Origin of the sequence: Pseudomonas sp. ADAK13, assembly GCF_012935715.1 — a bacterium.
GTDB lineage: Bacteria > Pseudomonadota > Gammaproteobacteria > Pseudomonadales > Pseudomonadaceae > Aquipseudomonas.
Map to the genome: position 1 here is coordinate 1,418,937 of NZ_CP052860.1, position 55,817 is coordinate 1,474,753.

Annotated in this window: 59 protein-coding genes (2 of these 59 cut by a window edge); 8 read left to right on the plus strand and 51 right to left on the minus strand. The window is 58.6% G+C overall.

Annotated elements, in window-relative coordinates; all coding sequences use genetic code 11:
* Nucleotides 1–398: the 5' portion of a mechanosensitive ion channel family protein gene (locus HKK54_RS06715; RefSeq protein WP_169386426.1), read on the minus strand. Its footprint begins 1,720 nt before the window's first position; 398 of the gene's 2,118 nt are visible here — the first part of the coding sequence; the start codon lies at nucleotides 396–398; its stop codon lies beyond the left edge, outside the window.
* 177 nt (nucleotides 399–575) lie between these two features.
* On the opposite strand from HKK54_RS06715, the gene HKK54_RS06720 reads away from it, so the two are divergent.
* The 4 genes from HKK54_RS06720 to HKK54_RS06735 all read left to right on the plus strand — a co-directional run bounded on the left by HKK54_RS06720 (nucleotide 576) and on the right by HKK54_RS06735 (nucleotide 5,021).
* Nucleotides 576–1,778 (plus strand): MFS transporter, encoded by a 1,203-nt coding sequence (locus HKK54_RS06720; protein ID WP_169386427.1) that lies wholly within the window; start codon nucleotides 576–578, stop codon nucleotides 1,776–1,778.
* Nucleotides 1,779–1,991: 213 nt separating this feature from the next.
* Complete coding sequence (locus HKK54_RS06725) at nucleotides 1,992–2,768, plus strand: endonuclease/exonuclease/phosphatase family protein (protein WP_169386428.1); 777 nt, start codon at nucleotides 1,992–1,994, stop codon at nucleotides 2,766–2,768.
* Complete coding sequence (gene clsB, locus HKK54_RS06730) at nucleotides 2,765–4,063, plus strand: cardiolipin synthase ClsB (RefSeq protein ID WP_169386429.1); 1,299 nt, start codon at nucleotides 2,765–2,767, stop codon at nucleotides 4,061–4,063. The genes HKK54_RS06725 and clsB overlap by 4 nt, the downstream gene beginning before the upstream one ends.
* On the plus strand, nucleotides 4,041–5,021 hold the full coding sequence (locus HKK54_RS06735) for a lysylphosphatidylglycerol synthase domain-containing protein (RefSeq protein ID WP_169386430.1): 981 nt from the start codon (nucleotides 4,041–4,043) through the stop codon (nucleotides 5,019–5,021). Before clsB ends, HKK54_RS06735 begins: the two co-directional genes overlap by 23 nt.
* Here the strand turns inward: HKK54_RS06735 and HKK54_RS06740 are convergent.
* From HKK54_RS06740 to HKK54_RS06750, 3 genes are all read right to left on the minus strand, one after another.
* The gene (locus HKK54_RS06740; RefSeq protein WP_169386431.1) at nucleotides 5,008–5,760 is read right to left on the minus strand and encodes an alpha/beta hydrolase family protein; all 753 of its coding nucleotides are present in this window, start codon (nucleotides 5,758–5,760) and stop codon (nucleotides 5,008–5,010) included. The genes HKK54_RS06735 and HKK54_RS06740 overlap by 14 nt on opposite strands.
* Nucleotides 5,750–6,859 (minus strand): DUF3182 family protein, encoded by a 1,110-nt coding sequence (locus HKK54_RS06745; RefSeq protein ID WP_169386432.1) that lies wholly within the window; start codon nucleotides 6,857–6,859, stop codon nucleotides 5,750–5,752. Before HKK54_RS06745 ends, HKK54_RS06740 begins: the two co-directional genes overlap by 11 nt.
* Nucleotides 6,860–7,030: 171 nt before the next feature.
* Nucleotides 7,031–8,011 (minus strand): GlxA family transcriptional regulator, encoded by a 981-nt coding sequence (locus HKK54_RS06750; protein WP_169386433.1) that lies wholly within the window; start codon nucleotides 8,009–8,011, stop codon nucleotides 7,031–7,033.
* 96 nt (nucleotides 8,012–8,107) lie between these two features.
* On the opposite strand from HKK54_RS06750, the gene HKK54_RS06755 reads away from it, so the two are divergent.
* Entirely contained in the window at nucleotides 8,108–8,662 is a 555-nt protein-coding gene (locus HKK54_RS06755; protein ID WP_169386434.1) for a cysteine hydrolase family protein, read from the plus strand.
* Nucleotides 8,663–8,698: 36 nt separating this feature from the next.
* Here the strand turns inward: HKK54_RS06755 and HKK54_RS06760 are convergent, their stop codons facing one another.
* From HKK54_RS06760 to HKK54_RS06790, 7 genes are read right to left on the minus strand one after another with little or no spacing between them, the layout of a single operon-like run.
* A complete protein-coding gene (locus HKK54_RS06760) occupies nucleotides 8,699–9,490 on the minus strand; it encodes a cyclase family protein (protein ID WP_169386435.1) in 792 nt (263 codons plus the stop codon).
* On the minus strand, nucleotides 9,487–10,485 hold the full coding sequence (locus HKK54_RS06765) for a fumarylacetoacetate hydrolase family protein (RefSeq protein WP_169386436.1): 999 nt from the start codon (nucleotides 10,483–10,485) through the stop codon (nucleotides 9,487–9,489). The genes HKK54_RS06760 and HKK54_RS06765 overlap by 4 nt, the downstream gene beginning before the upstream one ends.
* A gap of 26 nt (nucleotides 10,486–10,511) precedes the next feature.
* Entirely contained in the window at nucleotides 10,512–11,741 is a 1,230-nt protein-coding gene (locus tag HKK54_RS06770; protein ID WP_169386437.1) for an MFS transporter, read from the minus strand.
* Nucleotides 11,738–14,158, minus strand: coding sequence for an efflux RND transporter permease subunit (locus HKK54_RS06775; protein ID WP_010174615.1), 2,421 nt, complete (start codon nucleotides 14,156–14,158; stop codon nucleotides 11,738–11,740). Before HKK54_RS06775 ends, HKK54_RS06770 begins: the two co-directional genes overlap by 4 nt.
* The gene (locus HKK54_RS06780) at nucleotides 14,155–15,210 is read right to left on the minus strand and encodes a WD40/YVTN/BNR-like repeat-containing protein (protein WP_010174613.1); all 1,056 of its coding nucleotides are present in this window, start codon (nucleotides 15,208–15,210) and stop codon (nucleotides 14,155–14,157) included. The genes HKK54_RS06775 and HKK54_RS06780 overlap by 4 nt, the downstream gene beginning before the upstream one ends.
* Complete coding sequence (locus HKK54_RS06785) at nucleotides 15,210–16,559, minus strand: DUF1329 domain-containing protein (RefSeq protein WP_169386438.1); 1,350 nt, start codon at nucleotides 16,557–16,559, stop codon at nucleotides 15,210–15,212. The genes HKK54_RS06780 and HKK54_RS06785 overlap by 1 nt, the downstream gene beginning before the upstream one ends.
* Nucleotides 16,560–16,597: 38 nt before the next feature.
* On the minus strand, nucleotides 16,598–18,271 hold the full coding sequence (locus HKK54_RS06790; protein ID WP_237151049.1) for a DUF1302 domain-containing protein: 1,674 nt from the start codon (nucleotides 18,269–18,271) through the stop codon (nucleotides 16,598–16,600).
* A 176-nt stretch (nucleotides 18,272–18,447) separates the two neighbouring features.
* Between HKK54_RS06790 and HKK54_RS06795 the strand changes: the two genes are divergently transcribed.
* Complete coding sequence (locus HKK54_RS06795; RefSeq protein WP_010174609.1) at nucleotides 18,448–19,389, plus strand: LysR family transcriptional regulator; 942 nt, start codon at nucleotides 18,448–18,450, stop codon at nucleotides 19,387–19,389.
* Here HKK54_RS06795 and tam read toward each other — a convergent pair.
* Nucleotides 19,373–20,134, minus strand: a complete 762-nt coding sequence (gene tam / locus HKK54_RS06800) for a trans-aconitate 2-methyltransferase (RefSeq protein WP_010174608.1) — start codon at nucleotides 20,132–20,134, stop codon at nucleotides 19,373–19,375. The two genes, HKK54_RS06795 and tam, sit on opposite strands and share 17 nt — an antisense overlap.
* Nucleotides 20,135–20,237: 103 nt before the next feature.
* On the opposite strand from tam, the gene HKK54_RS06805 reads away from it, so the two are divergent.
* A complete protein-coding gene (locus HKK54_RS06805) occupies nucleotides 20,238–21,146 on the plus strand; it encodes a LysR family transcriptional regulator (RefSeq protein WP_178120971.1) in 909 nt (302 codons plus the stop codon).
* 90 nt (nucleotides 21,147–21,236) lie between these two features.
* Here the strand turns inward: HKK54_RS06805 and HKK54_RS06810 are convergent, their stop codons facing one another.
* Both HKK54_RS06810 and HKK54_RS06815 read right to left on the minus strand, forming a co-directional pair.
* Nucleotides 21,237–21,755 (minus strand): single-stranded DNA-binding protein, encoded by a 519-nt coding sequence (locus HKK54_RS06810; RefSeq protein WP_003210042.1) that lies wholly within the window; start codon nucleotides 21,753–21,755, stop codon nucleotides 21,237–21,239.
* Nucleotides 21,756–21,764: 9 nt separating this feature from the next.
* Nucleotides 21,765–23,159: an MFS transporter gene (locus HKK54_RS06815; protein ID WP_010174606.1), complete on the minus strand. Its 1,395-nt coding sequence runs from the start codon at nucleotides 23,157–23,159 to the stop codon at nucleotides 21,765–21,767.
* 178 nt (nucleotides 23,160–23,337) lie between these two features.
* Between HKK54_RS06815 and uvrA the strand changes: the two genes are divergently transcribed.
* Nucleotides 23,338–26,172: an excinuclease ABC subunit UvrA gene (gene uvrA, locus HKK54_RS06820; protein WP_010174605.1), complete on the plus strand. Its 2,835-nt coding sequence runs from the start codon at nucleotides 23,338–23,340 to the stop codon at nucleotides 26,170–26,172.
* Nucleotides 26,173–26,240: 68 nt separating this feature from the next.
* Here uvrA and bfr read toward each other — a convergent pair whose 3' ends face one another.
* The 37 genes from bfr to rplL all read right to left on the minus strand — a co-directional run.
* Nucleotides 26,241–26,705, minus strand: a complete 465-nt coding sequence (gene bfr, locus HKK54_RS06825) for a bacterioferritin (protein WP_003210048.1) — start codon at nucleotides 26,703–26,705, stop codon at nucleotides 26,241–26,243.
* A gap of 155 nt (nucleotides 26,706–26,860) precedes the next feature.
* A complete protein-coding gene (locus HKK54_RS06830) occupies nucleotides 26,861–28,309 on the minus strand; it encodes a catalase (protein WP_169386440.1) in 1,449 nt (482 codons plus the stop codon).
* Between the two features lie 248 nt (nucleotides 28,310–28,557).
* On the minus strand, nucleotides 28,558–28,944 hold the full coding sequence (rplQ, locus tag HKK54_RS06835; protein ID WP_003210053.1) for a 50S ribosomal protein L17: 387 nt from the start codon (nucleotides 28,942–28,944) through the stop codon (nucleotides 28,558–28,560).
* A 41-nt stretch (nucleotides 28,945–28,985) separates the two neighbouring features.
* Nucleotides 28,986–29,987, minus strand: a complete 1,002-nt coding sequence (locus tag HKK54_RS06840) for a DNA-directed RNA polymerase subunit alpha (protein ID WP_003176403.1) — start codon at nucleotides 29,985–29,987, stop codon at nucleotides 28,986–28,988.
* 22 nt (nucleotides 29,988–30,009) lie between these two features.
* Nucleotides 30,010–30,630 carry a 30S ribosomal protein S4 gene (rpsD, locus tag HKK54_RS06845; RefSeq protein ID WP_003210056.1) on the minus strand — a complete coding sequence of 207 codons (621 nt, stop codon included), beginning with the start codon at nucleotides 30,628–30,630 and terminating at the stop codon, nucleotides 30,010–30,012.
* 18 nt (nucleotides 30,631–30,648) lie between these two features.
* A complete protein-coding gene (rpsK, locus tag HKK54_RS06850) occupies nucleotides 30,649–31,038 on the minus strand; it encodes a 30S ribosomal protein S11 (RefSeq protein WP_002555466.1) in 390 nt (129 codons plus the stop codon).
* Nucleotides 31,039–31,068: 30 nt separating this feature from the next.
* Nucleotides 31,069–31,425, minus strand: a complete 357-nt coding sequence (rpsM, locus tag HKK54_RS06855) for a 30S ribosomal protein S13 (RefSeq protein ID WP_003210063.1) — start codon at nucleotides 31,423–31,425, stop codon at nucleotides 31,069–31,071.
* A 129-nt stretch (nucleotides 31,426–31,554) separates the two neighbouring features.
* Complete coding sequence (gene rpmJ / locus HKK54_RS06860) at nucleotides 31,555–31,671, minus strand: 50S ribosomal protein L36 (protein WP_002555468.1); 117 nt, start codon at nucleotides 31,669–31,671, stop codon at nucleotides 31,555–31,557.
* Between the two features lie 27 nt (nucleotides 31,672–31,698).
* Entirely contained in the window at nucleotides 31,699–33,027 is a 1,329-nt protein-coding gene (gene secY / locus HKK54_RS06865; protein ID WP_003210064.1) for a preprotein translocase subunit SecY, read from the minus strand.
* Complete coding sequence (gene rplO / locus HKK54_RS06870) at nucleotides 33,028–33,465, minus strand: 50S ribosomal protein L15 (protein ID WP_003210066.1); 438 nt, start codon at nucleotides 33,463–33,465, stop codon at nucleotides 33,028–33,030.
* 3 nt (nucleotides 33,466–33,468) lie between these two features.
* A complete protein-coding gene (gene rpmD, locus HKK54_RS06875) occupies nucleotides 33,469–33,645 on the minus strand; it encodes a 50S ribosomal protein L30 (RefSeq protein ID WP_003186033.1) in 177 nt (58 codons plus the stop codon).
* Nucleotides 33,646–33,647: 2 nt separating this feature from the next.
* Entirely contained in the window at nucleotides 33,648–34,148 is a 501-nt protein-coding gene (gene rpsE / locus HKK54_RS06880; protein ID WP_003186035.1) for a 30S ribosomal protein S5, read from the minus strand.
* A 3-nt stretch (nucleotides 34,149–34,151) separates the two neighbouring features.
* Nucleotides 34,152–34,502, minus strand: a complete 351-nt coding sequence (gene rplR, locus HKK54_RS06885; RefSeq protein ID WP_003186037.1) for a 50S ribosomal protein L18 — start codon at nucleotides 34,500–34,502, stop codon at nucleotides 34,152–34,154.
* 10 nt (nucleotides 34,503–34,512) lie between these two features.
* A complete protein-coding gene (gene rplF / locus HKK54_RS06890) occupies nucleotides 34,513–35,046 on the minus strand; it encodes a 50S ribosomal protein L6 (RefSeq protein WP_010174584.1) in 534 nt (177 codons plus the stop codon).
* 12 nt (nucleotides 35,047–35,058) lie between these two features.
* Complete coding sequence (rpsH, locus tag HKK54_RS06895) at nucleotides 35,059–35,451, minus strand: 30S ribosomal protein S8 (protein WP_003186040.1); 393 nt, start codon at nucleotides 35,449–35,451, stop codon at nucleotides 35,059–35,061.
* Between the two features lie 208 nt (nucleotides 35,452–35,659).
* Nucleotides 35,660–35,965 carry a 30S ribosomal protein S14 gene (gene rpsN / locus HKK54_RS06900; protein ID WP_003176414.1) on the minus strand — a complete coding sequence of 102 codons (306 nt, stop codon included), beginning with the start codon at nucleotides 35,963–35,965 and terminating at the stop codon, nucleotides 35,660–35,662.
* A gap of 13 nt (nucleotides 35,966–35,978) precedes the next feature.
* A complete protein-coding gene (gene rplE / locus HKK54_RS06905; protein ID WP_003210069.1) occupies nucleotides 35,979–36,518 on the minus strand; it encodes a 50S ribosomal protein L5 in 540 nt (179 codons plus the stop codon).
* A gap of 20 nt (nucleotides 36,519–36,538) precedes the next feature.
* Entirely contained in the window at nucleotides 36,539–36,853 is a 315-nt protein-coding gene (gene rplX / locus HKK54_RS06910) for a 50S ribosomal protein L24 (RefSeq protein ID WP_007896770.1), read from the minus strand.
* An 11-nt stretch (nucleotides 36,854–36,864) separates the two neighbouring features.
* On the minus strand, nucleotides 36,865–37,233 hold the full coding sequence (gene rplN / locus HKK54_RS06915; protein WP_002555479.1) for a 50S ribosomal protein L14: 369 nt from the start codon (nucleotides 37,231–37,233) through the stop codon (nucleotides 36,865–36,867).
* Nucleotides 37,234–37,256: 23 nt separating this feature from the next.
* On the minus strand, nucleotides 37,257–37,523 hold the full coding sequence (gene rpsQ, locus HKK54_RS06920; RefSeq protein ID WP_003176419.1) for a 30S ribosomal protein S17: 267 nt from the start codon (nucleotides 37,521–37,523) through the stop codon (nucleotides 37,257–37,259).
* Between the two features lie 2 nt (nucleotides 37,524–37,525).
* Entirely contained in the window at nucleotides 37,526–37,717 is a 192-nt protein-coding gene (gene rpmC, locus HKK54_RS06925) for a 50S ribosomal protein L29 (RefSeq protein WP_002555481.1), read from the minus strand.
* Entirely contained in the window at nucleotides 37,717–38,130 is a 414-nt protein-coding gene (gene rplP, locus HKK54_RS06930; RefSeq protein ID WP_003210075.1) for a 50S ribosomal protein L16, read from the minus strand. Before rplP ends, rpmC begins: the two co-directional genes overlap by 1 nt.
* A 12-nt stretch (nucleotides 38,131–38,142) precedes the next feature.
* Entirely contained in the window at nucleotides 38,143–38,829 is a 687-nt protein-coding gene (gene rpsC / locus HKK54_RS06935) for a 30S ribosomal protein S3 (RefSeq protein WP_003176422.1), read from the minus strand.
* Between the two features lie 13 nt (nucleotides 38,830–38,842).
* Nucleotides 38,843–39,175 (minus strand): 50S ribosomal protein L22, encoded by a 333-nt coding sequence (gene rplV, locus HKK54_RS06940; RefSeq protein ID WP_003210077.1) that lies wholly within the window; start codon nucleotides 39,173–39,175, stop codon nucleotides 38,843–38,845.
* A gap of 13 nt (nucleotides 39,176–39,188) precedes the next feature.
* Entirely contained in the window at nucleotides 39,189–39,464 is a 276-nt protein-coding gene (gene rpsS / locus HKK54_RS06945; protein ID WP_002555486.1) for a 30S ribosomal protein S19, read from the minus strand.
* A 16-nt stretch (nucleotides 39,465–39,480) separates the two neighbouring features.
* Nucleotides 39,481–40,305, minus strand: coding sequence for a 50S ribosomal protein L2 (gene rplB, locus HKK54_RS06950; RefSeq protein WP_003210080.1), 825 nt, complete (start codon nucleotides 40,303–40,305; stop codon nucleotides 39,481–39,483).
* 14 nt (nucleotides 40,306–40,319) lie between these two features.
* Complete coding sequence (gene rplW / locus HKK54_RS06955) at nucleotides 40,320–40,619, minus strand: 50S ribosomal protein L23 (RefSeq protein WP_002555488.1); 300 nt, start codon at nucleotides 40,617–40,619, stop codon at nucleotides 40,320–40,322.
* Nucleotides 40,616–41,218, minus strand: coding sequence for a 50S ribosomal protein L4 (rplD, locus tag HKK54_RS06960; RefSeq protein ID WP_003210082.1), 603 nt, complete (start codon nucleotides 41,216–41,218; stop codon nucleotides 40,616–40,618). Before rplD ends, rplW begins: the two co-directional genes overlap by 4 nt.
* Nucleotides 41,219–41,230: 12 nt before the next feature.
* On the minus strand, nucleotides 41,231–41,866 hold the full coding sequence (gene rplC / locus HKK54_RS06965; protein ID WP_003194649.1) for a 50S ribosomal protein L3: 636 nt from the start codon (nucleotides 41,864–41,866) through the stop codon (nucleotides 41,231–41,233).
* 81 nt (nucleotides 41,867–41,947) lie between these two features.
* Nucleotides 41,948–42,259 carry a 30S ribosomal protein S10 gene (gene rpsJ, locus HKK54_RS06970; RefSeq protein ID WP_003210084.1) on the minus strand — a complete coding sequence of 104 codons (312 nt, stop codon included), beginning with the start codon at nucleotides 42,257–42,259 and terminating at the stop codon, nucleotides 41,948–41,950.
* A gap of 141 nt (nucleotides 42,260–42,400) precedes the next feature.
* On the minus strand, nucleotides 42,401–43,594 hold the full coding sequence (tuf, locus tag HKK54_RS06975; RefSeq protein ID WP_003210085.1) for an elongation factor Tu: 1,194 nt from the start codon (nucleotides 43,592–43,594) through the stop codon (nucleotides 42,401–42,403).
* A gap of 30 nt (nucleotides 43,595–43,624) precedes the next feature.
* A complete protein-coding gene (gene fusA / locus HKK54_RS06980; RefSeq protein ID WP_010174505.1) occupies nucleotides 43,625–45,730 on the minus strand; it encodes an elongation factor G in 2,106 nt (701 codons plus the stop codon).
* A gap of 30 nt (nucleotides 45,731–45,760) precedes the next feature.
* Nucleotides 45,761–46,231: a 30S ribosomal protein S7 gene (rpsG, locus tag HKK54_RS06985; RefSeq protein ID WP_002555493.1), complete on the minus strand. Its 471-nt coding sequence runs from the start codon at nucleotides 46,229–46,231 to the stop codon at nucleotides 45,761–45,763.
* Nucleotides 46,232–46,349: 118 nt separating this feature from the next.
* A complete protein-coding gene (rpsL, locus tag HKK54_RS06990) occupies nucleotides 46,350–46,721 on the minus strand; it encodes a 30S ribosomal protein S12 (protein WP_002555494.1) in 372 nt (123 codons plus the stop codon).
* Nucleotides 46,722–46,937: 216 nt separating this feature from the next.
* A complete protein-coding gene (gene rpoC / locus HKK54_RS06995; RefSeq protein WP_003210090.1) occupies nucleotides 46,938–51,137 on the minus strand; it encodes a DNA-directed RNA polymerase subunit beta' in 4,200 nt (1,399 codons plus the stop codon).
* A gap of 64 nt (nucleotides 51,138–51,201) precedes the next feature.
* The gene (gene rpoB / locus HKK54_RS07000) at nucleotides 51,202–55,275 is read right to left on the minus strand and encodes a DNA-directed RNA polymerase subunit beta (RefSeq protein WP_008436421.1); all 4,074 of its coding nucleotides are present in this window, start codon (nucleotides 55,273–55,275) and stop codon (nucleotides 51,202–51,204) included.
* 220 nt (nucleotides 55,276–55,495) lie between these two features.
* On the minus strand, nucleotides 55,496–55,817 hold the 3' portion of the coding sequence (gene rplL, locus HKK54_RS07005) for a 50S ribosomal protein L7/L12 (protein ID WP_003210093.1). 44 nt of this gene lie beyond the right edge of the window; only the last 322 of its 366 coding nucleotides appear in the window; its start codon lies off the right edge, out of view; the stop codon is at nucleotides 55,496–55,498.

Sequence of the window (55,817 nt, forward strand, 5' to 3'; positions counted from 1 at the left end):
ATATGCCGCTGCCGGCTCAGGCGTCTGACGATAAACCGCCCGAGCAGCGTCAGCGCAGCGAAGGCGCCGATCCATACGCCAGACAACAACAGGAAATCCCCGGCCACGCTCCATGAGGAACGTTCGGACGGCTGGTTGACCAGCTTGTCTACCTCGTCCGCCGCCCGATCAGCCCGCAGGCGCCAGGCGTCTACCAGGTTCTGGTTGAGGTCGAGTTTCTCCTGCACATCATCGATGCTGGAACTGATGGCGCCGAGGAGGCCGCCTTCCACCAACAGTTCCGGCTTGGCCGGCGCGGCAGGCTCCGGAGCCGCGGGGGCGGTGGCCGCCGCTTGCAAAGCGCCATTGCCGCAAAACAGCAGCGCGGCGAGCAGTAGCACAGTCTTTAAATTCAACAAAACACCGGGCTCCTTCAGAAGGGTCTGTAAGGAACTGACGGGTTTGGCGCCCGATCGTTCCCCCGGCGCGTAGATCCGTGCGCGCCAGGCAAATATCAAATGCCAATACCTGTCTTTTTCCGCACAAGCCAACCACCGAGACTGCGCTCCTGATTGAAACCCACCGGAGTTGCAGCCATGCCCATTGCCTTGCTCGCGCTGACCCTCAGCGCTTTTGCCATCGGGACGACCGAGTTCGTCATCGTTGGCCTGTTACCCACCATCGGCGCCGACCTTGGCGTCAGCCTGCCGTCTGCCGGCCTGCTGGTCAGCCTCTACGCCCTGGGCGTGGCCATCGGCGCGCCGGTGCTCACCGCCCTGACCGGCAAAGTGCCACGCAAACTGCTGCTGTTGTCGCTGATGGTGCTGTTCACCCTCGGCAACCTGCTGGCCTGGCAGGCGCCGAGTTATGAATCCCTGGTGCTGGCGCGAGTCGTCACCGGCCTGGCCCACGGGGTGTTTTTCTCGATTGGTTCCACCATCGCCACCAGCCTGGTACCCAAGGAAAAAGCCGCCAGCGCGATTGCCATCATGTTTACCGGCCTGACCGTGGCGTTGGTCACCGGTGTGCCGCTGGGGACGTTTATCGGCCAGCACTTCGGCTGGCGCGAAACCTTCCTCGCCGTCTCGGCCCTGGGCTTGATCGCGTTTATCGGCAGCCTGCTCTATGTGCCGAACAACATCGCCCACAGCAAGCCGGCGTCGCTGTTGCAGCAACTGCAAGTGCTGAAACAACCACGCCTGCTGTTGGTGTACGCCATGACAGCGATTGGTTACGGCGGCTCGTTCATCGCGTTCACCTACCTGGCGCCGATCCTTCAGGACATCTCCGGTTTCAGCGCCGGCACCGTCAGCCTGGTGCTGCTGGTGTACGGCATCTCGGTGGCCATCGGTAACATCTGGGGCGGCAAACTGGCCGACAAACGCGGCCCGATCAGCGCCCTGAAAATCATCTTCGCCCTGCTCGCCGCCGTGTTGTTCATGCTGACGCTGACGGCCGGCAACCCATGGCTGGCCCTGGCCACCGTGCTGGTGTGGGGCGCGGTCGCCTTCGGCAACGTGCCGGGCTTGCAGGTGTACGTAGTGCGCCAGGCGGAACACCACACGCCGAACGCGGTGGACGTGGCCTCGGGTTTGAACATCGCAGCGTTCAATTTGGGGATCGCCGGTGGCGCGTGGGCCGGCGGCTTGATCGTCGCCCACATGGGCTTGATCCACACCGCGTGGATTGGTGGCTCGGTGGTGTTGGTGGCCCTGGCGCTGACGGCCTGGAGCGGGCGACTTGACCGGTTGGGACCGGTGTATGCCGAGAGCTCGACCCGCGTGGTTGGCGGGCACTGATTCCGCAACGATAAAGAACCCAATGTGGGAGCGGGCTTGCTCGCGAAAGCGGTGTGTCAGTCAACAGAGATATCAACTGATCCACCGCCTTCGCGAGCAAGCCCGCTCCCACATTTTGCGGTGTGCCGTCTGTAAGGGCGCCGAAACTTTCTGCCAAATTCCACAGTCATCCAAAAACGGAGGTCACTCGACACCCAACCGACGGGAGCAACCATGACCCACCCGGAGCTGATGCCGACCACACCCATCGAAGCCATCACCCGCTTCAGGGTGCTGACGGTCAACACCCACAAGGGCTTCACCGCGCTCAACCGGCGCTTCATCCTGCCCGAGCTGCGGGAGGCTATTCGCAGCGTGGCCGCCGACGTGGTGTTCCTCCAGGAAATCCACGGCACCCACGAGCGCCATCCCAAGCGCTACAGCAATTGGCCGAGCATGCCGCAGTACGAGTTCCTCGCCGACAGTATCTGGCCGCAATACGCCTACGGTCGCAATGCGGTATATCCCCATGGCGATCACGGCAATGCGTTGCTGTCGAAATTCCAGATCATCCGCTACGACAACCTCGACATTTCCCAAAGCGGCCACGAAAGCCGTGGGCTGCTGCATTGCGTGCTGCGCCTGCCGGGCAACGTGCAGGAGGTGCATGCGATCTGCGTGCACCTGGGGCTGCGGGAGGTGCATCGCCAACAGCAACTGCGATTGATTGCCCAGCGGATCGCCGAGATTCCGGCCGACGCGCCGGTGATTGTCGCCGGTGACTTCAATGACTGGCGCCAGCGGGCCGATCTTGCCCACTGCGGGCTGCGGGAAGTGTTTATCGAAACCCAGGGCAAGCCGGCCCGCACCTTCCCGGCGCGCCTGCCGCTGCTGCCCCTGGACCGCATCTATGTGCGCAACCTCAAGGTGCATCAGCCGCAAGTCCTGACCAGCCGTCCGTGGTCGCATTTGTCGGACCACGCGCCGTTGTCGGTGGAGATCGAGTTATGAACAGCGCGCCGCTGGAGAAGGTTGCGGTGGAACACATCGCGACCGATCAACCGCCCGACGATGCGGCGGCCCGGGACCTGAATTACAGCTGGCAAAGCGGCAACCAGGTTGAGCTGCTGGAGAACGGCGAGGCCTATTTCCCCAAGGTGTTCGAGGCCATGCGCCAGGCCCAGCGGGAGATATTGCTGGAGACTTTTATTCTGTTTGAAGACAAGGTCGGCGATGAGCTTCAGCGCATTTTGATCGAGGCGGCGCAGCGTGGCGTAAAGGTGGTCGCCAGCCTCGACGGATTTGGTTGCGGCGAGCTGAGCCCGGGGTTTCTCGGGGAGCTGAGCCAGGCCGGCGTGACCGTGCAGATGTTCGACCCGGCGAGCAAAACCCTGGGTTTTCGCACCAACTGGTTTCGCCGCCTGCACCGCAAGATTGTGGTGGTGGATGCCAGCGTGGCGTTTATCGGCGGGATCAATTTTTCGGCCGATCACCTGGGGGATTTCGGCCCCGAAGCCAAGCAGGATTATGCCGTGCAGGTGCAAGGCCCGGCGGTGGCCGACCTGCATCATTTCGCCCTCGCACAAAGTGGCCGGCGCGTGCGCAAGCGGCGTGGCTGGCGGCGCGAACAACAGGCATCGCCCTGGGCGGCGGGCGAAGGTGATGGCCGGGTGCGGCTGATTTACCGCGACAACCTGCAACACCGTTCCGACATCGAAGAAGCCTACCTGCACGCCCTGCGCAAAGCCCAGCGGCGGGTGGTGATTGCCAACGCCTACTTCTTCCCCGGCTATCGGCTGCTGCGGGAAATTCGCAATGCAGCGCGGCGCGGTGTGCAGGTGCAACTGATCATGCAGGGCCAGCCGGATGTGCTGCTGGCCAAGCTCGCGGCGCGCATGCTCTATGACTATTTGCTCAAGGAAGGCGTGGTGATCCACGAATATTGCCAACGCCCGCTGCACGGCAAGGTTGCCTTGGTGGATGAAGAATGGAGCACCGTGGGTTCGAGCAATCTCGACCCACTGAGCCTGGCGCTGAACCTTGAGGCCAATGTGCTGATCAGTGATCGCGGGTTCAATCAGCAGTTATTCGAACGCCTGGAATACCTCAGTCAAAACCACTGCAAGACCATGCCGGAAAACCGCACGCCCCGCGGCTGGTTCTGGCGGGTGACGGTGGGTTTTGTGGTGTTCCACGTGCTGCGGCATTTTCCCTCATGGACCGGCTGGTTGCCGGCCCATAAACCGAGGTTGAAACCCTTCGTTCACCAGGAGCGCCCGGACCATGACCCAAGCCCGCACCGCTGAACAAAGCGCCCACCCCGGCTTTTTAAAGCGCTGGAAAAAACCGCTGACGGTGGTGTTTTTCCTGGTGCTGATTGTGTTGTTCACCCTGCTCGCCCGGCGTATCGACTGGAGCGAAGTGTTCGACACCCTGGGCGACTTCAAGCTGCGCACCTTGCTCATTGCAGGCGCGCTGACCCTGTGCAGTTTCCTGGTGTACTCGTGCTTCGACCTGATCGGCCGCACCTACATCCGCCAACCCTTGCACTGGAAGCAGATCTTGCCGGTGGGCATCATCAGCTATGCCTTCAACCTCAACCTGAGTGCCTGGGTCGGTGGTATCGCCATGCGCTACCGCCTGTATTCACGGCTGGGGGTGAGCAGCGGGAATATCGCGAAGATCCTCGGCTTGAGCCTGGCCACCAATTGGTTCGGCTACATGGCGATTGCCGGCGCGGTGTTCAGCAGCGGGCTGGTGACATTGCCGCCGGGGTGGAAGCTCAGCAGAGGCGCGCTGCAAGGAGTGGGCGTGCTGCTGGTACTGGCGAGCCTGGGTTATCTGTTGGCGTGTCGCTTGTCGAAAAAACGCGCGTGGTCAGTGCGCGGGATAGAAATCAGCCTGCCTTCGCTGCGCATGGCCGTACTGCAACTGGCACTCGGTGCGCTGAACTGGTCGCTGATGGCGGCGGTGATTTTTACCCTGCTGCCCAAGCAACTGGATTACCCGGTGGTGCTCGGGGTGTTGCTGATCAGCAGCATCGCCGGGGTGGTTACACACATCCCGGCGGGGCTCGGGGTGCTGGAGGCGGTGTTTATCGCCCTGCTGCAACACGAAGCCTCCCGCGGCAGTCTGCTCGCGGGATTGATCGCCTACCGCGCGATCTACTTCATCCTGCCGCTGCTGGTGGCCCTGGTGATGTACCTCGCGGTGGAAGCCAAGGCCAAGGCGTTGCGCGTGAAGAAGACGCCTACGACTGGATGATGCTCAAGCGCTCGCCCACCACCATCTCGGTAATCCAGTCCACCAGGATCGAGGTGTAGGCCTGCTGGGAGATCGGGTCACTCAGGGAGTGATCGGCACCATCGATGATCCGGTGGGTCAGCGAGTGTGTCTGCTGGCAGGCGGCGCGGTAACTCATGATGGTGGCGTGGGGCACGTGATCATCGGTTTCGGATTCAACGATCAGCACATCGCCGGTAAACGCTGCGCAAGCATGCAACGCGCGATTGGTTTCGGCGTGCACAAACGTCCCGCGATAATCCATCAGGTCGGCTTTATCGAGGTCGCGTTTGGGCTTGAGCCATTCCTGGTCGCGGTACAGTGCCGGCACCCTCAGCGCCAACCAGCGCACGGGCCTCAACGAGGTAAGGATGGCCGCCAGGTAACCGCCGTAGCTGGTACCGACCACGGCCACCGCCGAGGTGTCGATGGCCGGGTGTGACAGCAGGCGGTCGTAGGCGGCCAGCAGGTCGCGCAGGTTGTCTTCGCGGGTGACGCGGGACAGTGGAATACCGTTACCGGCATGGCCGCGCAGGTCGAAGGTCAGGCATACGCAGCCGAGCCCGGCGATCCCTTTGGCGCGTTCCAGATCACGTTCCTGGCTCCCGCCCCAGCCGTGCACAAACAACACCCCCGGCACTTTCGATTTGGGACTGAGGAAGGTCCCGCTCATCTGTTCGTCGTCGATATCAATGGCAATGGTTTCACTTCTAGCCGTCATAAGATTTGACCGTTACGTACTTGAGAAGAAAGTCGCTGTTTTCCGCCGGCCCCCGGTACACCTCGATCGCGTCAGCCGGCAGTGGCTGGTCGACGTAGGTCTCTACCGACGACACATGAATCGCCTTCAGCCCGGGATTGTTGACGAAGCTTTGCAACGCCGCGACTTCCGCGCTGCTGGCCCCGCCCATGCGCCAGGATTGCTCCAGCACGCCGCTGCGGCGCTGGCCGTCGCTGTCCAGGCCCTGGGCGATGTCGTAATTGCGCCGCGAGGCATAGAACCCGGGGTAGGCCTCATCTGCCGCGTTATCGAAGGTTTGGGCCTGTTCGATCGCCAGGCGCACGTCATCGGGCAAGTCCAGCCTGAGCAGGTCTTCGTAGTAGCCCTGGACCACCAGCAGGTTAGATCCACCATAGACCTCTTCGCCCTGCCCGTCCCGGGTCAGGTATTGATCACCGCAGTAGCTGATGACGTGATCGCCGATAAAGCTCTGGCCGACACTGTGGGTGACCACATCGTGCAGGTCCTGCTCCAGCACCACGCCCTCGCCGAACAGTTGCGCCGCGTCGGGCCGCGCGAGAATGGCGTCGAACTCATCGAGGCTGCGGATTACTTCCTGCCCGCGACCGGCACACGCATGCACGGGCTTGAGGCGGATCGGCCCGGTATACAGCAAATGGGTCGCCGCCGGCCGCGCGTCTTCCAGGGCGTGCACACTCAAGCCATCCAGCACCACATTGCGGATGCGCTCGGCAAACAGCGGCGACCAGCCTTCAGGCGCCACCGCCTCTTTACTCAACAAGCCGTGGCTGATGGCCTTGGTGCAAATGAAGTCGTGGTCGACATAACCGCCCCACAAGTCTTCGGGGCCTTTGACGCCCAACTGCCGCGCCTGGGCCGCGCCGACCAGGGTCTGGGTAGGTAACAGGTAGAGATCGCGCCCGCCGTGCAGCTCTGGGTTATAGCTGCCGCCGTATTTGAGCCCGAGGATGTGCGCCAGCCAGCGGGCCAGGGCGCGGTTGGTTTCGACTTCGTGCAACGGCGCGTCCGGTCGGATTGAATGCGCCACCACGATTTTCTTTCGATTTGTCGGGGTCATGCGTCCCCCTTGGCTGTCCTGCCATGTGTGTAGGGAAACGGTTGCAGGGATCAAGCCAAGGCGGCGTCTGGTTAAACCCGAGGGTAATCAAACGGTTGAGGAAAAAGCGATGGCACTTGGCCTGTTTTATTCTGCACGAAGGGCTCCTGGTGTCGCGGCGTTCTGCACGATTCAGCTTTGGGTCTTGGTCGGTGTCACACCAAAACGGCTGCGGTAGTCGCTTGGCGCCAGCCCGGTGATTTTCTTGAAGGTGGCGCGGAAGGCGCCCGGGTCTTGGTAGCCCACGGTCCAGGCGATGTGATCAATGGTGCCGTTGGTGAACTCGAGCATCTGCCGTGCCTTGCCGACCCGCAGGTGCTGGCAGTATTCAGTGGGTTTCAAACCGGTGGCGGCGCGAAACCGCCGCAGGAACGTGCGCTCCTCAAGCCCGGCTTGCAGCGCCATCGCAGTCAATGAGACGTCCACCGCGCCGCTGGCCTGCAGCCAATGTTGCACCTTGAGAATCGCAGCGTCGCCATGGGCGAGGATCGGCGCAAAGTTACTGCCGCACTCACTGGCGCTGTCACTGTGCTCGATCACCAGGAAGCGCGCGGTGCTGGCGGCGATGCTCGGGCCAAGCAGGCGGTCTACCAGGCGCAGGCCGAGTTCGGACCAGGCCATCAGCCCGGCGGTGGTGATCAGGTCGCCGTCGTCGACAATGGGTTTGTCGGCTTCCAGGCGAATCGCCGGGTAACGGGCGGCGAAAGACTTGGCCGACGTCCAGTGCGTGGTGGCGCTGCGTCCGTCCAGCAGGCCACTTTCCGCCATCAGGATCGAGCCCACGCACACTCCGCCCAGAATGGTCCCGCAGCGGTGCTGCTGGCGTAGCCAATCCAGCAACTCGGCGGAGGCCTGGCCTTCGGAAAAGCCCGCGATGGAGGGCGGAATCAGCAAGGCCGTGAGCGCTTGGCCGCTGCCGGGCTGGCTGTCGAACACCCGAGTCGGTGCGTTGCCGGTTTCAGCCTGCCAATGGCTGATGCGCAACGACGGCAATTGCGCGGACTGATGCTCGGCCGCGATCCGGTTGGCGACAGCGAACAGGTCGGTCAAGCCATGCACGGCGGCCATTTGCGCGCCGCTGTAGATCAGCACGCCAAGTTCGACGATCGCCATTGTCAGTTTTCCCTCTGTTATTGTCGGTGCGGCCAATCCCCAGGCGCCACGCCAGCCACGATACTGGACGCATCAACCATCACAAGGAAACCAAACATGGCCAAGCAAGCGCTCATCCTAATCGATATCCAGAACGACTACTTCCCCCAGGGCAAGTGGCCGCTTGACGGTGTGGACGCAGCAGCAGACAAGGCGCAGCAAGTGCTCCAGGCGTTCCGCCAGGCGGGCGATGCGGTGATTCACGTACGCCACGAATTCACCTCGGACGATGCGCCCTTCTTCACCCCGGGTTCGGAAGGTGCACATTTGCACCCCAAGGTTCTGAACCAGGCGGACGAGCCGGTGGTGCTCAAGCATTTCGTCAATGCGTTCCGCGAAACCAACCTGCGGGCGTTGCTGGAACAACGCAGCATCACCGAGTTGGTCGTGGTCGGCAGCATGAGCCACATGTGCATCGACGGCGTGGTGCGTGCAGCGGCGGACCTGGGCTACACAGTGACCGTGATCCACGATGCCTGCGCCACGCGGGACCTGGAATTCAACGGCACCACCATACCGGCAGCCCAGGTGCATGCTGCGTTCATGTCGTCGCTGGGGTTTGCTTATGCGAGCGTGGTGTCGGCTGAGGCGTATTTGAGCGCACAGGGCTAAAACTGAAACCGTGCGGCCTCACTAGGAGGCCGCCGATCAAAGGGTTTCCTCGAAAATCGCTACCGCCCGGACAAAACCGGCAGAGGCGTGTTTGATCTTGTAGGGGAAACACGACACTTCAAAACCGTGGGCCGGCAGCGCGTCCAGGTTGGCCAGCTTTTCCATCTGCCCATAGCCGATATCCCGTCCCGCCTTGTGCCCTTCCCAGATGATCGAGCTGTCACCGCTCGCCGCAAACCGCGCCCGGGTATGGCTGAACGGTGCGTCCCAACTCCAGGCATCGGTGCCCACCACGCGCACCCCGCGCTCCAGCAAATACAAGGTGCCTTCGCGGCCGATCCCCACGCCTGCGTCCAGGTAGCCCGGCTGGCCGAACAAGGCACCTGCACGGGTATTCACCAGCACGATGTCCAGCGGCTGCAACACATGGCCGATACGCTGCAACTCAGCCTCGATTTGTGCAGCGCTGACCACATCGCCGTCCGGCAGGTGGCGAAAATCGAGCTTCACGCCCGGGCGCAGGCACCAGTCCAGCGGGATCTCATCAATGCCATAGGCCGGCTTGCCGCCATCGGTGGTCGAGGCGTAATGCCACGGCGCATCCATGTGCGTGCCGCTGTGGGTGGTGATGTTCAGGCGCTCGGCTGCCCACGCTTCCTGGCCGGGCATGTCGTCGATACACAGGCCCGGAAACATCGCGAGTAGCTCCTGGATACCGCCCTGGTGATCGACGTACTCGATCTTCGGCAGCAGCGGTGGCGGGTCGGTGTAGGGGTTGTTTTCAAGGGTGACCGACAGGTCCACCAGACGACGTTTGCGTTCAGTCATGAAAGCGCCTCTTGAGTCAGCAAGTTGGAATCCACCAGGCGCTGGTCGATGGCGCCGAATACCGACTCGCCCTCGCTGTCCAGTGCCTCGATGCGAATGCGGTCGCCAAACTGCATGAACCCGGTCAGCGGCTGCCCATGGTCAATCATCTCGATGGCCCGGCGTTCCGAAATACACGCCGAACCCACCGCGCGGTCGACGTTGGACACGGTGCCGGAGCCGATGATGGTGCCGGCACGCAAGCGCCGGGTGCGTGCGGCGTGGGCGATCAGGTCAGCGAAGCTGAAGCTCATCTCGGCGCCATGGGGCGCACCAAACCAACTCTGGTTCCAGGTGACGCTCAGGGGCAGGCACACCCGCCCGTTGTGCCAGGCAGCGCCAAGCGCTTGCGGGGTGACGGCCACCGGCGAAAAACTCGACGAGGGCTTGGCCTGGAAAAACCCGAAGCCGGTGCTGACTTCATGCAGCAGGAAGCCCCGCAGGCTGACGTCGTTGACCAACAGCACCAGCCGCACGTACTGCAACGCCTGGTCAGCGGGGCAGCCCATCGGCACCTCATCGACGATCACGGCGAATTCGCCCTCGAAATCGATTCCGTGATTCACGTCCGGCAAAGGCACATCGTCGCAAGGCCCGAGGAAATCGTCGCTGGCGCCCTGGTACATCAACGGAATGCGCTCGTCGGCCATGGGCGGCAGGCTGAAGGCTTTTTGCAGCAGGTGCGCGTGGTTGAGAAACGCCGAACCGTCGCACCACTGATAAGCCCGGGGCAATGGCGCTGCGGCGTGTGTGGGGTCAAACGCAAACGATTCGGGCGCTTGCCCCAGGTTAAGCAACTGGTAGTGCCGGCTCAGCACCGGTTCGGCCTCGGCCCAATTCTCCAGCGCCTGTTGCAAGGTCGCAAAAGGCGGAGCGATGACCGCGTGGCGCAGGTCTCGGGAGACCACCACTAACTGGCCGTCGCGATGGCCGTTTTTCAACGTAGCGAGTTTCATCGAGCATTCCTCAGGGAATAAAACGGTTAATGCAGGACCATGTCGTCCGACACTTGAATCGGATCAAGCAGCCGCACGCCGGCCAGCCACGGTGCGATCAGCGAAAACAGGGCCGCCAGCAGCAATCCCCAGCCGACCATGGCCACCGCGCCTACACGCCCATCGGACACACCGGACAACGCCATGACCAATAACGGGCTGGCAAACTGGCCGCCGAAAAAACCCGCGTTGAACAGGCCGGTACCTTTGCCGCGGTGTTCGAAGCTCAGGGTGGAAAGTGCCCAACTGAGGACCGTGGGCAACGCCAGCCCGCCGCCCAGGCCGTTGACCATCACGGCGATGACCGCCGTGCGGTAGTCGACGGCGTTGGCCAGCAGCAAAATGCCGATGCCGGACACCACAAACGCCAGCGCCAGCAGCAAGCCCGGGCCGAACCGGCTCAGGCGCCGGAAGCACAGGGCACCGACAAACACCGCCGAATGGCCCAGGCCGATGGCCATGCCAATGCGCTGCGGCGAATCAATGCCGATGTGTTCCAGCAGGAAACCGGTTTGTACCGGAACAATGAAAAAGCCCAGGGACGCCAGCACGGTCATGCCGCAAATCACCGACAGTGAGCGCCAGGGAAAACCTGTGCTCCGCGCCACCTCGACCGCCGCGCTGGCGCCCCGCAACGATTCGCGCAACGCCAGGTGCATCAACGGCGCAAGCAGCAGGCCTACGATGTACACCGCAAACGGCAGGCGCCAACCGTGCTCGCCGATGATTCCGCCCAGCATGAAAAACGCGGTGGCCGACAGTGAGGTGACGATGGTTTGCCACGAGAGCAATTGCACCCGGTCGCGGCCGTCGAAGTAGTCGCCGATCAGCGCGGTGCAGCAGGTCATGATCGCCGCCTCCGCCAGGCCCAGGCCGGCGCGGCTGAGCAGAATCGCGTCGAGGTTATCCAGCACCAGCGGCAGCGGCCCGCAGATGCCATACAGCAGCATCGCCAGCACCAGCAGGCGCTTGCGCCCGATGCGGTCGGAGAGCCAGCCGGCGAACGGCGAAAACAACGCGATCATCAGCGCCGGCAACGTCAGCACGATGGGCACGATCAGCCCGACGTTGGCGGTGCCGGAAAAGTGTTCGGCGATGCGTGGCAACACCGGGGCAATCAACACCCCACCGAGAATCGGCAGGCAACTGCCGAGCAACAACAACGGGCCTGATCCGCGCGGGCGAGGCGCGGGGGCAGCTTGCGAGGACGGGTTCATGCGGGGTTTCCTATTGTTGTTATCGGGTGTTCAAAACGTGCATCAGGCAGCAGGAAATGCGCCAGGGCCGGCAGCAACACCAGTGCACCGAGCATGTTCAGCAGGAACATGAAAGCCAGCAGAATGCCCATGTCTGCCTGGAACTTGATCGGTGAAAAACCCCAGGTGGCGACGCCGACTGCCAGGGTTACCCCCGTCAGCATCACCACTTTGCCAGTGAACAGCAGCGCCTGGTAATAGGCTTGGGACAGGCTGTCACCTGCCTTGCGCCGCGCCAGCAAAATGCTCATGACGTACAGCGCGTAGTCCACGCCGATGCCGACGCCCAAGGCGATCACCGGCAAAGTCGCAACCTTGACGCCGATGCCCAGCCACACCATCAGCACCTCGCACAGGATCGAGGTGAGCATCAGCGGCAGGATCACGCAGACCACCGCGGCAAGGGAGCGGAAGGTCAGCAGGCACAGCACGATCACCGCGCCGTAGACCCAGTACAACATGTCGTGATTGGCCTGCTTGACCACGATATTGGTCGCGGCTTCGATGCCCGCATTGCCGGCCGCCAGCAGGAACTTCACGTCGGCGGTATCATTGGCCTGGGCGAAGGCCTCGACTTCATTCACCAGCCGCGTCAACGTCACGGCTTTGTGGTCACGCAAGTAGGCGTAGAGCGTGAGGGTGTTGCAACTCTGGTTGAACAGCTCACGCGGTGCCCGCCCGGTGATGGAGTTGAGCAACGCCTGGTTCCGGGTCAGGTCGTACCACTTCGGGTTGCCTTCGCTCATGCCCACCAACAGGCTGCGGTTGAGGCTGGCCAGCGACGCCGTGGACTCCACGCCCGGCAGTTGGCGCAAGCGCCACTCCAGTGCATCCACGCGCATCAAGGTGGTGTAGTCGGAGCAGGCGCCGTCAGGTGTGCGCACGATCACCGCGAACACGTCGCTGCTGGCGCCGTAGTGGGCGACCATAAACCCGTTGTCGCGGTTATAGCGCGAGTCGGCCCGCAACTCCGGGGCGCCGGCGTCGAGATCGCCGACTTGCAACTGCTGGCTGACCCACCAGCCGCCGCAGGCCAACACTGCGCTGATCATCAGCGTGCCGGTGGCCCAACGGCGCTGGGTAAACCGGTCGAGGAACGCCCACAACGGATGCTTGCGCCCGTGCCGGTCAGCCTCTTCACTGTGCAGGCTGCGCGCGGCGGCGCGGGCACTGACACCCCAGTAGCTGAGGAGAATCGGCAGCAGGATCAGGTTGGTGAACACCAGCACCGCGACACCCATGCTGGCGATCAATGCCAGGTCCTGGATGACCTTGATGTCGATCAGCATCAACACGCCAAACCCCACCGCGTCACACAGCAAGGCGGTAAGGCCGGCGAGAAACAACCGCCGAAAGGTGAAGCGCGCCGCCACTTGCCGGTGCATGCCGCGCCCGATATCTTGCATGATGCCGTTCATTTTCTGTGCGCCATGGCTCATGCCGATGGCCAAGACCAGGAACGGTACAAGCACCGAATAGGGGTCGAGTTCGAACCCCAGCAACGCCACCAGGCCCAGTTGCCAGACCACCGCAATCAATGAGCAGGCCATCACCAGCAAGGTGCTGCGCAGGCAGCGGGTGAATGCGTAGAGCATCAGCGTGGCGATCAGAATCGCCGCCGCGAAAAACAGCAGCACCTGGCGCAACCCGTCGATCAGGTCGCCCACCACCTTGATGAAACCGGTGATGTGAATCGTCAGGCCCTGAGCCTGGAACTCGCTGCGCAGTTGCTCCAGCTGTTGGGACAATGCGCTGTAGTCGAGGGCTTTACCGGTTTGCGCGTCGACGTCCATCAAGGGCACGAAGATCAGGCTGGAGCGGCCGTCCAGGGCGATGGTCTGGCCGATCTCACCGGAGCGCGTGGCATTGCGGCGCACCGTTTCCAGGCTGCTGGCGGAACCGTCGTAGTCATCGGGGATCACCCGGCCGCCTTCCACGCCCTCCTCGGTCACCGCCATCCAGCGCATGTTGGGGGTCCACAGGGATTTCATGAAAGGCCGGTCGACACCCGGCAGCAAAAATACTTTGTCGTTAAGACGGGCCAGCAATTCCAGGTAGTGCGCGTCGTAAATAGTGGTGCCGGGCGCCTCGACGGCGATGCGAACCGCGTTGCCCAACCCGGTGAGTTCCTTTTGGTTGGCCAGGTAATTGGCAATGTAGGGATGCCCCGTGGGGATCATTTTTTCAAAGCTGGCGTTGAGCCCAAGGCGGGTGCTGGCGGCGCCGAGGCCCAGGGTCAACAGCAGGCACAGCCACAGCACGAGGCTGCGATGGTTGAACAGCGCCCGCTCAATCAGCGAGCCGGAATGGCGGTCGAAGTTCTGGAGACTGTGCTCGGGGCCGCGCTGCAGGTCGAGCGGATTACGAAGATGCGTCATTGCCCGTTCACCTGTTCCAATCGTTTGATGCCGCGCGCGCCCACCACGACCCACTGGCCGTCGCCCGCCTGACTGAGGGAGGCCACCGCACCAACGGCCGGCAGCCCTTGCTCGCGTAAAGCATCACCCTCGGCACTGAGTAAAAGGTGGCCACTCTGGTCAGCGAGCATCACACCGGCGCGGGTTGAACGCGCTGCGACCACGCTGCTGTTGAACGGGTTATTCACGGCCTGCCATTGCTGGCCCTGATCGCTACTGCGCCAGACATTCCCGCGCAATCCCGCCACCAGAACCGAGCCATCGGTTGCCAGGTTCAGGGTAAAAAAACTGCCGTCGTACGGGCTCGGCAACCGCGTGAAATGCGCGCCACCGTCTGCGGATGTCCACAACGCGCCCTGTTCTCCCGCGACGAAAATCCGTGGGCCTTGAACAGCGATCGCGTACAGGTGATTGCCCGCCGGGTTGTCCAGGCGGTCGACCCAGGACTGCCAGCTCACGCCACCGTCTTCGGTATGCAGGATCAGGCCGAAAGCACCCACCACAGTGCCTTGCCGTTCGTTGCTGAAATGCACGGCCAGCCAGGGTTTGTCGGCACCGTCTGCGACAAACCCCTGGGCCACCTTGAGTTGCCGTGCCGAGGCATCCGGGGCCGCACGCACGGCATCGAGTACGCGTTGGGCAGCGCCCTTGCCGTCCAGTTGGAGCTGCCAGCTTTCGCCACCGTCGACGGTGTGCAGGACCACGCCGGCATGCCCCACTGCCCAGCCTTGCGCGGCCGTGGCAAAGCTGACCGAGGTCAGGCTTGCGCTGGTGGGTACCGGGGCCTGGCGCCAGTGTTGGCCGCCGTCGTCCGAAAGCACGATCAAGCCCTGCTCACCGACGGCCACCAGGCGTGCTCCTGCCTGGGCGATATCGATAAGCACTGCCTGGGTGGGCGCCGCCACCTGCAACGCCGGGCGCTGCAGGACATCACTGACGGGCGCCTCGGCAGCATCGGCTGCCAGGCAGATGCCCAGCACGCCCAGCGCCAGCCATACGGGTTGCCCACGCATCAACGCACACCATCGGCCGCCAGGCCGTCCGGGCTGAAATCACTGTCGGGGAACGGCGCGACCACATCGTTGTGCACGCGTTTTTCGGTGACCACGTTGTGGGCCATCCAGGCACCGGTCTGCAGGTCGTATTGGCCGTATAAACCGCGCACCAGCCCAGGCAATTGCGGCATCAGGTACGGCAGTTGAAAGTAGGTGCGCCACAATTGGTGATTGGCGTCCCAGCTGTCGCCGAGTACGGCCATCCAGGTGTCTTCGTCTACGTAAAAGCGGCGCTTGGGCATGCTGTGGCGTTTGCCGGCGACCAGGTTGCCTTCAATCACCCACACGCGATGCAGTTCCCAGCGCATGTGGTCAGGGTTGAGGAAACGTTCGCCGAGGATCGCGTCGTCCTTGGCCGGTTGCAGGATCTTGTTGCTGTTGTAGGGAATCAGCATTTCCTGCTTGCCGACGATCTTCCAGTCATAGCGGTCGAGCGGTCCGGTGAATACCGAGACCTCGTCAAAGTTGGCCACACCGGAACTGGTGGGCGTGGGCGTGTCGTAAGACGACACCGGCAGTTTGCGCACACGGCGCTGGCCGGCCAGGTAGACCCAGGATTGCGGGCCGCCGTTGGCGTAATCCAGCGGCTCACGGCCCAGCAAGGCTTCACCGGCACGTTGCGGCGGGCCGAGGTTGACCAGGCGGGTCATCCAGTACACCCCTTTGTATTCGGGTTTACCGTCCTGGAAGTAATACGGCATCTCGCGCTGCGCCTGTACCGTGGCTGACAGAATGCGCTGGCCGCTGGCGGTGATCACGTACACGTTGTAGTCGTTCTTCCAGGCCACGCCGCGCCAGCTCAGGTGATGGTTCCAGATCACTTCGGCGCCGGTGGTCGGGACAGGGAACGGAATGCCGCCACTGGCGCCTTCCAGGGTGTTGCCCTCATGAGTGAGGTGCGCGGCCGTGGCGTTTTTCAGGGTGTTGTCGTAGACCCATTGCGGCGCGGCGGCGGTGCGCCGGCTCGGGTACACGTCGATGCGGTAGGTCGGGTATTTGGCGAACAGCGCTTTTTGCCCGTCGCTGAGTTTGTCGGCGTACTGCGCGACGTTTTGCGGGGTGACCGAGTACAGCGGTTTGTCACTGGCAAAGTAGTCCGGCAGGCGCGGGCCCGGGTTGACGCCAGCCGGCACCTGGGTAAAACCCTTGTCCCACGCGGGAATACTGCCATCGGCATTGCCGGCGCGCTCGGCACCCAACGGGGTGAGCGTGGACTTGAGTTGCTGGGCCTGGGCGTCGGTTGCAGCCCAGCCTGAGGGCGCGACGGCCACCAACAGACCCGCGAGCATCAACGGTTGGAGTTTCATGAAACACACCTCTGTTTATTGTTGTTATGCAGCCACGGTCAAAATGATCGCTGGACGGTAAAGGCGATAAAGTCGCGGTCCTTGAGCGGTTGCCCATAGGTGTTGGCGTTACGGCTATCGAGGAAGTTGTCGCTGCCGCCGATGTAGTGCGTGTAGTTGAGGCCGGCCTTCCAGGTTTGCAGGTACTCAAGCTGCAGGCCGATGCTCACATCACCGCCTTTGTCGCCCACGCCGTTGTTGAATTTGCTGATCACCGACGAGCGCCCTTTCGGGTTGTAGCCCAGGCCCAGCGGCACACTCAGGTCGACGCCGGGGTACACCTGGAAGAAGTTGGGGGTGAAGCTCATGCGCAGGCCCCAGGCATCGCGCTCGCTGTTGGGGTCGAGCGCGGCCGCGTTTTTGGTGATGCTGGTGCGCCGGTGCCAGGCCACTTCACCCGCCAGGCTGGCGGAGTCCCAAATGCCGTTGCTGTTGAACGAGTAGAGGCTGGAGAGCTGGGCGTGCAGCGAGTTGCCCACGGCATACAGGGCATGGCTGTCGTTGTCTCCCAGGCCCGTCGGGTTGGCCTGGGACACGCTCACCAGCGGCGTATTGCGCCGCACCGAGACTTCACCGGCAACGTTGGCATCGCCCACTGAGGTGCTGAAGCTGGCGCCAAAAGCGCGAATCCCTTCGGCGTACACCAGTTGGTATTCGCCCAGTTGACCGGTCAACGGGTTGGGCCCGCCGGGATTGGCACGGGTGTAAATCATCGGGTCCTTGGCGTGGTAGCGGATTGCATAGAGACCAAAATCGGTGTTCCAGTCTTCAGGCGAAAACCGCAGCGACAGACCGTACTGGCCCTTGTCGTCCGCCTTGATGTCCTTGCCGTGGAAGAACGCCAGCGGTTGTTGGTTGGGGCCGATCGGGCCACCCACAATCAAGCGCTCACCGCCCTCGCCCACCACATCCGAGGTGGAAAAATAACTGCCCACGGCGGGGATGCGGTTCTCTTCCCACGCAAACTGGTAGTACGCCGCCACCGAGACATTCGGCCGCAACTGGACCTGCCCGGAGAATTGGTTGACCGGGCGAATCAATTCCTTGAACGGCGTATTGGGTACCGAGGTGGCCTTGATGATGTCCACCGGTGCTTGCCCGCCCGCAATGCCATTGGCCCCGAAGAACAGGCTTTCGCCCCACAGCACGGTGTGCCGGCCCAGGCGGAAACTGGTGGGCAGTTCGCCGAGGTTGCCCTTGCCGAAGACAAACGCATCGAGGATCTCGGCGTCGCTGCCGTGCAGCTTGCGGGTGTCGTCCGTGAAGTGGTCGTAGCTGACTGAGCGCTGATTGGCGGTGGCCGGGGAATCGTTGTCGTTGCTGCCTTCATACACGCTGTCATACCAGCCGGCCGCACTGACGCGGGCGCCGAAGTTGTTATAGCGCGCATCAAATTCGGACAGGATATTCAGCCGGTTGGAGATCAGGCCTTTGTTGAAGTTACGGTCGCTGTCGTCCTGGTTGACCGTGCTGACGAGCTTGCTGTCCCGGTCTTTGACGCGCCAGGCAGCGTTGTACTTGAGGGTGTTGTCCCACCGCAGACGCACGTCTGAATCGCCGGTGTCGATTTCAAATGCACCCGCGTGATGGACCCAGCCCACTGCGGCAAGCGCCGCGGCGAGAGTGGCCCAATGGCAAGGCGGCCGGACGCTGCTCATACGTTCCCGTTTCATCAATACCAACCTCTGACTTGTTATTTTTGTCTTGAAAGGTCTTTTGAGAACCGGCGCTCCTGCCGCTTCTGGAGTCGATAATAGGGAGGGCCAAACAATCCGAACAATCGATTATCGGGATGCCATCCATCCAAAAAAAGTGATACAACGCGCCATGCTCATCTGGAGGCAAGGCCATGCGTTTTCATCACCTGGATTTGAATTTGCTGGTGGTCCTCGACACCCTGCTCACCGAACAGAACATCACGCGCGCCGCGCAGCGCCTGAACGTCAGCCAGTCGGCGGCCAGCGGCTTGCTGGCGCGGTTGCGCGATTATTTTGATGATGAGTTGCTGGTGCAGGTGGGGCGCAAGATGTTGCCGACGCCACTCGCCCAAGGCCTGGCCGAGCCGGTGCGCCGGGTGCTGCTGGATATTCAATCGACGATCGTCAACAAACCCGAGTTTGACCCGCTGACCTGCAAGCGCCACTTCAAGCTGATCGCCACCGATTTTGTGACCACGGTCATTCTCGGCCCGCTGACCCAACGCCTGCAGCAACGGGCGCCGCACATCACCCTCGATATCCAGCACGCCTCCGATCACTACAACCAGATGCTGACCCAGGGCGAAGTGGACTTTGTGATCATGCCCGATCAGTACCTGTCGGACCTGCATGCCAAGGAGCTGTTGTTCGAGGATGACTACCAGTGCGTGGTCTGGTCGCAGAACAGCCTGGTGGGCGATCACCTCAGCCTGGAGGAGTACCTGAGCCTGGGGCACATTGCGGTCAACTTCGGCAGTGCCCGCGAACCCAGCTTCAGTGAAAAAATCCTTCAGGGGTATGGCCAGGCGCGCCGGGTCGAGTTGACCACCAGCAGCTTCAACACGGTGCCGCATCTGCTGGTGGGCACCCAACGGGTCGCGGTGATCCCGCGAAGCCTGGCGACCCTGTATGGCGATTTTTTGTCATTGCGCGCGCTGGCGCCGCCCTTTGAACTGCCGCTGCTGCGCGAATTCACCTTATGGAACAAAGTGCTCGACAGTGACCCGGCGCACCGCTGGATGCGCCACTTGCTTCAGGAAGTGGCGGCGGAATACAGCGAGCGGGTGGCCGGGTTGTTCAACGGGTCGCGATGATGAACAGCCGAGGGAACGGCAGCAGTACGGTGCCATCGGCCAGCGCCGGATAGGCCTGGGTGATCCGCGCCAGGTACTCATCGAGGAAGGCGCTCTTTTCCGAGTCAGTCAGGGGCGCCAGAAACGGACGCAATGCCGACCCCTTGAACCACTCCACCACTGCGGCAGAGCCTGCCAGTGGATGGTGGTAAGTGGTACGCCATACATCCACGGTGGAGCAGTGTTTGCTCAGCAGCTCAAAGTAGTAGCTCGCGGTATGGCGCTCGTTGTGTTTCACCGCGCCGATCTTTGCGGCCCATGGGCCGTCGGCCGCGATTTCCCGCGCCAGCTTGTGGGCCGGCTCATCAAGGTTGTCGGGCGTCTGCACGGCCAGGGTGCCGCCTTCGGTCAGTTGATTGACCAAGTGCGGATACAACGTGGCGTGATCCGGCAACCATTGCAGTGAAGCATTGGCGAGGATGACGTCGAATTTCTGCGCCGGGTTCCAGGCGCCGATGTCAGCCAATTCGAAGTTCAACGTGGGCAGGCGCTTGCGGGCATCGATCAGCATGTCATCGGAACTGTCCATGCCGGTGACCAGTGCCTTCGGAAAACGCTCGGCCAGCACCTCGGTGGAATTGCCCGGGCCACATCCCAGGTCGACGGCAGTGCGCACATCGCCCTCAGGGATGGCCGCCACCAGATCCCGGACGGGACGGGTGCGCTGTTGTTCGAACATCGAGTATTGCTTGGCTGACCAGGTCATTGCGGCATTCCTTCTTCTGTGAGGAGTGACGACAGCCTAAATCTTGTGATCCATGAGAACAAATGCCAGGATTGACCATCTCCCATACCTCAAAAGTATTCCTATGCTGGAACTCAGGCAGCTCAAGGCCTTCGTCGCGATTGCCGAAGAAGGCTATATCACCCGCGCGGCAGAACGACTGGGCATGCAGCAGCCGCCCCTGACGCGCCTGTTGCAAAGCCTGGAAGCCGAATTGGGCGTGGTGCTGATGGAGCGCCTGCCACGGGGCGTGCGCCCGACCACGGCGGGTTTGGCCTTGCTGGAGGAAGCTCGACATATTCTGGCCAGCGTCGACGGCGTGGCCGACATTGTGCGCCGCGCCGCCCGGGGTGAACGCGGGCGGCTGGCCATTGGCTTTACCAGCTCTGCCGCTTTGCACCCGTTTGTGCCCAGCGTGTTGCGCCTGTTTCGGGAAACCTTTGTCGGCGTTTCCGTGGTCCTGGAAGAAGCCGGTACCGGCGAGCTGCTGGACGCGTTGCTGCATGAAAAACTCGATGCGGCGTTCATCCGCTCGCCGCTGAGCGGGACACAAGCGTTGCAGGATGAGCCGATCCTGGTGGAGCCGATGTTGCTGGCGCTGCCCACTGATCACCCGCTGGCGATCGACCCGTCGACCCCGCTGCCGTTGGCGGCATTGGCGACGGAGGCATTTGTACTGTATCGGCGTCGGGTGGGGTTGGGGTTGTATGACGCGATTCTGGTGGCGTGCCGCGAGGCGGGGTTCAGCCCGCAGGTGGTGCAGGAGGCGCCGCGCATGACGGCGACGTTGAGCCTGGTGGCTGCCGGACTTGGGGTTTCGATTGTGCCCGCCTCCATGCAGCGCTTGCGGGGTGACGGGATTGTGTATCGCGAGCTTTCGGAGTGCCGGAGCCTGGTGGCGCCGTTGCACCTGGCGACCCGGGTGGGTGATACGTCGTCGGTACTGGAAAGGTTTCGGGAGCTGGTGGTGAACGCCGCGTCTACCGACGTGTAGCAGGTCGGCGGGCACGAAACGAAAAACCCCCGAGGCCAAGGCCATCGGGGGTTTTCAGGTGTTACGCGACAGTTCGGGTCTCAAGCGACCTTAGAACGGAATATCGTCATCAAAGCTGTCGAAGTCGGCTGCCGGCTGAGGCGCTGCCTGCTGTGGCGCTGGACGCGACTCACGCTGTGGCTGCTGGGTTGGCTGCGGACGCGACTGCTGTTGTGGACGCGGTGCCGAGTTGGACATGCCACCCTGGCCCTGTTGGTCGCCCTGTGGACGGCCGCCCAGCAGTTGCATGGTGCCTTGCATGTCGACCACGATTTCAGTGGTGTAACGCTTGATGCCGTCTTTTTCCCACTCGCGGGTCTGCAGTTTGCCTTCGATGTAGACCTGCGAACCTTTGCGCAGGTATTCACCGGCGATCTCAGCAACCTTGCCGAACATCGACACACGGTGCCATTCGGTTTTTTCGACCTTCTGGCCGGTTTGCTTGTCGGTCCACTGTTCGCTGGTCGCCAGACTCAGGTTGGTCACGGCGTTACCGTTCGGCAGGTAGCGAACTTCGGGATCCTGGCCGCATGTACCGACCAATATGACTTTGTTAACCCCACGGGCCATAACGTTCTCCTAGGCTGGGCGCGCTGTCGGCACTGGGTTGACCAGTTGCTCGAGCGTCGCGCGATCCAATAATTCGGTGTCCAATTTGATGTAAATGGCCGCCTCTTCAGCAACCACGACTGCATCTGTTACCCCAACGACGGCCTTCAGGCGCTCTACCAGACCGGCTTCACGAATCGCTTCGGGCGATAACGGCAGACGCAGGCTTGTGACGTATGGGGGTTCGCGCATGGTAACAGCAAAGGCCAGCCAAAGTGCAGCCAGCCCGGCGCATCCAAGGAACACAACCGACAAACCGCCATGCTGGAACATCCAGCCGCCCATGATCCCGCCCAGTGCAGAACCGAGGAACTGGCTGGTGGAATACACGCCCATCGCCGTGCCTTTGCCGCCGGCCGGTGAAACCTTGCTGATCAGCGAAGGCAATGAAGCCTCCAGCAGGTTGAACGCGGTGAAGAACACCACCGTGCCGATCACCAGCGCCCGCAGGCTGTCGCCGAACTGCCAGAAGAATAGCTCAGTGAGCATCAATGTCGCGACGGCGCCCAGCAGAACTCGTTTCATTTTGCGTTTCTTCTCGCCGTAGATGATGAACGGGATCATGGCGAAGAACGAAATCAGCAGCGCAGTCAGGTAGACCCACCAGTGCTGCTCCTTGGGCAGCCCGGCTTTTTGCACCAGGGCCAGGGGCAAGGCGACGAAGCTGCACATCAGCATCGCGTGTAATACGAAGATACCCAAATCCAGGCGGAGCAGGTCCGGGTGCTTGAGCGTGGGCAGCAGCGCCTGTTTCGCCACGCCGGATTCACGGTGCTGCAACGGCCCGGTGGAACGCGGCACCATGAAGGCGACGATCACGATGCCGAACAACGCCATGCCACCGGTGGCCAGGAACAGGCCGTGCAAGCCGAACGCGCGGGTCAGCAGCGGGCCAACCACCATCGCCACGGCAAACGAAAGACCGATGGTCATGCCGATCATGGCCATGGCCTTGGTGCGGTGTTGTTCGCGGGTCAGGTCGGAAAGCAGCGCCATGACGGCGGCGGAAATCGCCCCCGCGCCTTGCAGGACACGCCCGGCGATCACGCCCCAGATCGAGTCGGCATTGGCGGCGAGCACGCTGCCCAGGGCGAAGACGATCAGCCCCAGGTAGATCACCGGCCGGCGGCCGATGCGGTCGGAAATGATCCCGAACGGAATCTGAAACAGCGCCTGGGTCAGGCCATAGGCGCCAATCGCCAGGCCGATCAGGGCCGGGGTCGCTCCTGCGAGATCCATTCCATAGGTCGCCAGCACCGGCAACACCATAAACATGCCAAGCATACGGAAGGCGAACACCAGGGCCAGACCGCTTGCTGCGCGGGTCTCGCTGCCACTCATGCGTTCGCTGTGGGGATCGTGCATGGAAAAACCTCGTGTGAACCGGCGGCGATTCTACCAGTCCCATCGATTGAGAGGGTATATGCGGCGCTTTGCCGCGCAGCTTTCATGTAAGGCTGCACCCGGCACTTTGACAGTGTATATTCATCCAGTCTTTAGCCGTATACTCCTGCATTATTTACGCCCGCCGTGCGAGGCCATCTTGGACAAGATCCTGATTCGTGGGGCTCGAACCCACAACCTGAAGAACATCGACCTGACCCTGCCACGGGACAAACTGATCGTCATCACCGGCTTGTCCGGGTCCGGCAAGTCGTCCCTGGCGTTTGACACGCTGTACGCCGAAGGCCAGCGCCGTTACGTGGAATCCCTGTCGGCCTATGCCCGCCAGTTCCTGTCGATGATGGAAAAGCCCGACGTCGACACCATTGAAGGCCTGTCGCCAGCGATCTCCATCGAACAGAAATCGACGTCCCACAACCCGCGCTCCACCGTGGGCACCATCACCGAGATCTACGACTACCTGCGCCTGCTGTATGCCCGCGTGGGTATTCCCCGCTGCCCGGACCACGACATTCCCCTGGAAGCCCAGACCGTCAGCCAGATGGTCGACCTGGTGCTGGCCCAGCCGGAAGGCGCCAAGCTGATGCTGCTGGCACCGGTGATTCGCGAGCGCAAGGGTGAACACCTTTCCGTCTTTGAAGAGCTGCGGGCCCAAGGTTTCGTGCGGGCCCGGATCAACGGCAAGCTCTACGAGCTGGACGAAGCGCCGAAGCTGGACAAACAGAAGAAGCACTCGATTGATGTGGTGGTCGACCGGTTCAAGGTGCGTGCCGACTTGCAGCAGCGCCTGGCGGAATCGTTCGAGACCGCGTTGAAGCTGGCCGACGGCATTGCCCTGGTGGCGCCGATGGACGACGAGCCCGGCGAAGAAATCATCTTCTCCGCGCGCTTCGCCTGCCCGATCTGCGGTCATGCCATCAGCGAGCTGGAACCGAAACTGTTTTCCTTCAACAACCCGGCCGGCGCTTGCCCGACCTGTGATGGCCTGGGGGTTAAGCAATTCTTCGACATCAAGCGCCTGGTCAACGGTGACCTCACGCTGGCGGAAGGCGCGATACGCGGCTGGGACAGGCGTAACGTCTATTACTTCCAGATGCTGGGTTCGCTGGCGTCGCACTACAAGTTCAGCCTCGAAGTGCCCTTCAACGAGCTGACGGCCGAACACCAGAAATTCATCCTGCATGGCAGCGGTTCGCAGAACGTCGACTTCAAGTACCTGAACGACCGTGGCGATATCGTCAAACGCTCCCACCCGTTCGAAGGCATCGTGCCGAACCTGGAGCGCCGTTACCGCGAGACCGAGTCGGCCAGCGTGCGCGAGGAACTGGCCAAGTTCCTGAGCACCCAGCCGTGCCCGGATTGCCGTGGCACCCGCCTGCGCCGTGAAGCGCGGCATGTATGGGTCGGTGAGAAAACCCTGCCGGCGGTGACCAACCTCCCGATTGGCGATGCCTGCGAATACTTCGGCACGCTGAAGTTGACCGGTCGCCGCGGTGAGATTGCCGACAAGATCCTCAAGGAGATCCGTGAGCGGCTGCAGTTCCTGGTTAACGTAGGCCTGGACTATCTGTCGCTGGACCGCAGCGCCGACACGCTTTCCGGTGGTGAAGCACAGCGGATTCGCCTGGCCAGCCAGATTGGCGCCGGCCTGGTGGGCGTGCTGTACATTCTTGATGAGCCGTCAATTGGCCTGCATCAACGGGACAACGATCGTCTGCTGGGTACACTGAAGCACCTGCGGGACATCGGTAATACGGTGATCGTGGTCGAGCACGATGAAGATGCCATTCGTCTTGCGGACTACGTGGTAGATATCGGCCCGGGTGCCGGTGTGCACGGTGGGCATATTGTTGCCGAGGGCACGCCTGCCGAAGTGATGGCGCATCCTGATTCGTTGACCGGTAAATACCTGTCTGGCCGCGTGAAGATCGCCGTGCCGGCCAAACGTACGCCGCGCAACAAGAAGATGGCACTGCACCTCAAGGGCGCGCGTGGCAACAACTTGCGCAATGTTGATCTGGAGATCCCATTGGGGCTGCTGACCTGCGTGACTGGTGTATCCGGGTCGGGCAAGTCGACACTGATCAACAACACGCTGTTTCCATTGAGCGCCACAGCGCTGAACGGTGCGACCACCCTGGAAGCCGCCGCTCACGACAGCATCAAGGGCCTTGAGCATCTGGACAAGGTGGTCGATATCGACCAAAGCCCGATTGGGCGCACGCCGCGCTCCAACCCGGCGACCTACACCGGGCTGTTCACGCCGATTCGCGAGCTGTTCGCCGGTGTGCCGGAGTCGCGCTCCCGTGGCTACGGGCCTGGGCGGTTCTCGTTCAACGTCAAGGGCGGGCGCTGCGAGGCGTGCCAGGGCGATGGCTTGATCAAGGTGGAGATGCACTTCCTGCCGGACATCTACGTGCCGTGCGATGTGTGCAAGAGCAAGCGCTACAACCGCGAAACCCTGGAGATCAAGTACAAGGGCAAAAGCATCCACGAAACCCTCGAGATGACGATCGAGGAAGCCCGGGTGTTCTTTGATGCGGTACCGGCTCTGGCGCGCAAGCTGCAGACACTGATGGATGTTGGCCTGTCGTATATCAAGCTGGGTCAGTCGGCGACCACGTTATCGGGTGGTGAGGCGCAGCGGGTCAAGCTGTCTCGCGAGCTGTCCAAGCGTGATACCGGCAAGACCCTGTATATCCTCGATGAGCCGACCACGGGCCTGCACTTTGCGGATATTCAGCAACTGCTGGACGTGCTGCACCGCTTGCGCGACCACGGCAACACGGTGGTGGTGATCGAGCACAACCTGGACGTGATCAAGACCGCCGACTGGCTGGTGGATCTTGGACCGGAAGGCGGCTCCAAAGGTGGGCAAATCATTGCGGTCGGCACACCGGAGCAAGTATCTGAGATGAAGCAATCTCACACCGGCTTCTACCTCAAGCCTCTGCTGGCCCGCGACAAGGACTGATTATTCAGTCCCACGAAAAAGCCCCTGTCACCGTGTAGGTGACAGGGGCTTTTTTGTAGCCGGGAGAATCAGAACTGCGATTGCAGGTAGTTCTCCAGGCCAATCAACTTGATCAGGCCCAACTGCTTTTCCAGCCAGTAAGTGTGATCTTCTTCGGTGTCATTCAACTGCACCCGCAGGATTTCCCGCGTGACGTAGTCGTTGTGCTGCTCGCAGAGCTCAATGCCCTTGCAGAGCGCGGCACGGACCTTGTACTCAAGGCGCAAGTCGCTGGCGAGCATCTCGGGCACCGTGGTGCCGGTGTCCAGGTCGTCGGGACGCATACGTGGCGTGCCTTCGAGCATCAGGATACGGCGCATCAGTGCGTCGGCGTGCTGTGCCTCTTCTTCCATTTCATGGTTGATACGCTCGTAGAGCTCAGTAAAGCCCCAGTCTTCGTACATCCGCGAGTGAATGAAATATTGGTCACGAGCAGCCAGTTCGCCCGTCAGCAACGTGTTGAGGTAATCGATTACGTCGGGGTGACCTTGCATCGCCCTACATCTCCCTGCTTGAAAGTCTGTAGTTTGAACCATGATGACCCGGAGGTCACGGGACCAACGGCAGAAAAGTGAAGATTTCCGGTGAAAAATAGCTGAAATAACGCAAAAACCGCCCAAATGAGGGCGGTTCTGCTTATCGTTTAGAGTTAGTTAAGCGATACACCCAGTGCAGATGCGATCCCTTCTCCATAAGCAGGATCTGCCTTGAAGAAGTACTGCAACTGGCGCTGAACCACGTCGCTGGAAACACCTGCCATGGCGCCTGCGATGTTATTGATCAGCAGGGCTTTCTGCTCATCGTTCATCAGGCGGAACAGCGCACCAGCGTGGCTGAAGTAATCGGTGTCTTCGCGGTGATCGTAACGGTCTGCCGCGCCGTTCAGGGCCAACGCCGGCTCGGCATACTGCGGTGCCTGCTTCGGTGCATCGGCGTAGCTGTTTGGCTCGTAGTTGGGAGCCGCGCCGCCATTGCTGCCAAATGCCATCGAACCATCGCGCTGGTAGCTGTTAACCGGGCTACGTGGTGCGTTCACCGGCAGGTGCTGGTGGTTGGTGCCTACACGGTAACGGTGGGCATCCGCGTAAGCGAACACACGACCTTGCAGCATACGGTCTGGCGACAAGCCAACACCTGGGACCATGTTGCTTGGACCGAAAGCCGCCTGCTCAACTTCAGCAAAGTAGTTCTGCGGGTTACGGTTCAGTTCCAGTTCACCGACTTCAATCAGCGGGAACTCTTTCTGCGACCAGGTTTTGGTCACGTCGAACGGGTTTTCGTAATGAGCATTGGCCTGGGCTTCAGTCATGATCTGGATGCACACGCGCCATTTCGGGAAATCACCACGCTCGATTGCCCCAAACAGGTCACGTTGGGCGTAATCAGGGTCGGTACCCGCCAGGCGTGCAGCGTCAGCAGGCGCCAGGTTCTTGATGCCTTGCTTGGTTTTGTAGTGCCACTTCACCCAGTGACGCTCGCCGCGGGCGTTGATCAGGCTGTAGGTGTGGCTGCCAAAGCCATGCATGTGACGGTAGCCGTCGGGGATGCCACGGTCCGAAAACAGGATGGTGACCTGGTGCAGCGCCTCAGGGGAGTGCGACCAGAAGTCCCACATCATCTGTGCACTTTTCAGGTTGCTTTGCGGCAGGCGCTTTTGGGTGTGGATGAAGTCCGGGAATTTAAGTGGATCACGGATGAAGAACACCGGGGTGTTGTTGCCCACGATGTCCCAGTTGCCTTCTTCGGTGTAAAACTTCAAGGCGAAACCACGCGGGTCGCGCTCGGTATCAGCCGAACCCCGTTCGCCACCTACGGTAGAGAAACGCAGGAACGTCGGCGTTTGTTTGCCCACGGCCTCGAACAGCTTGGCACTGGTGTACTGAGTAATGTCTTGGGTGACGGTGAAGGTACCGTAAGCGCCCGAACCTTTAGCGTGGACACGACGCTCAGGAATGTTTTCACGATTGAAGTGGGCGAGCTTCTCGATCAGGTGAAAATCGTCGAGCAGCAATGGACCGCGCGGGCCGGCGGAGCGGGAGTTCTGGTTATCGGCAACGGGAGCACCGCTGGCGGTAGTAAGGGTTTTATTCTGGCTCATGCTCAATCTTCCTCAGGTCAGACTCGAAACTGCCGGCTAATCGGCTTGGAGGGAGTATTGACCAGGAAGGTGACACCTTCAAATTCATTAAATCATGAGCTTCGATAGAATTTAGCTAACGAACTATCCAAGCGGATAGCTAAAAGCGACTTAATAAGTCGAATGAGCCGTTGCTGAGGTACTTCCAGTTTTACAGCGCGCACAAAAAACCGGGCACTGGGCCCGGTTCTTCGTTACAGACTGACGTCTTACTCAGCGGATACAGCTTCACCGCCAACTGGACGATCGATCAGCTCAACGTACGCCATAGGCGCGTTGTCACCAGCGCGGAAGCCGCACTTGAGGATGCGCAGGTAGCCACCCTCACGGGTAGCGTAACGCTTGCCCAGGTCGTTGAAGAGCTTACCAACGATAGCTTTCGAACGAGTACGGTCGAAAGCCAGACGGCGGTTAGCCAGGCTGTCTGTCTTGGCCAAAGTAATCAGCGGCTCAGCAACGCGACGCAGTTCTTTAGCTTTCGGCAGTGTAGTTTTGATCAGCTCGTGCTCGAACAGCGACACCGCCATGTTCTGGAACATAGCCTTACGGTGCGAGCTGGTACGGCTCAGGTGACGACCACTTTTACGATGACGCATGGTTCATTCCTTACCAAACTCACGTTCGGTGATTACGACGATCAGGCAGTCGCCTTGTCGTCCTTCTTAAGACTTGCAGGCGGCCAGTTGTCGAGGCGCATGCCGAGGGACAGACCGCGGGAGGCCAGAACGTCCTTGATTTCAGTCAAGGATTTCTTGCCCAGGTTCGGAGTCTTCAACAGTTCTACTTCGGTGCGCTGAATCAGATCGCCGATGTAGTAAATGTTTTCCGCCTTAAGGCAGTTAGCCGAACGTACAGTCAGTTCCAGATCGTCAACCGGGCGAAGCAGGATCGGATCGATCTCGTCTTCCTGCTCGATTACCACTGGTTCGCTGTCACCCTTGAGGTCGACGAACGCAGCCAACTGCTGTTGCAGAATGGTTGCAGCGCGGCGGATAGCCTCTTCAGGATCCAGAGTACCGTTGGTTTCCAGATCAATAACCAGCTTGTCCAGGTTAGTACGCTGTTCGACACGGGCGTTTTCCACCACGTATGCGATACGGCGAACCGGGCTGAACGAAGAGTCAAGCTGCAAGCGACCAATGCTGCGGCTTTCGTCTTCATCGCTCTGACGCGAGTCGGCCGGTTCATAACCACGACCACGAGCTACGGTGAGCTTCATGTTCAGGGCGCCGTTAGACGCCAGGTTAGCGATTACGTGATCGGGATTAACGATCTCGACATCATGATCCAGCTGAATATCGGCAGCGGTAACCACCCCCGAACCCTTCTTCGACAAGGTCAGCGTAACTTCGTCACGGCCGTGCAGCTTGATAGCCAGACCTTTAAGGTTCAACAGGATTTCAATTACGTCTTCCTGTACACCTTCGATGGCGCTGTACTCGTGGAGCACACCGTCAATCTCGGCCTCGACTACTGCACAGCCGGGCATTGAGGACAACAGGATGCGGCGCAGCGCGTTGCCCAGGGTGTGGCCAAAACCACGCTCGAGAGGCTCGAGAGTGATCTTGGCGCGGGTTGGACTGACAACCTGCACATCAATGTGACGGGGTGTCAGGAACTCATTTACCGAAATCTGCATGGATGCACCTATTTTCTAGCCCTTACTTGGAGTAGAGCTCGACAATCAGGCTTTCGTTGATGTCGGCGGACAGATCACTGCGAGCAGGAACGTTCTTGAAAACGCCCGACTTCTTCTCAGTGTCTACTTCTACCCATTCTACGCGGCCACGTTGGGCACACAGATCGAGAGCTTGGACAATGCGAAGTTGATTTTTTGCTTTCTCGCGAATCGCGACCACGTCACCAGCACGAACCTGGTACGACGGGACGTTAACGGTTTGGCCGTTTACGCTGACGGATTTATGCGATACCAGCTGACGGGATTCGGCACGAGTCGAACCAAAGCCCATACGGTATACAACGTTGTCCAGACGGCATTCGAGCAGTTGCAGCAGGTTTTCACCGGTTGCACCTTTCTTGCCAGCAGCTTCTTTGTAGTAGCCGCTGAACTGACGCTCGAGAACGCCGTAGATACGACGGACCTTCTGCTTTTCACGCAGTTGGGTGCCGTAATCGGACTGGCGACCGCGGCGTTGGCCGTGGATACCAGGTGCTGCTTCAATGTTGCACTTCGATTCGATCGCGCGCACGCCGCTCTTCAGAAAGAGATCGGTGCCTTCACGACGAGCGAGTTTGCATTTTGGACCAATGTAACGAGCCATTCTTTACAATCTCCTGGATTACACGCGGCGCTTCTTCGGCGGACGGCACCCGTTGTGCGGGATTGGCGTCACGTCGGTGATGCTGGCGATCTTATAGCCACAGCCGTTCAATGCACGGACAGCAGACTCACGACCTGGACCTGGACCTTTGACGTTAACGTCGAGGTTTTTCAGGCCATATTCCAGCGCAGCTTGACCAGCACGTTCAGCAGCTACTTGAGCAGCAAACGGGGTGGACTTGCGGGAACCGCGGAAACCCGAACCACCGGAGGTAGCCCAAGAAAGCGCGTTACCTTGACGGTCGGTGATGGTCACGATTGTGTTGTTAAAAGATGCATGGATGTGGGCGATGCCATCAACCACTGTCTTTTTAACTTTTTTACGAGGACGAGCAGCAGGTTTTGCCATGATTAATTTCCTGTCGATTCGCGTGGGCGATTACTTGCGGATCGGCTTACGCGGACCTTTACGGGTACGCGCGTTAGTCTTGGTACGCTGACCGCGTACTGGAAGACCACGACGATGACGCAGACCACGGTAGCAACCGAGGTCCATCAAACGCTTGATTTTCATGTTGATTTCGCGACGCAGGTCACCTTCAGTGGTGAACTTCGCCACTTCGCCACGCAACAGCTCAATCTGCTCGTCGCTCAGATCTTTGATCTTTGCGGCTGGGTTTACCCCAGTATCTGCACAAATTTTCTGCGCAGTAGTGCGACCAACACCATAGATGTAGGTCAGCGAGATAACAGTGTGCTTGTTATCTGGAATGTTAACGCCTGCAATACGGGCCATTCAGTGGGACTCCAATTGACAGCTACCTACGCCCCGGAAGCCAAGAAATAGGGCGCGAGATAATATCGCTGTAATAACAAATAATCAACCCGGCAGCGCACTAGCTGCCGGGCTTCAAGCGGATCACACTCAGCCTTGGCGCTGTTTGTGACGCGGTTCCGCGCTGCAAATTACTCGAACAACACCTTCGCGGCGAATAATCTTGCAGTTACGGCACAGCTTTTTCACCGATGCACGAACTTTCATCACCAACTCCTCGAACCTTATGGGTACTCAGCGCAACATGCCGCTGCCGTAACCCTTCAGGTTGGCTTTCTTCATCAGGGATTCGTACTGGTGCGAAACGAGGTGCGATTGTACTTGGGACATGAAGTCCATCACAACCACGACGACGATCAGCAACGAGGTCCCGCCAAGGTAGAACGGAACGTTTGCTGCAACCACCAGGAACTGGGGCAACAAGCACACGGCCGTCATATATAGAGCACCGAACATGGTCAAGCGAGTCAAAACGCCATCAATGTAGCGCGCCGACTGCTCACCTGGACGAATGCCCGGAATAAAGGCACCGGACTTCTTCAGGTTTTCCGCTACGTCTTTCGGATTGAACATCAACGCCGTATAGAAGAAGCAGAAGAAAATAATCCCTGCACTAAACAGCAGAATATTCAACGGCTGACCAGGAGCGATCGACTGCGAGATGTCCTGCAACCAGCCCATACCTTCAGACTGACCGAACCAGGCACCCAACGAAGCCGGAAACAGCAAAATGCTGCTCGCGAAAATGGCAGGAATAACCCCGGCCATGTTCACTTTCAGCGGCAAGTGGCTGGTCTGCGCGGCAAAGACCTTGCGGCCCTGCTGACGCTTGGCGTAGTGAACAGCAATACGACGCTGGCCACGCTCAATGAACACCACAAAACCGATAATCGCTACTGCCAACAAACCGATGGCAACCAGGGCGAAGATGTTGATATCACCCTGACGTGCAGACTCGAAAGACTGCCCAATCGCTCTCGGAAGACCGGCAACGATACCTGCGAAAATCAACATCGAGATACCGTTACCAACACCACGCTCAGTAATCTGCTCACCCAGCCACATCATGAACATCGCACCAGCCACAAAAGTGGATACCGCGACGAAATGGAAGCCAAAGTCACCAGTGAACGCAACACCCTGCCCGGCCAGACCAACGGACATGCCGATAGCCTGGACCAGGGCGAGGATGACAGTGCCGTAGCGGGTGTACTGGCTTATCTTGCGACGGCCAGCTTCACCTTCCTTCTTCAACTGCTCCAACTGCGGGCTAACGGCGGTCATCAGTTGCATGATGATCGATGCCGAGATGTACGGCATGATCCCCAGTGCAAAGATGCTCATCCGTTCCAGCGCGCCGCCGGAAAACATGTTGAACAAGCTAAGAATGGTCCCCTCATTCTGTCGAAACAGGTCTGCGAGTCGGTCCGGGTTGATACCTGGAACCGGGATGTGTGCGCCTATTCGGTAGACGATAATCGCCAGGAACAGAAAACGCAGACGAGCCCAAAGTTCAGACATACCGCCTTTGCCGAGCGCTGAGAGAGCACCTTGCTTAGCCATTTATTCCTCGAACTTGCCGCCAGCTGCTTCGATAGCCGAACGCGCACCTTTGGTGGCGCCGATTCCCTTGCCGATAGTGACAGCGCGAGTCACTTCACCGGACAGCATGATTTTCACACGCTGTACGTTGACGTTGATCACGTTGGCATCTTTCAGGGTCTGCACGGTAACGATGTCGCCTTCCACTTTGGCCAGCTCGGACAGACGCACTTCTGCGCGGTCCATGGCTTTCAGGGAAACGAAACCGAACTTCGGCAGGCGACGATGCAGCGGCTGTTGACCGCCTTCAAAGCCTGGAGCGATGGTGCCACCGGAGCGGGAGGACTGACCTTTGTGGCCACGGCCACCGGTCTTGCCCAAACCACTACCGATACCACGGCCCGGACGATGCTTTTCGCGACGGGAACCCGGCGCTGGACTCAGATCATTGAGTTTCATCGATTAACCCTCGACACGCAGCATGTAGTAAGCCTTGTTGATCATCCCGCGATTCTCGGGAGTATCAAGTACTTCTACAGTGTGACCGATGCGACGCAGACCCAAACCCTTAACGCACAATTTGTGGTTAGGGATGCGGCCGGTCATGCTTTTGATCAGCGTTACTTTAACGGTAGCCATGATCAGAAGATCTCCTTGACGCTTTTGCCACGCTTGGCGGCAATGGATTCAGGAGACTGCATTGCTTTCAAACCCTTGAAAGTGGCGTGAACCACGTTTACCGGGTTAGTCGAGCCGTAGCACTTGGCCAGAACGTTCTGAACGCCAGCAACTTCGAGGACAGCACGCATAGCGCCGCCAGCGATGATACCGGTACCTTCAGAAGCAGGCTGCATGTACACCTTCGAAGCGCCGTGAGCGGACTTCATTGCGTACTGCAGAGTGGTGCCGTTCAGATCAACTTGGATCATGTTGCGACGAGCAGCTTCCATTGCCTTCTGGATCGCAGCAGGCACTTCACGTGACTTGCCACGGCCGAAGCCAACGCGCCCTTTACCATCACCCACCACGGTCAACGCGGTGAAAGTGAAGATACGGCCGCCTTTAACGGTTTTGGCTACGCGGTTAACTTGAACCAGCTTCTCAATGTAGCCTTCGTCGCGCTTTTGGTCGTTATTTGACATAACTTAGAACTCCAGCCCAGCTTCACGAGCAGCATCAGCCAGCGCTTTCACGCGACCGTGGTACTTGAAGCCAGAGCGGTCGAAAGCCACTTGCGAGACGCCAGCGGCCTTAGCACGCGTAGCGACCAGCTGGCCAACCTTAGTGGCCGCGTCGATGTTGCCAGTGGCACCATCACGCAGTTCTTTATCCAAAGTCGAGGCGCTTGCCAGGACTTTGTTGCCGTCGGCCGAGATGACCTGGGCGTAGATGTGCTGCGACGAGCGGAACACGCAGAGACGCACGACTTCGAGTTCGTGCATTTTCAGGCGTGCTTTGCGAGCGCGACGCAGTCGAGTAACTTTTTTGTCGGTCATTTGCTATGCCCTACTTCTTCTTGGCTTCTTTACGACGGACGACTTCGTCCGCGTAGCGCACACCTTTGCCTTTGTACGGCTCTGGTGGACGGAAGTCGCGGATCTCAGCGGCCACCTGACCTACCAGCTGCTTATCGATACCCTTGATCAGGATGTCGGTTTGGCTAGGGGTCTCAGCGGTGATGCCTTCCGGCAGTTCGTAATCCACTGGGTGCGAGAAGCCAAGGGCCAGGTTCAGAACCGTGCCTTTTGCTTGCGCTTTGTAACCAACACCGACCAGCTGGAGCTTACGCTCGAAGCCTTGGCTTACGCCTTGGACCATGTTGTTTACCAACGCACGAGTGGTACCGGCCATTGCGCGAGTTTGTTGATCGCCATTGCGAGCAGCAAAACGCAGCTCACCAGCTTCTTCAACGACCTCAACGGACGAATGGATGTTCAGTTCCAGAGTGCCCTTGGCACCCTTCACCGAAAGCTGGCCACCTGCGAATTTGACTTCGACACCGGCTGGCAGCTTAACGGGGTTCTTAGCGACGCGTGACATGCTTATCCCCCCTTAGAACACTGTGCAAAGAACTTCGCCGCCGACACCGGCAGCGCGCGCAGCACGATCCGTCATCACACCTTTGTTGGTGGAGACGATAGACACACCGAGACCGCCACGAACTTTTGGCAGATCATCGACGGACTTGTACTGACGCAGGCCTGGACGGCTAACGCGCTTCACTTCCTCGATGACCGGACGGCCTTCGAAGTACTTCAGCTCGATGGACAGCAGTGGCTTGATTTCGCTGCTGATCTGATAACCCGCAATGTAGCCTTCGTCTTTCAGGACTTTGGCAACAGCAACCTTCAACGTGGAAGATGGCATGCTTACGACGGACTTTTCAGCCATCTGGGCATTACGGATACGAGTTAGCATGTCCGCTAACGGGTCCTGCATACTCATGGGCTAGACGCTCCTAATACAAAAAAATTAGCCTTGCGGCTACATATGTCACCGAGAATCTCCGGGCATAAAACACACGGGCTCAGGCGAGCCGCGTATTTTAGACACACTCCGGAAATGAAACAAGCCCCAAAAGGGGCTTGTTCCAGATTCTAGGCCACCGGTGGTCAGTATCTTGCGATCCTGACCACTGCGACTTCGAAAGTACTTACCAGCTGGCTTTAACCAGACCTGGTACGTCACCACGCATTGCCGCTTCACGCAGTTTGTTACGGCCGAGGCCGAACTTGCGGTAAACGCCGTGTGGACGACCGGTCAGGCGGCAGCGGTTACGCATGCGCGAAGCGCTTGCGTCACGTGGCTGCTTCTGCAGAGCAACTGTAGCTTCCCAACGCGCTTCTGGACTTGCGTTCAGATCAACGATGATTGCTTTCAGTGCTGCACGCTTCTTGGCGTACTTGGCAACCGTGAGCTGACGCTTCAGCTCGCGGTTTTTCATGCTCATCTTGGCCATGGTCCTACTCCAATCAGTTGCGGAACGGGAATTTGAACGCACGCAGCAGAGCGCGGCCTTCATCATCGTTCTTGGCAGTGGTGGTCAGGGTGATGTCCAGACCGCGGAGAGCATCGATCTTGTCGTAGTCGATTTCCGGGAAGATGATCTGCTCTTTAACGCCCATGCTGTAGTTACCACGACCATCGAAGGACTTGGCATTCAGGCCGCGGAAGTCGCGAACCCGAGGCAGGGAGATCGACAGCAGACGATCCAGGAATTCGTACATACGCTCACGGCGCAGAGTCACTTTGACGCCGATCGGCCAACCTTCACGGACTTTAAAGCCAGCGATGGATTTCCGAGCGTAGGTCACAACGACTTTTTGGCCGGTGATCTTTTCCAGGTCAGCAACAGCGTGCTCGATGACTTTTTTGTCGCCGATCGCTTCGCCCAGACCCATGTTCAGGGTGATTTTGGTAACGCGCGGAACTTCCATCACGTTCGAAAGCTTAAGTTCTTCCTTAAGTTTCGGTGCGATTTCCTTCCGGTAAATCTCTTTTAGTCGTGCCATGGTCTTCTACCTAGCAGTGTTCAAGCATCAACCGCTTTTTGGGTCGACTTGAAGACACGAATTTTCTTACCGTCTTCTACTTTGAAACCAACGCGGTCAGCCTTGTTGGTTTCGCCGTTGAAGATGGCGACGTTAGAAGCGTGCAGTGGCGCTTCTTTCTCGACGATACCGCCTTGTACGCCCGACATCGGGTTAGGCTTGGTATGACGCTTGACCAGGTTCAGACCACCAACGACCAGACGGTCATCAGCAAGAACCTTCAGCACCTTACCGCGCTTACCTTTGTCTTTGCCGGCGATCACGATGATCTCGTCGTCACGACGAATCTTTTGCATGTCGGATCTCCTTACAGCACTTCTGGGGCGAGCGAGACGATCTTCATGAACTTCTCAGTACGAAGTTCACGGGTCACTGGCCCAAAGATACGGGTGCCGATCGGCTCTTGCTTGTTGTTCAGAAGAACAGCAGCGTTGCCATCAAAGCGGATAATGGAGCCATCTGCACGGCGTACGCCGTGACGAGTGCGGACTACAACAGCAGTCATCACTTGGCCTTTTTTCACTTTACCGCGAGGAATTGCTTCCTTCACGGTAACTTTGATGATGTCACCGATACCAGCGTAACGACGATGGGAGCCACCCAGCACCTTGATGCACATAACGCGGCGTGCGCCGCTGTTATCGGCCACATCGAGCATGGATTGAGTCTGAATCATATAATTTCTCCGACCCCTAGTCCTTAGACTTCCACAGCGCGTTCGAGAACATCAACCAGGGCCCAAGACTTGGTCTTGGCCAACGGACGAGTTTCACGAATAGTGACTTTGTCGCCGATGTGGCACTGGTTGGTTTCGTCGTGCGCGTGCAGCTTAGTCGAACGCTTAACGTATTTACCGTAGATCGGGTGCTTAACGCGACGCTCGATCAAAACGGTGATGGTTTTGTCCATCTTGTCGCTGACAACACGGCCAGTCAGCGTACGGACAGTCTTTTCGGCTTCAGCCATGATCACTTACCTGCCTGCTGGTTGAGCACAGTCTTCACGCGAGCGATGTCACGCTTAACTTGCGAGAGCAGATGAGACTGCCCCAACTGGCCAGTTGCTTTCTGCATACGCAGATTGAACTGGTCGCGCAGCAGGCCGAGCAGTTGCTCGTTCAGCTGCTGTGCGGATTTTTCACGAAGTTCATTCGCTTTCATCACATCACCGTCCGTTTAACAAAGGAGGTGGCGAGCGGCAGCTTTGCAGCAGCCAGGGCGAAAGCCTCACGCGCCAGCTCTTCAGTAACACCCTCGATTTCATACAGGACTTTGCCTGGCTGAATCTGGGCAACCCAATATTCCACGTTACCCTTACCTTTACCCATCCGAACTTCGAGGGGCTTTTTGGAGATAGGCTTGTCCGGGAATACACGGATCCAGATCTTGCCGCCACGTTTAACGTGACGGGTCAGAGCACGACGCGCTGACTCGATCTGACGAGCGGTGAGACGACCACGAGCTACAGACTTCAGCGCATACTCGCCGAAGCTGACTTTGCTACCGCGCTGAGCCAGACCACGGTTGTGGCCTGTCATCTGCTTGCGGAACTTCGTACGCTTTGGTTGCAACATTTGGCGTACCCCTTACTTAGCAGCTTTTTTACGAGGCGCTGGTGCTTGTGGTTTCAGTTCTTCTTGGCGACCACCAATTACTTCGCCTTTGAAGATCCAAACCTTTACACCGATCACACCGTAAGTGGTGTGAGCTTCGTAGTTGGCATAGTCGATGTCGGCACGCAGGGTGTGCAGTGGCACACGACCTTCGCGATACCATTCAGTACGTGCGATTTCAGCACCGCCGAGACGACCGCTCACTTGGATTTTGATGCCTTTGGCACCAATGCGCATGGCGTTCTGTACTGCGCGCTTCATAGCGCGACGGAACATTACACGACGCTCCAGCTGCTGAGCTACGCTCTGCGCAACCAGCATACCGTCGAGCTCCGGCTTGCGGATCTCTTCGATATTGATGTGCACAGGCACACCCATTTGCTTGGTCAGGTCCTGACGCAGTTTCTCAACATCTTCACCTTTCTTCCCGATAACGATACCTGGACGAGCGGTGTGGATGGTGATACGTGCAGTTTGAGCAGGACGATGGATATCGATACGGCTCACGGACGCGCTTTTTAGTTTGTCTTGGAGATACTCACGCACCTTCAGATCAGCGAACAAGTAGTCCGCATAAGTCCGACCGTCTGCGTACCAGACGGAGGTGTGCTCCTTGACGATTCCCAGGCGAATGCCAATGGGATGTACTTTCTGACCCATCTCTTCGACTCCGTTACTTGTCAGCAACCTTGACAGTGATATGGCAAGACCGCTTGACGATGCGATCAGCTCGGCCTTTGGCACGAGGCATGATGCGCTTCAGCGAACGCCCTTCGTTGACGAAAACGGTGCTGACCTTCAGGTCATCAACGTCTGCGCCTTCGTTGTGCTCGGCGTTGGCTACGGCCGACTCCAGCACTTTCTTGATGATCTCGGCGGCTTTCTTACTGCTGAAAGCCAACAGGTTGAGCGCTTCGCCCACCTTCTTCCCGCGGATCTGGTCGGCGACCAAGCGGGCTTTCTGGGCGGAGATTCGAGCGCCCGACAACTTAGCGGCTACTTCCATCGTTCCTTACCCCTTAACGCTTGGCTTTCTTGTCTGCCACGTGCCCACGATATGTGCGGGTACCGGCAAACTCGCCTAGTTTGTGGCCGACCATGTCTTCGTTCACGAGAACTGGAACATGTTGACGACCGTTATGCACTGCAATGGTCAAACCGACCATTTGTGGCAGGATCATCGAACGACGCGACCAGGTTTTCACCGGTTTGCGATCGTTCTTTTCCGCCGCCACTTCGATCTTCTTCAGTAGGTGAAGATCAATAAAAGGACCTTTTTTCAGAGAACGTGGCACTGTCGTATCCCTCTATTTACTTGCGACGACGGACGATCATTTTGTCGGTACGCTTATTACCACGAGTCTTCGCGCCCTTAGTCGGGAAGCCCCATGGCGATACCGGATGACGACCACCAGAGGTACGACCTTCACCACCACCGTGTGGGTGGTCAACCGGGTTCATGGCAACACCACGAACGGTTGGGCGAACGCCACGCCAGCGTTTGGCACCAGCTTTACCCAGCGAACGCAGGCTGTGCTCGGAGTTCGAGACTTCGCCCAGGGTCGCACGGCACTCAGCCAGTACTTTACGCATTTCACCAGAGCGCAGACGCAGGGTCACGTAGACACCTTCACGAGCGATCAGCTGAGCCGAAGCACCAGCGGAACGAGCGATTTGCGCGCCTTTACCCGGCTTCAATTCGATGCCGTGTACGGTGCTACCAACTGGAATGTTGCGCAGTTGCAGAGCGTTGCCCGGCTTGATCGGTGCCAAAGCACCTGCGATCAGCTGGTCACCAGCACTCACGCCTTTAGGGGCGATGATGTAGCGACGCTCGCCATCTGCGTACAGCAGCAGAGCGATGTGAGCAGTACGGTTTGGATCGTATTCGATACGCTCGACAGTGGCAGCGATGCCATCTTTGTCGTTGCGACGGAAGTCGACCAGACGATAATGCTGCTTATGGCCACCACCGATGTGACGAGTGGTAATACGACCATTGTTGTTACGACCACCAGTCTTCGATTTCTTCTCGAGCAGCGGTGCGTGAGGAGCGCCTTTATGCAGCTCCTGGTTGACCACCTTGACCACAAAACGGCGGCCAGGGGAAGTCGGTTTGCATTTAACGATTGCCATGATGCACCCCTTCCTTACTCAGCACTGCTGCTGAAATCGAGATCTTGGCCTGGCTGAAGGGAGATAACTGCCTTCTTCCAGTCATTACGCTTGCCCAGACCGCGAGCAGTGCGCTTGCTCTTACCCAGAACATTCAGGGTAGTAACACGCTCTACTTTCACGCTGAACAGGCTTTCGACGGCCTTCTTGATTTCCAGCTTGGTTGCGTCAGTTGCAACCTTGAAAACGAACTGGCCTTTCTTGTCAGCCAGAACCGTAGCCTTTTCGGAAACGTGCGGGCCAAGCAGAACTTTAAATACGCGTTCCTGGTTCATCCCAGCAGCTCCTCGAATTTCTTCACGGCCGACACGGTGATCAACACCTTGTCGTATGCGATCAGACTAACTGGATCGGAACCTTGCACGTCACGTACATCAACGTGTGGCAGGTTGCGAGCAGCCAGGTACAGGTTCTGATCAACAGCTTCAGACACGATCAGGACGTCAGTCAGGCCCATGCCGTTCAGCTTGTTCAGCAGATCTTTGGTTTTCGGCGCTTCAACAGCGAAGTCCTGAACCACGACCAGACGATCAGTACGCACGAGTTCAGCAAGGATGGAGCGCAGTGCTGCGCGATACATCTTCTTGTTGAGCTTCTGGGTGTGATCCTGTGGACGTGCTGCGAAAGTGGTACCGCCGCCACGCCAGATTGGGCTACGGATAGTACCGGCACGAGCGCGGCCAGTACCTTTCTGACGCCAAGGGCGCTTACCGCCACCACGAACGTCGGAACGGGTCTTTTGCTGCTTGCTACCTTGACGGCCGCCGGCCATGTAGGCCACGACTGCTTGGTGAACCAGCGTCTCGTTGAATTCGCCGCCAAATGTCAGTTCGGAAACTTCGATCGCTTGAGCGTCATTTACATTTAATTGCATGTCAGCTTCCCCTTAACCGCGAGCCTTGGCCGCTGGACGTACAACCAGGTTGCCGCCAGTAGCGCCAGGAACAGCACCCTTGACCAACAACAGATTGCGTTCAGCGTCGACGCGCACTACTTCGAGGGACTGCACGGTCACGCGCTCAGCGCCCATATGACCGGACATTTTTTTGCCCTTGAATACACGACCAGGAGTCTGGCACTGGCCAATAGAGCCCGGGACGCGGTGGGAAACGGAGTTACCGTGAGTGTTGTCTTGGCCACGGAAATTCCAACGCTTGATCGTACCCTGGAAGCCTTTACCCTTGGACTGACCGGTTACATCAACCAGTTGACCAGCGGCGAAGATTTCAGCGTTGATCAGATCGCCAGCCTGGTAGTCGCCGTCTTCAAGACGGAACTCCATAACAGTGCGACCAGCTGCAACGTTTGCTTTAGCGAAGTGACCTGCTTGAGCAGCAGTCACGCGCGAAGCACGACGCTCGCCGACAGTGACTTGCACTGCACGATAGCCATCGGTTTCTTCAGTTTTAAACTGGGTGACGCGATTCGGTTCGATCTCAATGACCGTGACCGGAATGGAGACACCTTCTTCGGTGAAAATACGGGTCATACCGCATTTACGACCGACTACACCAATAGTCATGTTGTAAACCTCATGAGTGTACGGGGCTTTCACCCGCTATGGCCGCCCATTTCAGAGCGTTACACGACTAAGACCCAAGTCTTAGCCGAGGCTGATCTGTACTTCCACACCGGCCGCCAGATCAAGCTTCATAAGTGCATCAACGGTTTTATCCGTTGGCAGGACGATGTCCAGCACGCGCTTATGAGTACGGATCTCGTACTGGTCACGCGCGTCTTTGTTGACGTGCGGGGAGACCAGAACGGTGAACCGCTCTTTACGGGTAGGCAGTGGAATTGGACCACGCACTTGAGCACCAGTACGTTTCGCGGTTTCCACGATTTCCTGGGTGGATTGGTCGATCAGTTTGTGGTCAAAAGCCTTCAACCTGATACGAATTTGCTGATTTGCCATTGGATTTCAGACTCCGGCTGCTATTCCCAGCGAGCGCAACACGCCCGTTAAAAGGAGGCGCAATTCTATAGACGCCCCATATGGGTGTCAACTCAATAAAAAAGCCCCCGCTGAGCGGGGGCTTTTTCAAGTCATCACTTATTAAGCGATGATTTTGGCTACGACGCCAGCGCCGACGGTACGACCGCCTTCACGGATAGCGAAACGCAGACCATCTTCCATTGCGATGGTTTTGATCAGGGTGACAACCATTTTGATGTTGTCGCCTGGCATTACCATTTCAACGCCTTCCGGCAGTTCGCAGTTACCGGTCACGTCAGTGGTCCGGAAGTAGAACTGTGGACGGTAGCCTTTGAAGAACGGAGTGTGACGACCGCCTTCTTCTTTGCTCAACACGTACACTTCAGCTTCGAAGGTAGTGTGCGGCTTAACCGAACCTGGCTTGACCAGAACCTGGCCACGCTCAACGTCGTCACGCTTGGTACCACGCAGCAGAACGCCGCAGTTCTCGCCTGCACGACCTTCGTCGAGCAGTTTACGGAACATTTCAACACCGGTGCAGGTGGTGACGGTAGTGTCACGCAGACCAACGATTTCCAGTGGATCTTGAACCTTAACGATACCGCGCTCGATACGACCAGTCACAACAGTACCGCGACCGGAGATCGAGAATACGTCTTCGATTGGCATCAGGAACGGCTTGTCGATAACACGAACTGGATCTGGGATGTAGCTGTCCAGAGTCTCAACCAGTTTACGAACGGCAGTGGTGCCCATTTCGTTGTCGTCAAGACCGTCCAGAGCCATACGAGCAGAACCGATGATGATCGGAGTGTCGTCGCCCGGGAAGTCGTAAGTGCTCAGCAGATCGCGCACTTCCATCTCAACCAGTTCCAGCAGCTCAGCGTCGTCTACCAGGTCAGCCTTGTTCAGGAAAACCACGATGTACGGAACGCCTACCTGACGGGACAGCAGGATGTGTTCACGGGTTTGTGGCATCGGACCATCAGCGGCCGAGCAAACCAGGATCGCGCCGTCCATCTGGGCAGCACCGGTGATCATGTTCTTCACGTAGTCAGCGTGACCTGGGCAGTCAACGTGAGCGTAGTGACGGATCAGCGAGTTGTATTCAACGTGCGCGGTGTTGATGGTGATACCACGAGCTTTTTCTTCTGGTGCGCTGTCGATCTTGTCGAAGTCAACACGAGCCGAACCGAAAACTTCGGAGCAGACGCGAGTCAGAGCAGCGGTCAGAGTGGTTTTACCGTGGTCAACGTGGCCGATAGTGCCAACGTTTACGTGCGGTAGGGAACGATCAAATTTTTCTTTAGCCACGACAATTAACTCCTTGCCTAAAGGACTGAATCAGCCTTGTTTTTTGGATACAGTTTCAGCGATGTGCGCCGGAGCTGTGTTGTATTTTTTGAATTCCATAGAGTAGCTTGCGCGACCCTGAGACATGGAACGAACGTCGGTCGCATAACCGAACATCTCGCCCAACGGAACCTCGGCACGAATCACTTTGCCGGAAACCGTATCTTCCATACCCAAGATCATGCCGCGACGACGGTTAAGGTCGCCCATCACGTCACCCATGTAGTCTTCAGGCGTAACGACTTCTACTGCCATGATCGGCTCAAGCAACTCACCACCGCCCTTCTGGGCCAGTTGCTTGGTAGCCATGGAAGCAGCCACCTTAAACGCCATCTCGTTGGAGTCGACGTCGTGGTAAGAACCGTCAAAAACGGTCGCCTTCAGGCCGATGAGCGGATAGCCGGCAACAACACCGTTCTTCATCTGCTCTTCGATACCCTTCTGGATAGCCGGGATGTATTCCTTAGGAACAACACCGCCCACTACTTCGTTCACGAATTGCAGACCTTCCTGACCTTCATCAGCAGGAGCAAAACGGATCCAGCAATGGCCGAACTGGCCACGACCGCCGGATTGACGAACGAATTTGCCTTCGATTTCGCAGTTCTTCGTGATGCGCTCACGATAGGAAACCTGAGGCTTACCGATGTTGGCTTCGACGTTGAACTCACGGCGCATCCGGTCAACCAGGATGTCCAGGTGAAGCTCGCCCATGCCGGAGATGATCGTTTGACCAGTCTCTTCATCAGTCTTGACGCGGAAAGATGGATCTTCCTGAGCGAGTTTGCCCAGAGCGATACCCATTTTTTCCTGGTCATCCTTGGTCTTAGGCTCAACGGCAACCGAAATAACCGGCTCCGGGAAGTCCATGCGAACCAGGATGATTGGCTTGTCAGCGTTGCACAAGGTTTCACCAGTGGTGACGTCCTTCATGCCGATCAGGGCCGCGATGTCACCAGCGCGCACTTCCTTGATCTCTTCGCGGGCGTTTGCGTGCATTTGCACCATACGACCCACGCGCTCTTTCTTGCCTTTAACCGAGTTGATCACGCCGTCGCCGGAGTTCAACACGCCCGAGTAAACGCGGACGAAGGTCAAGGTACCCACGAATGGGTCAGTGGCAATTTTAAATGCCAGAGCGGAGAACGGTTCTGCGTCATCTGCGTGACGCTCCAGCTCGATAGTCTCGTCATCCGGGTCAGTACCCTTGATGGCAGGAATATCCACTGGTGCTGGCAGGTAGTCGATCACAGCATCGAGAACCAGGGGAACGCCCTTGTTCTTGAACGAGGAACCGCAAACAGCCAAGACGATCTCACCAGCAATAGTACGCTGACGCAGAGCGGCCTTGATTTCCGCGTTGGTGAGTTCTTCACCTTCGAGGTACTTGTTCATCAGCTCTTCGCTGGCTTCGGCCGCAGCTTCAACCATGTTGTTGCGCCACTCGTCAGCCAACTCCTGCAGTTCAGCAGGGATAGCTTCGCGACGAGGAACCATACCCTTGTCAGCATCGTTCCAGTAAACAGCTTCCATGGTCAGCAGATCGATCTGCCCCTGGAAGTTGTCTTCGGAACCGATAGCCAACTGGATTGGCACTGGGGTGTGACCCAGACGCTGCTTGATCTGACCGATCACGCGCAGGAAGTTCGCACCAGCACGGTCCATCTTGTTTACGTAAACAAGACGTGGAACGCCGTATTTGTTGGCTTGACGCCATACGGTTTCCGACTGAGGCTCAACACCCGAGGTACCGCAGAACACAACGACAGCGCCGTCGAGTACGCGCAGGGAACGTTCAACTTCAATGGTGAAGTCTACGTGGCCCGGGGTATCGATTACGTTGAAGCGGTGCTCATCCTTGTACTGCTTCTCGGAACCTTTCCAGAAGGCGGTAATAGCAGCAGAAGTAATGGTAATACCACGCTCCTGCTCCTGAACCATCCAGTCTGTGGTCGCGGCGCCGTCATGCACCTCGCCCATCTTGTGACTTTTGCCGGTGTAAAACAGTACGCGCTCGGTGGTGGTGGTTTTACCAGCATCCACGTGAGCAACGATACCGATGTTACGGTAGCGGCTAATCGGAGTAGTACGAGCCATAAAGCCCTCGCAAAATTAGTGAAGCTAGAATTAGAAGCGGTAGTGCGAGAAAGCTTTGTTAGCTTCAGCCATACGGTGCACGTCTTCACGCTTCTTAACAGCAGCACCTTTACCTTCAGCAGCGTCCAACAGTTCGCCAGCCAAACGCAGGGCCATAGACTTCTCGCCGCGCTTGCGGGCGAAGTCTACCAACCAGCGCATTGCCAAAGCGTTACGACGGGACGGGCGAACTTCAACCGGAACCTGGTAAGTAGCACCGCCTACACGGCGCGACTTCACTTCGACCAGCGGAGCGATGGCGTCGAGAGCTTTCTCGAAGATTTCCAGGGGGTCGCTGTTCTTGCGTTCTTTAACCTTTTCCAGCGCGCCATAAACGATACGCTCGGCAACGGCTTTCTTGCCGCTTTCCATCACGTGGTTCATGAACTTGGCCAGAATTTGGCTTCCGTATTTTGGATCGTCAAGCACTTCGCGCTTGGCTGCTACGCGTCTTCTTGGCATGGATAAGCCCTCAAACGGTCTTCAGGTTCGCTCGGAATTAGTGCCCTTTCGGGACGCCTCCGACCTTACTCTTATCGACTCAGAAAATAAGATGATTCAGTTTTACAAAAAGCCGCTACTACTTAGGCTTCTTGGTACCGTACTTCGAACGACCCTGGTTACGACCTTTAACGCCGGAAGTATCCAAGGAGCCGCGTACGGTGTGGTAACGAACACCTGGCAAGTCTTTTACACGACCGCCGCGGATCAGTACCACGCTGTGTTCTTGCAGGTTGTGGCCTTCACCGCCGATGTACGAGGAAACCTCGAAACCGTTGGTCAGGCGCACACGGCATACTTTACGCAGTGCCGAGTTAGGTTTTTTCGGCGTAGTGGTATACACGCGAGTGCATACGCCACGACGTTGCGGGCAGTTCTGCAGCGCAGGCACGTCGGATTTCTCGACGATACGCTTACGCGGCTGACGTACCAGCTGGTTGATAGTTGCCATCTACTAGCTCCACTGTTGTCTTGCGACGCTATTGTCTTGCAAGAAAAGCAAAATGGCAGGAACGAATTCCCGCCAAATTTAGGGGTACAAGAGTCTAAAGAGGATCTTGCCCCCAGTCAAGGCAAGGCCCCGACCTCCCCCTCCATCGAACCGGGACAATTCTGTCTCGGTCCGACGAACGGGGCTGCCAGGGCCCGGTCTTATTTACCGCAGAACTCAGTTACCGCTTGAGTTCAGTGCTTCGGTCAGTGCAGCTTCCACTTCACTGGCGCTTACGCGCAACGGCTTGTCGAGTTCACGGCGACGCTTACGCTCGCTGTGGTAGGCCAAACCGGTACCGGCTGGGATCAGACGACCCACAACCACGTTTTCTTTCAGGCCGCGCAGGTAATCGCGCTTGCCGGTTACCGCTGCTTCGGTCAGTACGCGAGTGGTCTCCTGGAAGGAGGCCGCCGAGATGAACGACTCAGTGGACAACGACGCCTTGGTGATACCCAGCAACACACGAGTGAACTTGGAAACGAATTTCTCGTCGTTCGCCAGGCGCTCGTTCTCTACCAGTACGTGAGTCAGTTCCATCTGGTCGCCCTTGATGAAACTCGAATCGCCGGATTCAGCGATTTCAACTTTACGCAGCATCTGACGCAGGATGGTCTCGATGTGCTTATCGTTGATCTTCACGCCTTGCAGACGATAAACGTCCTGGATCTCGTTAACGATGTACTTGGCCAGCGCACTCACACCCAGCAGACGCAGGATGTCGTGTGGATCGCTCGGGCCGTCGGAGATAACTTCGCCGCGGTTTACCTGTTCGCCTTCGAAGACGTTCAGGTGACGCCACTTCGGAATCAGCTCTTCGTACGGATCGCTACCGTCGTTCGGGGTAATGACCAGACGGCGCTTGCCTTTGGTCTCTTTACCGAACGCGATGGTGCCGCTGACTTCAGCCAGAATCGACGCTTCTTTCGGACGACGAGCTTCGAACAAGTCGGCAACGCGCGGCAGACCACCGGTGATGTCACGGGTTTTCGAAGTTTCTTGCGGGATACGAGCGATAACATCACCGATCGCGATCTTCGCACCATCCGCAACACCGACCAGGGCGTTGGCTGGCAGGAAGTACTGAGCGATAACGTCAGTGCCTGGCAGCAACAGATCCTTGCCGTTGTCATCAACCATCTTCACGGCAGGACGGATATCTTTGCCTGCAGCTGGACGGTCTTTGGCGTCGAGTACTTCAATGTTGGTCATACCGGTCAATTCGTCAGTCTGACGCTTGATCGTGATGCCTTCTTCCATGCCCACGTAGGTCACGGTACCTTTCATTTCGGTAACGATTGGGTGAGTGTGCGGATCCCACTTGGCCACGATTGCGCCAGCGTCGACCTTGTCACCTTCTTTAACCGAAATCACAGCACCGTACGGCAGCTTGTAACGCTCACGCTCACGACCGTAGTCATCAGCGATTGCCAGCTCACCGGAACGGGACACAGCTACCAAGTGGCCATCCACCCGTTCAACGTGCTTCAGGTTGTGCAGACGGACGGTACCGCCATTCTTCACCTGAACGCTGTCGGCTGCGGAGGTCCGGCTTGCCGCACCACCGATGTGGAACGTACGCATGGTCAACTGGGTACCCGGCTCACCGATGGACTGGGCAGCGATAACGCCGACCGCTTCACCGATGTTCACCTGGTGACCACGAGCCAAGTCACGGCCGTAGCACTTGGCGCAAATGCCGTAGCGGGTTTCGCAGCTGATCGGCGAGCGAACAATCACTTCGTCGATGCTGTTGAGTTCGATGAACTCGACCCACTTCTCGTCTACCAGGGTGCCGGCAGGAACAATGACTTCCTCGGTGCCTGGCTTGAATACGTCACGGGCGATTACTCGACCCAGTACGCGCTCACCCAACGGCTCTACAACGTCGCCGCCTTCGATGTGCGGAGTCATCAGCAGACCGTGTTCGGTACCGCAGTCAACTTCAGTCACAACCAAGTCTTGCGCAACGTCTACCAGACGACGAGTCAGGTAACCGGAGTTAGCGGTTTTCAACGCGGTATCCGCCAGACCTTTACGAGCACCGTGAGTCGAGATGAAGTACTGAAGTACGCTCAAACCTTCACGGAAGTTCGCAGTAATCGGCGTTTCGATGATGGAACCGTCCGGCTTGGCCATCAGGCCACGCATACCGGCGAGCTGACGGATCTGCGCAGCAGAACCCCGTGCGCCCGAGTCGGCCATCATGTACATCGAGTTGAACGACTCTTGATCGACTTCCACGCCATGACGGTCGATAACGCGCTCTTTCGAGAGGTTCGACATCATCGCCTTCGACACTTCGTCGTTGGCCTTGGACCAAAGGTCGATCACTTTGTTGTACTTCTCGCCCTGGGTTACCAGGCCGGAGGCGTACTGGCTTTCGATCTCTTTCACTTCATCGGTAGCAGCACCGATGATGGCGGCTTTCTCGTCGGGGATAACGAAGTCGTTAACACCGATGGAAACGCCGGAAATGGTCGAATAAGCAAAACCGGTGTACATCAACTGGTCAGCGAAGATAACGGTCTCTTTCAAACCAACCACGCGGTAGCACTGGTTGATCAGCTTGGAGATCGCCTTTTTCTTCATTGGCTGGTTGACCACGTCGTACGACAGGCCAGGTGGAACAACCTGGAACAACAGCGCACGTCCGACAGTGGTGTCGACGATACGGGTGTTCTTGACGCTGCCACCATCACGATCGTTGATGGTTTCGTGGATGCGGACTTTAACCTTGGCGTGCAGTGCGGCTTCGCCGGCACGGAACACACGGTCAACTTCCTGCAGATCCGCGAACACACGACCTTCGCCCTTGGCGTTGATCGCTTCACGAGTCATGTAGTACAGACCCAATACAACGTCCTGCGACGGAACGATGATTGGCTCACCGTTGGCTGGCGACAGAATGTTGTTGGTCGACATCATCAACGCACGCGCTTCCAACTGGGCTTCCAGTGTCAGCGGTACGTGCACGGCCATTTGGTCGCCGTCGAAGTCGGCGTTGTACGCAGCACAGACCAGAGGGTGCAGCTGGATAGCCTTACCTTCGATCAGTACCGGTTCAAACGCCTGGATACCCAGACGGTGAAGGGTCGGTGCACGGTTGAGGAGAACCGGGTGTTCACGGATCACTTCAGCGAGAACGTCCCAAACCTCTGGCAGTTCGCGCTCGACCATCTTCTTGGCGGCCTTGATGGTGGTCGCGAGACCACGCATTTCCAGCTTGCCGAAAATGAACGGCTTGAACAGCTCGAGAGCCATCTTCTTCGGCAGACCGCACTGGTGCAGACGCAGGGTCGGGCCTACGGTAATTACCGAACGACCGGAGTAGTCAACACGCTTACCGAGCAAGTTCTGACGGAAACGACCTTGCTTACCCTTGATCATGTCAGCCAGGGATTTCAGAGGACGCTTGTTCGAACCGGTGATAGCGCGGCCACGACGACCGTTGTCGAGCAGAGCATCGACAGCTTCTTGCAACATACGCTTTTCGTTGCGCACGATGATGTCCGGAGCGGACAGGTCGAGCAGACGCTTCAAGCGGTTGTTACGGTTGATCACGCGACGGTACAGGTCGTTGAGGTCGGAAGTCGCGAAGCGACCGCCATCCAACGGTACCAGCGGACGCAGGTCTGGCGGCAGAACCGGCAGAACGGTCAGCACCATCCACTCTGGCAAGTTGCCGGAACCCTGGAAGGCTTCCATCAACTTCAGACGCTTGGACAGTTTCTTGATCTTGGTTTCGGAGTTGGTTTGCGGAATTTCTTCACGCAGGCGGCCAATCTCGTGTTCCAGGTCGATAGCGTGCAGCAGCTCACGGACAGCTTCGGCACCCATGCGGGCATCGAAATCGTCGCCGAACTCTTCCAGCGCTTCGAAGTACTGCTCGTCGTTCAGCAGCTGACCTTTTTCAAGGGTGGTCATGCCTGGGTCGATAACGACATAGCTCTCGAAGTAGAGAACGCGTTCGATATCACGCAGGGTCATGTCCATCAGCAAGCCGATACGGGACGGCAGCGATTTCAGGAACCAGATGTGGGCAACCGGCGAAGCCAGTTCGATGTGCGCCATGCGCTCACGACGAACCTTGGCCAGTGCAACTTCAACGCCGCACTTCTCGCAGATCACACCACGGTGCTTCAAGCGCTTGTACTTACCGCACAGGCACTCGTAATCCTTTACCGGGCCAAAGATCTTGGCGCAGAACAGGCCGTCACGTTCTGGTTTGAACGTACGGTAGTTGATGGTTTCCGGCTTTTTAACTTCACCGAACGACCACGAACGGATCATCTCAGGCGATGCCAATCCAATACGGATGGCGTCGAACTCTTCGACTTGACCCTGGTTTTTCAGCAAATTCAGTAGGTCTTTCAAGGCCTTTCCTCCTGGCGGAGCAGAGAGCGGACTAAACAGCCCCGCTCTCGATTCGCGTCACGTGTTATTCGGTTTCCAGATCGATATCGATGCCGAGGGAACGAATTTCTTTGATCAACACGTTGAAGGACTCGGGCATGCCCGGCTCCATACGGTGATCGCCGTCCACGATGTTTTTGTACATCTTGGTCCGACCGTTCACATCGTCCGACTTCACTGTGAGCATTTCTTGCAGAGTGTAAGCAGCACCGTATGCTTCCAGTGCCCAGACCTCCATCTCCCCGAAACGCTGACCACCGAACTGAGCCTTACCACCCAGCGGCTGCTGGGTAACCAGGCTGTACGAACCGGTAGAACGAGCGTGCATCTTGTCGTCTACCAAGTGGTTCAGCTTCAGCATGTACATGTAGCCAACAGTAACCGGGCGCTCAAACTTGTTGCCGGTACGGCCGTCGAACAGCTGCATCTGGCCGCTTTCCGGCAGGTCTGCCAGTTTCAGCATGGCCTTGATTTCGCTTTCCTTGGCACCGTCGAACACCGGGGTAGCCATTGGAACGCCGCCGCGCAGGTTCTTCGCCAGATCCAGGATTTCCTGGTCGGAGAAGGTGTCCAGCTCTTCGTTGCGACCGCCGATCTCGTTGTAGATCTCGTGCAGGAACTTGCGCAGGTCAGCAACCTTGCGCTGCTCTTCGATCATACGGTTGATCTTCTCGCCCAGACCTTTGGCCGCGAGGCCCAGGTGGGTTTCAAGGATCTGACCAACGTTCATACGCGAAGGTACGCCCAACGGGTTGAGGACGACGTCGACCGGGGTGCCATTGGCATCGTGCGGCATGTCTTCAACCGGCATGATCACGGAGACCACACCTTTGTTACCGTGACGACCGGCCATCTTGTCGCCCGGCTGGATGCGGCGACGGATTGCCAGGTAAACCTTGACGATTTTCAGCACGCCTGGAGCCAGGTCATCGCCCTGCTGCAGTTTGCGCTTCTTGTCTTCGAACTTGTCGTCCAGCAGACGGCGACGATCAACGATGTAGGCCTGGGCCTTCTCGAGCTGCTCGTTCAGAGCATCTTCAGCCATGCGCAGTTTGAACCACTGACCGTGCTCAAGACCGTCGAGTACTTCGTCGGTGATGTCCTGACCTTTCTTCAGACCTGCGCCGCCTTCAGCCTTGTGGCCTACCAGGGCGGAACGCAGACGTTCGAAGGTCGCGCCTTCAACGATACGGAACTCTTCGTTCAGGTCCTTGCGGATCTCGTCGAGTTGAGTCTTCTCGATGGACAGTGCACGAGCATCACGCTCAACGCCGTCACGGGTGAAGACCTGTACGTCGATGACAGTACCCTTGGTACCGGTAGGTACACGCAGGGAGGTGTCTTTAACGTCGCTGGCTTTTTCGCCGAAGATGGCACGCAACAGCTTCTCTTCCGGAGTCAGTTGGGTCTCGCCTTTCGGAGTGACCTTACCTACCAGAATGTCGCCTGCGCCAACTTCAGCACCTACGTAAACGATACCGGCTTCGTCCAGCTTGTTCAGTGCAGCCTCACCCACGTTCGGGATGTCTGCAGTGATTTCCTCTGGCCCAAGCTTGGTGTCACGTGCCACACAGGTCAGTTCCTGAATGTGGATCGTGGTGAAGCGATCTTCCTGAACCACACGCTCGGACAGGCAGATGGAGTCTTCGAAGTTGTAACCGTTCCAGGCCATGAACGCGATGCGCATGTTCTGACCCAGTGCCAGCTCACCCATATCGGTGGACGGACCGTCTGCCATGATGTCGCTGCGCTGAACCCGATCACCTTTGCTCACCAGCGGACGCTGGTTGATGCAGGTGTTCTGGTTGGAGCGGGTGTATTTGGTCAGGTTGTAGATGTCGACACCGGCTTCGCCAGTTTCAACTTCGTCATCGGCAACACGAACCACGATACGGCTGGCATCAACGGAGTCGATCACGCCGCCACGACGAGCCACGACGCAAACGCCGGAGTCACGGGCTACGTTACGCTCCATGCCGGTACCTACCAGCGGCTTGTCAGCACGCAGGGTGGGTACAGCCTGACGCTGCATGTTGGAACCCATCAACGCACGGTTGGCGTCATCGTGCTCCAGGAACGGGATCAGCGACGCTGCAACCGAAACTACCTGCTTCGGCGATACGTCCATCAAGGTGACGTCTTCCGGCGCCTTGACGGTGAACTCGTTCAAGTGACGAACAGCTACCAGCTCGTCGATCAGCATTTTCTTGTCGTTCATCGTGGCCGAAGCCTGAGCGATCACGTGATCAGCTTCTTCGATGGCGGACAGGAACACGATCTCATCGGTGACCAGTGCGTCTTTCACCACACGGTACGGGCTCTCGAGGAAACCGTACTGGTTGGTGCGCGCATAAGCAGCCAGGGAGTTGATCAGGCCGATGTTCGGACCTTCCGGCGTTTCAATCGGGCATACACGACCGTAGTGAGTCGGGTGTACGTCACGAACTTCAAAGCCTGCACGCTCACGGGTCAGACCGCCCGGGCCCAGTGCGGAAACACGGCGCTTGTGGGTGATCTCGGAGAGCGGGTTGTTCTGGTCCATGAACTGCGAGAGCTGGCTGGAGCCAAAGAACTCTTTCACCGCCGCAGCCACTGGCTTGGCGTTGATCAAGTCTTGCGGCATCAGGCCTTCGCTTTCGGCCATCGACAGACGCTCTTTGACCGCACGTTCAACACGTACCAGGCCAACGCGGAACTGGTTCTCGGCCATTTCGCCTACGCAGCGAACACGACGGTTACCCAGGTGGTCGATGTCATCGACGATGCCTTTACCGTTACGGATGTCGACCAGGGTCTTCAGTACCGCGACGATGTCTTCCTTGCACAACACGCCCGAACCTTCGATCTCGGTACGACCGATACGACGGTTGAACTTCATCCGGCCGACCGCAGACAGGTCATAGCGCTCAGGGCTGAAGAACAGGTTGTTGAACAGGGTCTCGGCAGCGTCTTTGGTTGGTGGCTCGCCAGGACGCATCATGCGATAGATCTCGACCAGCGCTTCCAATTGGTTGCTGGTGGAGTCGATCTTCAGGGTGTCGGAGACGAACGGACCGCAGTCGATGTCGTTGGTGTACAGGGTCTCGATGCGAACAACCTGGGACTTGGCGATTTTCGCCAGGATCTCGGTGTTCAGCTCGGTGTTGCATTCAGCCAGAATTTCGCCGGTGGCCGGGTGCACGATGACCTTGGCGGTGGTGCGACCCAGGACGTAGTCCAGAGGCACTTCCAACGTCTTGATACCGGCTTTTTCGATCTGGTTGATGTGGCGCGCGGTAATACGGCGGCCGGCTTCAACGATGACCTTGCCCTTGTCGTCCTGGATGTCCAGAACGGCAATCTCACCACGCAGGCGCTGAGGCACCAGTTCCAGGCTGAGGGTTTCGCCGCTCAGGTGGAATACGTTAGTGGTGTAGAAGGCATCCAGCACTTGCTCAGTGGTATAGCCGAGCGCGCGCAGCAGTACCGAGGCCGGCAGCTTGCGACGACGGTCGATACGCACGAACACGCAGTCTTTCGGGTCGAACTCGAAGTCCAACCACGAACCACGGTACGGAATGATCCGCGCGGAGTACAGGAGCTTGCCGGAGCTGTGCGTCTTGCCGCGGTCGTGGTCGAAGAACACGCCCGGGGAACGGTGCAGCTGGGAAACGATAACGCGCTCGGTACCGTTGATAACGAAGGTACCGTTCTCAGTCATCAGGGGAATTTCACCCATGTAGACTTCTTGCTCTTTGATGTCCTTGATCGCTTTGTTCGACGACTCTTTGTCGAAGATGATCAGACGGACTTTTACCCGCAAAGGTACGGCGTACGTAACACCGCGCAACACGCATTCTTTGACATCAAATGCCGGCTCGCCCAGGCGATAACCGACGTACTCCAGCGCAGCATTGCCGGAGTAGCTGATGATCGGGAAAACGGATTTGAAGGCCGCATGCAGGCCCACGTCGCGGAACTGATCTTTGGTCGCTCCCGCCTGCAAGAATTCACGATACGAATCCAGCTGGATAGCCAGAAGGTACGGGACATCCATGACGTCCGGCAACTTGCTAAAGTCCTTGCGGATACGTTTTTTCTCAGTATATGAGTAAGCCATCAGCGTTCCCCAGCTTGGTCACCTGCTTGTTTGGCCCCTCCCGACGGGAGCAGCCAGAAAATCTTGCAAACCCCATGGTTTGCGCCACCGCATCGGGTGGTTACAGCGCGTTAGAGGCGACGACCGAGTCGATTGCCAATAACGGAAAAAGGCCGGTGGCAAGAGCCACCAGCCATCAGCCTTCAGCTTAACGCTTGGGCTGGAGACGCAAGGTCGATGCTTACTTCAGCTCGACTTTAGCGCCTGCTTCTTCCAGCACTGCTTTAGCTTTGTCAGCTGCGTCTTTCGACACTGCTTCCAGAACCTGGGCAGGGGCGCCGTCAACTACTGCCTTGGCTTCTTTCAGGCCCAGACCGGTCAGTTCACGTACTGCCTTGATCACGTTTACTTTCTTCTCGCCAGCTTCCAGCAGCATGACGTTGAATTCGGTTTGCTCTTCAGCAGCAACAGCAGCAACAGCTGGGCCAGCCGAAGCAGCGGCAGCGGAAACACCGAATTTTTCTTCGAAAGCTTTGATCAGCTCAACAACCTGCAGAACCGAC

What these genes read in the sequence shown, in the direction of transcription:
- rplR (WP_003186037.1), bottom strand. Translation starts at nt 34,502, where the DNA reads ATGACCGACAAAAAAGTTACTCGACTGCGTCGCGCTCGCAAAGCACGC.
- bfr (WP_003210048.1), bottom strand. Translation starts at nt 26,705, where the DNA reads ATGCAAGGTCACCCCGACGTAATCGATTACCTCAACACGTTGCTGACG.
- rpsM (WP_003210063.1), bottom strand. Translation starts at nt 31,425, where the DNA reads ATGGCCCGTATTGCAGGCGTTAACATTCCAGATAACAAGCACACTGTT.
- rpsK (WP_002555466.1), bottom strand. Translation starts at nt 31,038, where the DNA reads ATGGCAAAACCTGCTGCTCGTCCTCGTAAAAAAGTTAAAAAGACAGTG.
- rpsD (WP_003210056.1), bottom strand. Translation starts at nt 30,630, where the DNA reads ATGGCTCGTTACATTGGTCCAAAATGCAAACTCGCTCGTCGTGAAGGC.
- HKK54_RS06790 (WP_237151049.1), bottom strand. Translation starts at nt 18,271, where the DNA reads ATGAAACGGGAACGTATGAGCAGCGTCCGGCCGCCTTGCCATTGGGCC.
- rplP (WP_003210075.1), bottom strand. Translation starts at nt 38,130, where the DNA reads ATGTTGCAACCAAAGCGTACGAAGTTCCGCAAGCAGATGACAGGCCAC.
- rpoB (WP_008436421.1), bottom strand. Translation starts at nt 55,275, where the DNA reads ATGGCTTACTCATATACTGAGAAAAAACGTATCCGCAAGGACTTTAGC.
- HKK54_RS06765 (WP_169386436.1), bottom strand. Translation starts at nt 10,485, where the DNA reads ATGAAACTCGCTACGTTGAAAAACGGCCATCGCGACGGCCAGTTAGTG.
- HKK54_RS06840 (WP_003176403.1), bottom strand. Translation starts at nt 29,987, where the DNA reads ATGCAGATTTCGGTAAATGAGTTCCTGACACCCCGTCACATTGATGTG.
- HKK54_RS06775 (WP_010174615.1), bottom strand. Translation starts at nt 14,158, where the DNA reads ATGACGCATCTTCGTAATCCGCTCGACCTGCAGCGCGGCCCCGAGCAC.
- rplB (WP_003210080.1), bottom strand. Translation starts at nt 40,305, where the DNA reads ATGGCAATCGTTAAATGCAAACCGACTTCCCCTGGCCGCCGTTTTGTG.
- rpsQ (WP_003176419.1), bottom strand. Translation starts at nt 37,523, where the DNA reads ATGGCTGAAGCCGAAAAGACTGTCCGTACGCTGACTGGCCGTGTTGTC.
- rplO (WP_003210066.1), bottom strand. Translation starts at nt 33,465, where the DNA reads ATGAAACTCAATGATCTGAGTCCAGCGCCGGGTTCCCGTCGCGAAAAG.
- rplC (WP_003194649.1), bottom strand. Translation starts at nt 41,866, where the DNA reads ATGACTATTGGTGTAGTCGGTCGTAAATGCGGTATGACCCGTATTTTC.
- HKK54_RS06770 (WP_169386437.1), bottom strand. Translation starts at nt 11,741, where the DNA reads ATGAACCCGTCCTCGCAAGCTGCCCCCGCGCCTCGCCCGCGCGGATCA.
- HKK54_RS06830 (WP_169386440.1), bottom strand. Translation starts at nt 28,309, where the DNA reads ATGAGCCAGAATAAAACCCTTACTACCGCCAGCGGTGCTCCCGTTGCC.
- HKK54_RS06745 (WP_169386432.1), bottom strand. Translation starts at nt 6,859, where the DNA reads ATGACCCCGACAAATCGAAAGAAAATCGTGGTGGCGCATTCAATCCGA.
- rpmD (WP_003186033.1), bottom strand. Translation starts at nt 33,645, where the DNA reads ATGGCTACCGTTAAAGTAACGCTGATCAAAAGCATGACCGGCCGCATC.
- rpsG (WP_002555493.1), bottom strand. Translation starts at nt 46,231, where the DNA reads ATGCCAAGAAGACGCGTAGCAGCCAAGCGCGAAGTGCTTGACGATCCA.
- HKK54_RS06735 (WP_169386430.1), top strand. Translation starts at nt 4,041, where the DNA reads ATGACCCAAGCCCGCACCGCTGAACAAAGCGCCCACCCCGGCTTTTTA.
- HKK54_RS06805 (WP_178120971.1), top strand. Translation starts at nt 20,238, where the DNA reads ATGCTGGAACTCAGGCAGCTCAAGGCCTTCGTCGCGATTGCCGAAGAA.
- tam (WP_010174608.1), bottom strand. Translation starts at nt 20,134, where the DNA reads ATGACCTGGTCAGCCAAGCAATACTCGATGTTCGAACAACAGCGCACC.
- rpsN (WP_003176414.1), bottom strand. Translation starts at nt 35,965, where the DNA reads ATGGCCAAGATGAGCATGAAAAACCGCGAGCTGAAGCGTCAGCTCACG.
- rpsJ (WP_003210084.1), bottom strand. Translation starts at nt 42,259, where the DNA reads ATGGCAAATCAGCAAATTCGTATCAGGTTGAAGGCTTTTGACCACAAA.
- rplQ (WP_003210053.1), bottom strand. Translation starts at nt 28,944, where the DNA reads ATGCGTCATCGTAAAAGTGGTCGTCACCTGAGCCGTACCAGCTCGCAC.
- HKK54_RS06785 (WP_169386438.1), bottom strand. Translation starts at nt 16,559, where the DNA reads ATGAAACTCCAACCGTTGATGCTCGCGGGTCTGTTGGTGGCCGTCGCG.
- HKK54_RS06760 (WP_169386435.1), bottom strand. Translation starts at nt 9,490, where the DNA reads ATGACTGAACGCAAACGTCGTCTGGTGGACCTGTCGGTCACCCTTGAA.
- HKK54_RS06740 (WP_169386431.1), bottom strand. Translation starts at nt 5,760, where the DNA reads ATGACGGCTAGAAGTGAAACCATTGCCATTGATATCGACGACGAACAG.
- secY (WP_003210064.1), bottom strand. Translation starts at nt 33,027, where the DNA reads ATGGCTAAGCAAGGTGCTCTCTCAGCGCTCGGCAAAGGCGGTATGTCT.
- HKK54_RS06815 (WP_010174606.1), bottom strand. Translation starts at nt 23,159, where the DNA reads ATGCACGATCCCCACAGCGAACGCATGAGTGGCAGCGAGACCCGCGCA.
- rplE (WP_003210069.1), bottom strand. Translation starts at nt 36,518, where the DNA reads ATGGCACGACTAAAAGAGATTTACCGGAAGGAAATCGCACCGAAACTT.
- clsB (WP_169386429.1), top strand. Translation starts at nt 2,765, where the DNA reads ATGAACAGCGCGCCGCTGGAGAAGGTTGCGGTGGAACACATCGCGACC.
- rpsH (WP_003186040.1), bottom strand. Translation starts at nt 35,451, where the DNA reads ATGAGTATGCAGGACCCGTTAGCGGACATGCTAACTCGTATCCGTAAT.
- rpmJ (WP_002555468.1), bottom strand. Translation starts at nt 31,671, where the DNA reads ATGAAAGTTCGTGCATCGGTGAAAAAGCTGTGCCGTAACTGCAAGATT.
- rpsL (WP_002555494.1), bottom strand. Translation starts at nt 46,721, where the DNA reads ATGGCAACTATCAACCAGCTGGTACGTCAGCCGCGTAAGCGTATCGTC.
- rplF (WP_010174584.1), bottom strand. Translation starts at nt 35,046, where the DNA reads ATGTCACGCGTCGCTAAGAACCCCGTTAAGCTGCCAGCCGGTGTCGAA.
- rplW (WP_002555488.1), bottom strand. Translation starts at nt 40,619, where the DNA reads ATGAACCAGGAACGCGTATTTAAAGTTCTGCTTGGCCCGCACGTTTCC.
- HKK54_RS06795 (WP_010174609.1), top strand. Translation starts at nt 18,448, where the DNA reads ATGCGTTTTCATCACCTGGATTTGAATTTGCTGGTGGTCCTCGACACC.
- rpmC (WP_002555481.1), bottom strand. Translation starts at nt 37,717, where the DNA reads ATGAAAGCGAATGAACTTCGTGAAAAATCCGCACAGCAGCTGAACGAG.
- rplX (WP_007896770.1), bottom strand. Translation starts at nt 36,853, where the DNA reads ATGCAAAAGATTCGTCGTGACGACGAGATCATCGTGATCGCCGGCAAA.
- rpsC (WP_003176422.1), bottom strand. Translation starts at nt 38,829, where the DNA reads ATGGGTCAGAAAGTACATCCCATTGGCATTCGCCTGGGAATCGTCAAG.
- HKK54_RS06780 (WP_010174613.1), bottom strand. Translation starts at nt 15,210, where the DNA reads ATGCGTGGGCAACCCGTATGGCTGGCGCTGGGCGTGCTGGGCATCTGC.
- HKK54_RS06725 (WP_169386428.1), top strand. Translation starts at nt 1,992, where the DNA reads ATGACCCACCCGGAGCTGATGCCGACCACACCCATCGAAGCCATCACC.
- rplV (WP_003210077.1), bottom strand. Translation starts at nt 39,175, where the DNA reads ATGGAAGTAGCCGCTAAGTTGTCGGGCGCTCGAATCTCCGCCCAGAAA.
- HKK54_RS06755 (WP_169386434.1), top strand. Translation starts at nt 8,108, where the DNA reads ATGGCCAAGCAAGCGCTCATCCTAATCGATATCCAGAACGACTACTTC.
- rplD (WP_003210082.1), bottom strand. Translation starts at nt 41,218, where the DNA reads ATGCAATTAAATGTAAATGACGCTCAAGCGATCGAAGTTTCCGAACTG.
- HKK54_RS06750 (WP_169386433.1), bottom strand. Translation starts at nt 8,011, where the DNA reads ATGGCGATCGTCGAACTTGGCGTGCTGATCTACAGCGGCGCGCAAATG.
- fusA (WP_010174505.1), bottom strand. Translation starts at nt 45,730, where the DNA reads ATGGCTCGTACTACTCCGATTAGCCGCTACCGTAACATCGGTATCGTT.
- HKK54_RS06810 (WP_003210042.1), bottom strand. Translation starts at nt 21,755, where the DNA reads ATGGCCCGTGGGGTTAACAAAGTCATATTGGTCGGTACATGCGGCCAG.
- HKK54_RS06720 (WP_169386427.1), top strand. Translation starts at nt 576, where the DNA reads ATGCCCATTGCCTTGCTCGCGCTGACCCTCAGCGCTTTTGCCATCGGG.
- rpsE (WP_003186035.1), bottom strand. Translation starts at nt 34,148, where the DNA reads ATGTCAAATAACGACCAAAAGCGCGACGAAGGCTACATTGAGAAGCTG.
- rplN (WP_002555479.1), bottom strand. Translation starts at nt 37,233, where the DNA reads ATGATTCAGACTCAATCCATGCTCGATGTGGCCGATAACAGCGGCGCA.